Origin of the sequence: Microcoleus sp. M2_D5 (genome assembly GCF_036701935.1) — a bacterium.
In the GTDB taxonomy this organism is placed as follows: Bacteria; Cyanobacteriota; Cyanobacteriia; order Cyanobacteriales; family Microcoleaceae; genus Microcoleus.
Genome location: NZ_JAUBRP010000037.1, coordinates 1 through 57,671, shown reverse-complemented (window position 1 = coordinate 57,671; position 57,671 = coordinate 1). Strand labels below are relative to the sequence as shown.

The window sequence follows — 57,671 nt, the reverse complement described above, 5'->3', positions numbered from 1 at the left end:
CTTGCACCATTTTCAAGAACCTGTAGGGGCGGGTTCACCAAAAAGTTTCTCCGGTGACAGACAGGTTAAATAAACCCGCCCCCACCCACCCGCATCTTCTTGCACCATTTTCAAGAACTTGTAGGGGCGGGTTCACCAAAAAGTTTCTCCGGTGACAGACAGGTTAAATAAACCCGCCCCCACCCACCAAAAATCCCTTGATTGACATTGGTATCTGATGTCAGTTGCATGCAGAACCAGCCCCCCGCTTGAGACTCAACACTAAAAAAATCCCGTTCTCAAATTACTAATTATCAATAACTAATGAATGACCAATTGCGAATTATGGAGATAATCGATCGCCCTTCTGTGCCTCCTGCAAGTTCAGTTCAACCAGCTAGGGCCGCTTTGGTGAAACGCACGACACTGGAAACGGATGTCACGGCCAGCCTCAATCTCGACGGTGTGGGAACTTGCAAGGCGTCTACGGGGATTCCGTTTTTAGACCATATGTTGCACCAGATTGCTTCTCACGGATTGATCGATTTGGACGTGCAGGCGATCGGGGATTTGGAGATTGATGACCACCACACTAACGAAGATGTGGGAATTACCTTGGGCCAAGCCCTAGCAAAAGCTGTCGGGGATCGATCGGGCATTTCTCGCTTCGGGCATTTCATCGCACCTTTGGATGAAGCTTTAATTGAAGTAGTGCTAGACTTTTCGGGACGGCCTCACTTAAGTTACGGCTTGGAAATTCCCAACCAGCGGATCGGCACTTACGATACCGAATTAGTGAAAGAGTTTTTTTCAGCGGTGGTGAACCACACTCAGATGACACTGCACATTCGACAGTTGCAGGGGGGAAATTCTCATCACATTGTGGAAGCGGCATTTAAAGCATTTGCGCGAGCTCTGCGGATGGCGGTAGAAATCGATCCGCGGCGCGCCAGTCGGATTCCGAGTTCTAAAGGAGTTTTGTAGTATGGGGTTAGTAGTAGCGTTTGGGCGCTACTACTAACCTGTAAATCAAAATATATCTGCTATATAGTTAAAAACGCCTTGACTTCCCTCGCCGTACTTTCCGATAAATTCAGCGATGATTCGATCGCTACACCTTTCTATAGCTTCATCAATAGAACTTTGTGCTAAAATTTGACTAGCCGACTGACGCAAAACTTCAAACAGATTCACAGTATAGCGAGTATCTTCACTGACAAAATCCCACAGTTCTCGACCTATTAAAGTGATCATTTCCGAATTTGGCAAAATTTGCTTCAGTAAACCAAGTGTTACAGTTTTATTAGTTCTTTTACCGTAAGCTATACCAATATAAGCGCGATCGCCCTCCTGAATTTTTTCCTCAATTTTGGCAGCCCAATATACTATCGGGTCTTTATCCATATCATTCGGGCCGCTTTTTACCTGTATCCAGCATTTCTCGCCATCGCTGGTAGTTTTAATTGCGTCCCATCCTGACTTACCGGGTGGACTTTCTGCACTTTCAGAGCAAGATATCAATAGTTTTTGGATAAAAAATCCCATTGAAGTGACAATAGACCTAGTAGCAGTCATATAAACATTGAGCCTAACAACTTCTTCGGGAGTGTCCAGATTTAAGGCCCTAATTAAAAATGGGTTGGGATGAATTTTCCCTAAAGTCAGATTTTCAACCATAACTAGCTGTCGCCCAGTAAAATCTCGACAAATGCTGGCTAAAAAATTTTCAGCGATAGTAAGTTGCAGCGACAGCTTGCCTGAAGATATAAATGCTAAAATGCGTTCAATCTCATCGGGAGTAAATCTGATCCCTCTTTTGCCCGATATGCTGCTGATGCCGTTTCTGAGTGTTGCAGCTTCTAAGTTAAAAAATTCTTCTAACTCAGCAAAGTGACTGGCGAAAGAGCGAGACTTTCTGGCAGGGAGTCCTACTTCTTTTTCTAAAACAAAGGCTAATAATTCATGAAGTTGCTCTGACACTTTTATTTCTCCTAGACTCTGCTTTAAATATTACTTAAATGAAAAGAGAAAGCTGAGAAGAAATTCGTACTTTACTAAAATCCAAAAGCAAGAGCATCAAGCATATACTTACCCTTCTCCCGCCCGACTTCTTGATATATATCCAAAAGTTCTTCGTAGGCAGTCTCTCCCCCTATAATATTCCAAAACTCATGTCCCATAATGACAGCTTGTTCAAAGGGCGTGTACTTCCTTGCCACTGACCATTTATAATCTGAACGATTTGGCCCGTAAGGATTGTAAGCCATAGCATAATAAGATTGAGCATCGGGCCGAGACAGTCCGCACAGTAAATGATATCTCAGCAGTCGTTGAATTACCTCCAAGCATTGTCTTTTGTTGGGTTTCGATCCTTTAATTTCAAAGAAAAATTTTCTCCCGTCATGAGATAGCACGTACAAATCTGCTTTGACTTTGACCGATCGCCTAACTAAATGGTTCGTTTTTTGAGCCTCAAGAACAGCTTGGATCATTTCTTCAAAAGCAGGTTTAGTTGCATTTTTGTCTGCTGACTGCTCAAATAGCGCTATCTGACGCTCAATTTCATTGATAGCCTCTACGCTAACGTCACCCGAAATTTCATAGCTTCTGCTTGCTTCTCTGTGATGTTCCAAAGCAATGAGTTTGGCACATTCTTCATAGGTGGTGCCCAAGCGGCTGCTGAAAGCTCTTTCAAACTCGTTAATTCTGAGCAACTCGGACGGGACGAGCGCAGTTTGTAAAAGTTCCGATTGTTCTGTAGAGGATGGGGAAGATAAATATGCTGCTGGAATATCAAGTTTCGGTATTAGCCGTCCTCTGTATTCATTGACAAGGTTTTCGATGAAAACTGCTAAGTATGCTTTGATTATGACGCGGGTAGTTGAGCTAATGGCTGACATTATTTTACTGCAAATATTCTGTTGACTAGACTTGTGACAAAACTGTGAGACAAAATCAAGCTTACTCCCTTATTTCTTAGTCCGCGTAGGCGGACTTCGTTTGTGTAGTTGCGGTTTCAACCGCCGAATGATCTATCCAAACTTCGTTAAGAATCGGAAAGCATCGAGTACGTGACTCGCGCAAACGTAGGGCGAAGTATTGTAAAATCCTTGCCAAGCCGCCGCTTTATCTTCGTCGTATTTATCGGCTCTTTCCGGGTATTTTCCTTGCCAATTCAGCCGGACTGCGTGACCGACTAATACATCTAAAACGATGTATTCTTCTACTTGCAATTCAGGGTTGCGCTGGGCGATCGCTGCCAACTCCATCAGCGCCTCTATATTGACTTGTCGGTATTCCGGCGCCACAATTTTATTCAGCAAATGCTCAATTTGTAGCGCGAAATTCTTTTCACCGGGTGTCATTTCCGATAAAATGATATGGCTGTCTAACCGATTGCGCCGCTCTAATTTGTCGCCAATTATCAAGCCTTTGCAGTGCCGCAGCAGTCCCCAAACACTCGGATAAAAATCCTTCGGTACGCGATTGACTGCACCTTCCATTTGCCGCTTCCGGCGCCATCCTCCCGCAGGCATTGTTGGTTCTTCAGAAACTGGCGCTACTACCCATTCAATATCTTTTTCCGGCTGTTTGACGCGCAGGGATTCTTGCTGTTTGAGGATTTGATTCATTTCCTCGTATTCTGCCAACACTTGGCGCAGGCGATTTTTGATTTCAAAGGGACTTAGCTGCATTAAATATTCGTAAGCTTCATTTTGCGTAACTTGCAACTCGCGGGCTAATTCGCTGGTTAAGAGCAAAATAAAGTAGCTAACTCTTAGCGTCAGCAAGCCTTTAAATAACTGCGGTTCGGCTTTAATTAGCAAGCCTAGGTAGATGAGAACTTCTTGAGTTAGAACTCGATCGCGAATGTCTTCTCCGCAGAATTGGCGAATTTTGTCCATCACTTCCGTGTAAGATCCCGGCCGCGAAATTATCGAATCTTCGCTGTAGGCTTTCCCCACAGCAATCTGTTTTTGCCGCACCAAAATGTCTGTCACCGCATCCGACAAGCTGATATCAACTTTGTCCAGCAAACCTGCCGCATGGCGGATGACTGCCCATTGGATTTTTGATTGCGAACTTTCTCCAGCTTTTGTATAAACTTCGTTGAGCAAATCCACTACTTTAACTGTTTGTTCTGCACCTCCAAATCCTGTATCAAAATTTAATCCTTTGAGTCGAACTAACGTGTGCAGCAACTCAATTTGTTCGTACAAATTTTCTGAAGCGCGCAGGCTAGTTAGCAAGAATTGAGTATTAGTTTCGCACTCTAATTTAAATTCTTGCGTGTGACCCAAAGGCCAAGTTTTTTCAGGATTGTAAGTTAGATAGCTGCGCGTTTCTACTGCACCTGTCACCGGAGATTCGGTAAATTGAAAATCGTGCATGAAATCAATTCTTTCGGTGCCAGCGGTCAGCATTAACTGCTTGAGATTTCCGAGTTTAACTGGCGTGTTGTTGCAGTGTCCGTCCCGGAGTTCTTTCATTAATTCTAACAACGCTTCTCGCCCAGTTTCCAGCATGGTATGAGTCAGCATCAGCGTTACCGTGGGGCGTCCCAACTGATACCAGTGGCGGTGAATGTGAGCTATTTCGCTTTTGATTTTAGATACTAGAAAATGGTAATCTAGAGTTAGGTAAAATTCTTGTCTGTCCAAAAATGAGGGGAGAAATACGATCGCCTCATCGCGAATTTTAAACACCCGAGAAGTTGTCAAACTCCGCAGACGGCGCACGGGGCGGCCTGTTAAGCCTAATTGGTCGTTGCGTCCAATTTGGGTGTAAATAGCTGATAATTCTTTAGTCTGGCGGACTTGAATAGGTTCTACCTGTTTTGGAGTTTGCGCCGCAATGCCGTTAGCCGCTAATTCTGCTTGCAAATCTTCGTCTTCAGCTAACAGTGCAATTTGCACTAAAGGTTCTCTGTGTTGGCCGACTGATAGGTGCCTTCCCAGGGGGTCGATGTCGCCAACTGCGATTAATCCTTCATTTAGCAATTGACCGAGAAAATACAAACTTTGCGCCCAAACTAGGGGAATATTTTCATTTGGTAAGCGCTGCTGGCTGCTGGGATTTAACTTTTCTGCTTCAATATTTTCGGCGGGGACGTAGTACAATTCTGGTAGTAGCGGCACACCAGAGCGATCGACTGTCAGAGATTCCAAACGCTGCTGGTACTCCTGCACTTGGGCTTGATTTCCCTGAAATATGCCGTCCAAGAATAAATAAGTGAAAAATAGCGGCCACTCGCATTCAATGTGCTCGAACTGCCTTAATTCTGTGGCTTCGTAGTGCAGGCGATCGGCATCTTCCAAAACTGTTTGGTGTCCGTCCCGCAGAAACCTCTTGCAGCCGTATTTTCCTTGCAATTTGTCAATAATCTTATTTCTAGTCCGTTCTATTAATTCTCGATCTTCCACAGCAAAAGCCGGAAAACTAATCACGCTCAATAAAGCCGCATCTACTTCTTTTGAACTAGATTCGCGAGGCAAAAGCGATTCCAAAGTTATGCGGCTTCTGGCAATTTCGTCTGGCAAAACGTGAATAACTGACGCTTGAGAACCTTTAATTCCGAACAAATCTAAACCGTTTATTGCTTCCAGCGCTGCTTTTGCCATGCCAACTGAACTGGCATTCAACTCTGCATTGCCGCGATTGATTTTATGACCTCTTTCCCAAATTCCGTAATCCGGCGTGCGGTAGGCTCTACCGATGTAGTAAACTAAATTTTGCACGAAATTGACTTCATCAATTGTAAAAATTACGTGCAGCCCGGAAGCCGTCATTTGAGCAAGAATTAATAAGAATATAGATGTAGCGTCTAACTGTAAATGTCCCCACTTGTCATCACCGACAACAATACCTCCAGTTTGAGTATTGTATTTAGCGTGGAGGGCATCTAGCGGCGACTGAGTATTTTTAAAATGTTCTACTTTGCTCGATTGCTGCATCATCGAAAACAGCAAGCCGCGCATCAGTTTGACTGTGCTGTGTTCGAGTTCAAATGTCCTGCCCCGATCGCCATCAATTTTGCGGTAAGCTAAACCCAAACCCCAAACCGCGAGAATGCTGTACACATTGTCGCGCACCCAAGCATCGGTGTAGTCGCCGTGGGCGTTAACGGCGGTACTCGCCGGCAGCAAACCTGTAACTGGGTTCTGGCGCTTGAGGATGATGGTTTTGATTTGCTCGTAGTAATAATCTAACCTGGTTTGCCGCTGGTTTTTTGCGATCGCCATTTCGTTTTCCTTGTTTTTCCTGATGCGAGTAGATTTGCGCTGAATAGAATTTTAAATATATCAGAGTTCAGATTATTTCTCAAGTTTTGCAAACACAACAAGGTGATTGCCATGTCTAGCCGCAACAACAATAACAACAGCGTTCCTTTCGTGAAAGTTGTCTACTCTACAGTGAAAATTAATGGTAAAATTGAACTCGTACCGATGGAATGGTACGCCGACGGCTCTGTCAAAAAAATCGAACACTAATGAGCGATCGCACTTGGCAGCCTAACTCTAATGGACTTGCGCGCCGCGTACAAAAAACCCTGTTTCTGGGCCACGGAATGATGACTTAACAGAATCTTTGTGGCACAAACCGGGTTTTTTGCGTCCAAAAGTAGTCTAGCATCGATCGCCAATCTAAGCTAATTTAAATAACTAGGTGTGTAGGAATCTCAAAGAAAAAAATATGGATCGATCGCAGGCGCAATTTTCAGTGCTGGGACTACCAGTTCACATATTAGATGATTATGCAGGTTGGCTGATGCAGCGCCTGCATCAAGGGTTGGGAAGTCACGTCGTGACGCTGAATGCTGAAATGGCGATGCAAGCCGAGAAAAATCCGGCTTTAGCAGATGTAATTCGCAAAGCGGAACTGGTAATTCCCGACGGTTCGGGAGTGGTGCTGTACTTGCGAATGCGCGGCAAACCGGCACAGCGGTATCCGGGGATTGAATTAGCAGAATCGCTGCTACAAGCAGCCGGAAAATTGCCAAATTCTGAATCAATATTTTTCTTTGGAGGTTCCCCCGGAGTTGCGGAGGCTGCGGCAGCAACTTGGCAGCAAAAAGTTAACGGATTGTCAATTGCTTCTCAGCACGGTTATCTTTCTGCAGATGAAGAAAAAGACTTCCGTGAAAGCCTCAAAAAAATGCAGCCAAAACTAATTTTTGTAGGCTTGGGAGTGCCGCGCCAAGAATTTTGGATTGCCGAACACCGACACCTTTGCCCTGATTCAATTTGGGTGGGAGTTGGCGGCAGTTTCGATATTTGGGCGGGAACAAAAGACCGCGCGCCTGCTTGGTTTTGCGACAATCATTTAGAATGGCTGTACCGGCTTTATCAAGAACCTTGGCGGTGGCGCAGGATGTTAGCTTTGCCGCAATTTGCATTGAAAGCTTTGGGGGATTTTAGAGGTTGAAAATTGGATTAATATAGTAACCGCAGATTTAAGGCAGATAGACGCAGATAGACGCAGATGATTTTAAGATTGTTTGGGAATTAATGCAATCTTGTCTAGTCTTCCGGTTTGGTATGGGCGGTTTTACCGATATAGGGAGGATATTACAGATAGTTGGTGAACCAGCCCCTAAAATAATTGTGGTTGATTTACTGGAAACAATCTTAGTAAATTAACACAAGTAAAAGTAGGGCTAGTTTCAATAGAATTCTTGCACTCATTCGCCAAAAATCAGACAATTATCTGCGTTCATCTGCGTTTATCTGCCTTACATCTGCGGTTTTCTTATCAATCAAATATCTGTGGCATCTTGTCTAGTGTTCGGAACTCGCTACACAATGTAAGGAGAATCGATCGCCTTTGCCCGATTAATCGCCACCAAAGTCTGGTAAATCAAAACCGAAATCTCACCGCGGGTAATATCCCGAAGCGGCGAAAGCCAATCGCGGGAAGGATAATTAACTACAATCTTCAAAGCAGTTGCTGCGGCGATCGCACTCAAAGCATAATTAGGAATTTGAGAACGATCGGTGTAAACTTTCAAAGAATCAGGATTGCCACCCTTAAGTTCCAAACCGTTAACCAAAGACACGATCGCATCAGCCTTAGTCAAATTCTGATTCGGGCCGAACTTCAACCCCGGAAACCCCGCCAAAAACCCCCCCCGATTAGCCCGTTCGATCGCACTTCTCGCCCAAAAACTAGCAGAAACATCAATAAAATTTGTAGCCGACACCCTCGGAATCGGACTAAACGCACTCACCAACAGCGCCGCATATTGAGCGCGGTTTAAACTATCATCAGGCCGAAAAGAACCGTCAGGAAAACCGCTAATTATATTCGCCGCCGCCAAAGCTTCAATAAACTTCTGTGCCCAATGTCCAGTAATATCGCTGAACACCAAACCCCCGATATTCGGATTGCCGCCGCCCTTTCTAACCGCAGCTTGCACAGCTTTAAAAGCATTCACTTTCCCGTAACCAAACCAATCGCTGCGGCCGCTGTTAGGATCGTAATTTCCCATGCGATTCCCTAACTGGGGATCGGGATCGGGATCGACAATTTTCTCAGCAGTTTGTTCGAGAATTCCCCGCACTTCCCGCGCCGTCAAACGGGGGTTAGCCGAAAGTATCAACCCTGCAACGCCAGCGACTACTGGAGTGGCGCTGGAAGTACCGCCAAAAGTATCAGTGTAGTCCCCCCAATCGTAGCCCCGATCGCCCACTCGATCGGCAGTAAACACCCCCAAACCGGGCAAATACTGCGTCACCTCCGGCGGCGTGCCGATAAATCCGGTTTCTGGCAACCAAGTTCCCGGCGGCGCGTTGTTGCTGGGGGCGCAAACCGAGATGCTGGTGCCCCAATTGCTGTAAGCTGCTTTTTTGTTGAGGGAAGTGGAAGCGCTGACGGCAATTACGTCTGGGTGAACGGCAAATCCTGCCAGCCATCTAGTTTGACCCTCCACGACGTTGTTGGGCCAGCCTTTCTCGTTAACAGTACCGTTGACTGGGCGGTTGGCATTGCCGGCTGCGAACAGAATAACGCAGCCTCTGCCGCCCCGCCCTTGGGTTGCTGCTTTGGTGATGACCGCACTCTGCCGCAGGGAAAGGGGATAGTAAACTGCCCCAGGCCCCCAACTGCAAGAAATGACAGCGGCCCCTTTTTCGATCGCCCAATTAAACATTTTTTCGACAGAATCGTCATCGAGAAAACCCGTGGTACGGATGGGCATCAGGGCGCAGCCGGGGGCGACGCCGACAATGCCTTTGCCGTTTTCTTCTGCAACGGCGACGCCGGCACAACTTGTGCCGTGGTTGTCTGAGTCGGCGACTGGCATCGGGGAGGTGTCGCCCTCTTTGAAATCGATGGGTGAGACGATTTTGCCTTGGCCTTGAAAATCTGGGTGGGTGATGTCAACTGCATCGTCGGCGATGGCTATTACGATCGATCGAACTCCGCGAGTCAGGTTCCAAGCTGGTTCTGCATAAATTTGAGCACCGCCGACAAGTTCCTTGCCGCCTTTGTTGTTGAGATACCACTGTTTGGGATAAAGCGGATCGCGGGGCGTGTAATGCTGCTGCGTCTCTACTACAATGTTGGGTTCTGCTACGAGAACTTCTGGATATCTTGTCAGGCGGTTGGCAATTTTGACCGGGTTTTCTGTTGCTTGTTTTGTGACGAAGCAGACGAAAGTGTTGGGAATTCCTTCTACTGGTCGGACTATTTTTAAAGCTGCTGCATTGGCGATCGTCTTTCGCGATTGTTCGTCTACTTGTTCGCCAAATTGAATCGTAATTTGGTCGGTTAAATAAAAGAATGTACTGGGATTGTTGGCTGGGCAATAGACGTGGCTGGCAAAAGCTACAGCATCGCTGGCGCGGGCTGCTTGCATTGCTGCTTCTAGGTTAGAGGGCGCAACGAGATATTCTTCGAGATTACTTTGGCCGATGCGGCGGTTGAGTTTTGCCCCAGTTGTTGCAGCCCAATCGTTTGAGGCTGATGCTGTTGGTGAGGGGCGGACTGTAAAGCGATCGTCCGCTTTTGACAGCAGCAATTCATCGCCGCCGCGCTGTAAAACCACTGGCAGACTTTCTTCTGGAACTCCAATTCCTTGATAATTTTGGAGAGTGTCGGAGGTCGGTTTGTTTGGTTGTACCATCAGAAATGCTTTTGTTTAATTTCACTCCAGTCTTACTATATTCTCGATTAACAGGCAGGATGCCTGTTCCACAAAAACTGAATTTTCTTCTTGTGGGGAGTTGGGGTTTGGCTTCTAGCCCGCCCGTAAAAGGCTTATTAACAATGATTCAGCAAATCCCTCAAACTCACATCTTGCACCATTGTCAATAAGCCTTTTAGGAACAGGCTTTTCGGCCTGTTCCACAAAAGATAAATTTTCTTGTGGAACAGGCCGAAAAGCCTGTTCAGCGAGAATGGTGCAACATCCAGAATTGGCTTAGGCTGAGATTTAGCCAGCAGTTGACCGTAAGCTGTTTTTTCAATTGCGATATTCATGGTTCATTCCATTGTTGAATTAGATCGGGACTTACGCATCAAATACCAAAGAAACCGGGTTTTTTACCAGGTTTAAAGCCTCAAATGCAGTATTTAGGTAAAAAAACCCGGTTTCTGCGTCCTGGACTAAATCGCCGGGATATGTCCCACCCCCCGCGATTTCCTTGTTCAATCCAAAATCTAAAATCCAAAATCTAAAATCCAAAATCGATCGCACCCTTTGACATTTCAACAAATTTGGTTTACACTTAGCCGGTTGCGATCGCCAATGGTAAGATCGGCTCAAGCTAAATATTTTTTTAAAGCGCACAGGCGCAAAGTAATTTCATGGTATACTCTGGAACTGTTTGCTGGCTTCGCTCCACTGCCCGGATTACGATCGGGGCGATCGCAGCTTTTACCCTGTTGCAACCGCTCCAAGTCCAAGCACAACAACCTTCTGGGCCAGAGAACCAACAGCAAGTCGATCCCGCCGACGACCCCACAGACCTCAACAATCTTCGCCCTCTGACGCAAGACAGCAGCTTGCTGAGCGTCCCAGGAGGCCAGCGTTTGATGACAGAAGCCAGCAGTGCTATTTCCTCTCAGAATTACGCACTCGCTACTCAAAAGCTGCAAGAATCCCGCCAAATTTTCAATCAACTGTCCAACTTCTACCAACAACTCGGTAGCAGTTTTGCCGGAATTGACATCCGCTTGGCGGAAAGCCACCGCACCAAAGCTGTAGAAACAGCCCAAATGCGCGACGAAGCTACCTACCGGCTGGCGTTGGTACACCGGGCACAAAATAAGCCCGAACTGGCTGTGCCCCTGCTGATTCAGATTATTCGATCGCAGCAGCCAACTCGCGATTTGGGCAAGAAAGCTTACCAGCAGTTACTGGAATTGGGTTTTGTGGATTCGCCCTTTCCCCGGCCTGCCAGCAGTCAACCGAGCTCATCGAAAAAATAGTTCCACTAAAATCTAAATTACAGCCGTTTATCAGAGAAACCAATGGTTACACCGTCTCAAGTAGCAGAAATGATTAAGGCAGGGTTGCCCGACGCTAAAATACAAGTTAACGATTTGACTGGCGGTGGCGACCACTACCAGGCGAGAGTAGTCTCTGCCGCTTTTGAAGGAAAAAGCCGAGTACAGCAGCACCAACTGGTTTACGGCGCTCTCAAGCAGGCAATGGCTAGTGAAGCAATCCACGCTTTGGGCTTGGAAACCTTAACTCCCGCAGAATGGGAAGCTAAAAATCAAGTTGCTTAATTGTTGACTTGCAAGTGGTATCACAAGTTTGTGCTGGTGTCAAGAGTTGCTTGAAATACAACTGCTGGACTTACGCACAAAACCCAAAGAAACCGGGTTTTTCCACCGGAATCTATGGCTGTAACGAGAGATTTTGGTAAAAAACCCGGTTTCTGCCTCAGTCAAGGTTTAAAATTTTTCAAACAATATTAGGATCTACCATGAGTACAACAGCACATCAAAGAATTGACGAGTTGGTTAAGCAAAACAAAATCATGGTGTTTATGAAGGGCAATAAGTTAATGCCCCAGTGCGGTTTTTCTAATACTGTGGTGCAAATTCTCAATACTTTGGGAGTGCCTTACGAAACTGTTGATGTTTTGGCAGACCAGGAAATTCGTCAAGGCGTTAAAGAGTATTCCAACTGGCCGACAATTCCTCAAGTTTATATCAACGGCGAGTTTATTGGTGGCTCGGATATTATGATCGAGATGTATCAAAAGGGCGAATTGCAAGAAATTGTAGAAGTGGCTTTGGCTTCTTAAATTAGACAGAAAAAACATATCCCCGACTTCTTTAAGAAGTCAGGGATATAACAGCAATCGGGTTTTACGTTGAATTAAGTTAATTTACTTAATTACTTGTGTCCAGGCTCTGCGTTCATTTTCCGCCTCCGAAAGCGAGGCAGAGCCTCTGGACATCTGTTCCCAGACAGAGATAGCCTGGGAACCAGTTAAATTTCCAATTCCCGATGCCCTCTTTGGCCGATGCCCTCTTTGGCCAATTCCCAATTCCCAAATCATCAAGGGTTTATCAAACCGAATTTGCTATTTAATAGTAGTCTGATTCAGCCTGTGTCTGTGTCTGTGGCATCGCAAAATTGGAGGGGTCGTGAATGTAACGCGCTGCTTCTTCCTCTAGTCTGTGAATCAGATAGGGCTCCAAACTGTTGGAATGTCGCAGGGCTGCTAAATACCCGTCTAAGTAAAGCCGCAGGTCATCGAAGCGATAACCTCTGTTCCACATTTCGACGAGGGCGTCGGTGAGTTTTTGGTAGTGCCGGATTGTTTGGGTGTCTTGTAGCATGGTGTGAGTTTGAAATCCTTTGTGGTTTGTATAATGACGGCGGGATTTAGGAATGGCCTCGATTGATGCTGAGTGGCTCAGCTTGAGGCTATTTCTAAATAAAAGTTTTTACCCTGCTCAACAGGCTACCCTCCATAAAAAATTTCACTCGTGGCAATGCAGTTGCTCGACTTTGTGCGCGCACCTAGAGCATTCGCTGTGCGTTTAATGCAGTCGGGATTTTGCTGAATTTTGCGGTCTAAGTGGCTGAGTGTTCCGGCTACCGAGCGAACGGTTGGAGGAATTTTAGTTTCACTTGCGCGATTTGTCAACCTCCTGGGAGTGGGGGCTGGGTCGGGGGGATCGCTTTTGGCAGGCGGTTGGGGCATGGGATCGATCGGCTTTACACTGTCTTATTTTCATTGTAAGCTCATCGCCAAAGTGATTTAACCATTCTGCAGGCTGACCCTGCCAAATTCACTCAATCTTTAAAATTCCTACCCTAAGTATGTCCGCTGCTTTAAACGCAGCTCATGCTTGAGTAGCGATGGTTACAAAAGCTTGACAAAAGCTCTGTTAACCTTGTAGCAATTAGTGATATGGGAAGCTCGCCTCTGTGGAATCTGCAAGTATTTCAATTGTTGAAGGGAATCCGCACCTGCGATCGCTCTTGGGCTGGCATCTACAGCAAGTCGGTCACTGGGTGCACCAGTCAGCGGATATCAGTCACGCTAGGGAAATATTTTTCAGCCGCCAGCCAACCCTAGTCATTCTAGATGCCCAATTGCCCGATGGGGACGGTTTGGAATTTTGCCACTGGCTGCAACAGCAGCAGCAGTCGCTGATTTTGATGCTGTCGGCGCGGAATTCGGAATCGGATATTGTTGAAGGTTTGAAGGCGGGGGCAGACGATTACCTGACTAAACCCTTTGGGATGCAAGAGTTTATGGCGAGGGTGGAAGCTCTGATGCGCCGCAACCGCACGATGATACCGCCGGCGACGCTGGAGTGCGGGCTGCTGAAAATTGATTTGGTGCAGCGCCGAGTCAGGTTGTACGAGGAACATATTGAGCTGACTCCCCAGGAATTTAGCCTGCTGTACGTGCTGGCTCAAGCTGGAGGAGTGCCGCTGTCGCGCTCGGATTTGCTGCGTCGGGCCTGGCCTGATGCTATTGATAACCCCCGGACGATCGACACTCACGTACTCTCTCTGCGTAAAAAAATAGAAATCGACCCGCGACAGCCGAGCCTGATTCAAACTGTACGGAATGTCGGCTACCGACTGAATCTGGAGTTGTTGAATAATGCCAATCAACCGCATTCCCCAGTGCCCAGGGCGGTGCTTTCTTAGACTGCGATCGGGCTATAAGTCTGATTTTATTTGGGGAATTGATTGGCGATCGCATCGGTTTTGGCTGCCATAATAAAGTCATTGCGGTGCAGTCCAGAAATCGCGTGAGTCCACCAAGTAACGGTAACTTTCCCCCACTCGGTTAACAGTGCGGGGTGATGTCCTTCAGTTTCTGCTGCTTCGCCGACGCTGTTTGTAAAGGCGATCGCACTTTTGAAATCCGGGAATTCGTAGGTGCGTTCTATTTGGGGAATGCCATTTTTTTCGATGAAATTCCAGTCGGGAATTTGAGGTTTTAGCTGGACAATTTCGTAAGCTGTGACGCGGGGAGAGTTTGGGCGGCAGGCTGCACAGCGTTCTGTTGCTAAAGGTTCCATAAATTGCTTGTTAGCGATCGGATTATCAAAGATATTATAGACATTTCTAATGTGGATTGTTGTGGATGGGCAACTGTCATTTAGGATAGACATCTTGCACCATTTTTAATAAGCTTTTTATGGGCGGGTAGGATGCCCAACCTTACTCCCCACAAGAAATTCACTCTTTGTGGAACAGGCATCTTGCCTGTTATTGAGAATGGTACAAGGCAGACATTGCGATCGAAATCGTTCAAAAAACAGATGAGCAATCATTTAAAATTTAGGGAAATAATCGTTCACCGTGGAATCGCTTAACCGATAATATCAGGAAGGGGCGGGTTGATTTGGCTATCTCGCTGATACTGTAAACGTTGGTGAACCCGCCCCTGCAAGTGCGATCGATCAACCGATAACTTTCTTAATTAAATCCAACTTACCTAGATAGGGAGCGTACCGCCATTTTAAGTCAAGTAAAAATGACTTTTGCAGCACGCTTTTTTGATGCGAAAAAGTGTCAAAACTTGCTTTTCCGTGATATGTGCCGATGCCGCTGTCGCCAACTCCGCCAAAAGGTAAACTTGTTACTCCGACTTGCATAACTGTGTCGTTTATGCAAACTCCCCCCGAAGAAGTTTCCCGTAAAACTCGCTCTTGTTTCTCTTTATCTTTGGAGAACAAATACAAAGCTAGGGGTTTGGGGCGGGCGTTGATTTTGGCGATCGCCTCCCCGAAATCATCATACTCCAAAACTGGCAAAATCGGCCCGAAAATCTCATCCTTCATCACAGGCGCATCCCAGGAAACCTTGTCGAGAACCGTCGGTGCAATATATTTATCTTCTGGGTTTGTTTGACCGCCGACGACAACTTCTCCGTCTTTGATAAACTCTGCCAAACGTCCTAAATGATGCTGATTGATAATTCGGGAATAGTCGGGACTTTTCTGCGGATCGTCGCCGTAAAATCCGTGAATTGCTGTTTTAATTGCCTGCATCAAATCGGGTTTTACTTTTTTATCGACTAACAGGTAATCTGGAGCGATACAAGTTTGACCGGCATTGATAAATTTGCCCCACGCAATGCGTTTCGCAGTGTATTCAACTTGAATATCTGAGTCTACAATGCAAGGACTTTTGCCGCCCAATTCTAATGTCACAGGTGTCAGGTGTTTGGCGGCGGCTTCCATGATTATTCTACCGATTTTTGTGCCGCCTGTAAAGAAGATGTGGTCGAATTTTTCGGCTAATAATTGTTGGCTGATTTCGACTCCTCCTTCGACGGCGGCTATATAGGCGGGATCGAAGGTTTTAGATATCATGTCGGCGACAACTGCCGACGTGTGCGAGGCGATTTCAGAAGGTTTGAGGATGGCGCAGTTGCCTGCGGCGATCGCCCCGACCAAGGGTGATATCATTAGCTGAAATGGGTAATTCCAAGGCCCGACGATCAAAACAACGCCCAAAGGTTCTGGGTAAATGCGGGCCGATGCTGGGAATTGATCGATCGAAGCAGGCACTTTTTTCGGCTTGGCCCACGATTTAACGTTTTTGATGGCATAATTAACTTCTGCGATCGCAGCAATTTCAAAATAAGCCTCGTACTCCGGCCTGTTCAAATCAGCCTTGACAGCATCCACAATCCGTGATTGATAGGAAGCGATCGCACTTTTAAGCTTCTTGAGTTGTTCGATCCGAAAATCCACATCCTTAGTTTTCCCAGTCGCAAAAAATTGCCGCTGCCGCTGGATAATATCGCTGACGCTGATTACCATTTTTTGTCCTCCATGTCTATAAATAAATGTTACAACAGGGAAACGGAAGTTGGGTAAAGTGCGATCGGTGTTAAAGCGCAGACCTCTTGAAAAAGTCTGCGATCGGGGCTTTATGCTATAACTTATAAGGTATTAATTGTAGATGCTTAATTTGAGTTAAGTCATGAAAATATCTAAGAACGATTTTTTTTTCTATTCCTGCTGGCTGCTTTGCTTGCTTGCAGTAGCAGGATGTACCTCTAAGCCCGAAAAGCAAGTTGTCATCTGCTCGAAAGACTTTACCGAACAAGTCATCCTCGCCGAAATTTTAGCACGCCATATCGAAGCTAAAACAGATATCAAAGTAGAACGAGAACTGAATCTGGGAGGTTCGCTTTGCCATCAATCCCTAACAGCGGGTAAAATCGATTTGTACGTCGAATACACGGGTACTGCTTACGCCAACCTGCTCAAACAGAAACCGATTTCTGACCCCAAAAAAGTCCTCGATTACCTCAAACAAGAATATCCCAAACAGTTTAAAGCAGAATGGACGCAACCGCTGGGATTTAATAACAGTTTTGCGATTATTGTGCGGGGAGACGATGCCAAAAAACTCAATCTACAAACTCTCTCGCAACTTGGGAAAGCTGCACCTAACCTCCGGGCTGGTTTCGGCCCAGAATTTAACGAGAGAGAAGATGGGTTTCCCGGATTGGCTAAAACTTACGGGATTAAATTTCGAGAACAACCGAAGGAGTTGCTGTTAGGATTGCTTTACCAAGCGCTGCAACAAAAAGAAGTAGATGTGATTGCTGGCAATACGACGGACGGTTTGATTCAAAGTTTAGGTTTAGTAGTTCTCAAAGATGACAAGGGCTATTTCCCGCCCTACGAAGCAGTTCCCGTTGTGCGATCGCAAATTTTGGAAAAATACCCGGAATTGCGTTCAGTTCTCGCAGAATTGGGCGGTAAAATCTCCGAGGAAGATATGCGGAAACTCAACTATCAAGTTGACGGGGAACGGCAGGAAGCGGGACAAGTGGCCCGGGATTTTTTGCAGCAAAAGTTGGGCGACTCAAAGCCCGCACCTAGCGCAAAGTAATGGGTAGTTTCTCTCCTAAAAGTTCACTTTATAGGCGTAGCAGCTTACTTAAAATTTGGGATTAGAAATTGGTAAGTATTGGGATTTCTACGGTTTCAGCAATTTTATGAGCTAGCTTTTTAAAGTCTCCGTAAACACTTTGCACGGCCTGGATGTGAGAACCAATTGCACCATCTGCAGGTTTGAGGTGGAACATAGGTTTATGGGCTTCCTGGGCAAGCGGCATCAGACTCTGATAGTGTTTTAGCAAAGCTAAACAGTGAGGATCTTCGGCGATGGAAAGTGTGCTATTTTCCGATTCATTGAGCACAGCTTCCCGATAAATATTAGGAATCCGTGCAATCCATCGCTGATAAGCTTTCACTGGGCGGTCTAGCCGTACCGAGTGTTGCAGGACAATATAACCAACAGGTTGCATTTGACCTTGAGGAAGCTTTAAATCAGGCGCAGGATTTTTCTCTAATCTTTCTAGCCATTCTTGCCGCCAGCGTCTGAGAGTTGGGCCGAGATTTTTCAATCCTTGCAGTGAGAATAAATCCGGTGATAGAGGAACTACTACATAGTTAGCTGCAATCAAAGCGGCCCGGTTAATCGCTCCTAAATTCGGGCCGATGTCTGTCAAAACTACATCAGCTTGATGAACTGTTGCTGCTTCTTGCAAGAGTCGCCAAAAAGCAGAAATGACCCGAAAAGAACGCTCCTTGCGATCGGTGCAGCCGGGCCATTCTGCTGAGAGGTCATCTTCAAATCCAGAGAGCAATAAATCTCCTACCAAGAGTCCCAATCTTTCTTCAATGTGCTCTACTTCTGGAGTAGCAATATCACCAATTCCTCTAACTAAAGGCTGTACGCAGCGAAAAACTGTGTTAGGTCGGTTATTGCCTTCCCACAATTCTTCTAAACGTTCTTCCTCTAGAAAAGCAGCAGTCAGATTGGCTTGGGGGTCTAAATCTGCTGCTAGCACCCGCATTCCTAAATTGCGATACATCCAGGCTAAATGATATACTAGCGAAGTTTTACCGACGCCACCTTTATTATTGAAAAAAGCAATAATGGGTACTGTCACGGATGCCTCCTAATAATTACTAAAACATGAGCATCTTCGACAACAAACTCCGGTGGTGGACTGCCATTTTTTTGCAGTGAATTGCGAGCTATGGCGATACCCATTCCAAACCTTTGTACATAACCAAGATTTTTTAAGGCTTCTGCTAAGTTTGGATTGCGGTAGTCAGTGATTCCAGGCCTACCAAAATTTTGTCTGTTAACTTGTCCAAAGGGCCCCCCGGGGTTTTGAATTTCAATGCGATCGCTAAACCAGGTAATTCTTACTGGTGCATACGTCCCTTCATAGGTGCGGTGCAAGAGCGCATTTCTAGCAAGCTGTTGCAGTGCTACTAACGGGTAATCTGGCTGCTGGATTTCCACTGACTGAGCGGTAATATCAGAAGCTATTGAGATATGAGATTGCAGTATTTCATCTAACACTCTCAGCATCATAGAAAGTGGCCCGGCAATTTCTTTCTGGTCTTTAATTGGGTCGGTTAGCTCAGTTCCCTCAATTCGCAAAAATTGAATGTAAGCACCCGGTATCAATTGCCTTGGGTCTTTTCCTACTACCAATATACCTAAATTTGTTGGCTGAATTGACGGTAAACTGGTAATAAATCTTACTGATGCTAATTGGTGTTCGACGGTTCTTTGATTTTCTTCTAATATGTCACTAGGCAATGCTGAAGGTAGATATTCCTGTTGAAATAAAGTTAAATTTAAGTCATCTAGTGTCCCGGAAGGCAAAGATTGAATATCAAAAGGTAAATCTCTGGAACGCCGTTTTTCTGAGAGACGGCGCTCTTCTTCGGCTGTGGCAGTAGCGCGGCGGGGGCCCACCCGTACCCAGATTCGCCCCTCATAGCGGACAGGGGGTGCATCTGATGGTTCTACAATGACTGCTGCTAACTCGCATCCCGCAAGCGTTCGCTTTTGCACGGTTATCGCGGGAAAAGGCAGTATATTTCCATCTGAACGCATATCCGAGAGGGTTAGTAACAGTTGATCGGTGATGCTCAAATTGGCACAGCTTCCATCATCATTAACACCTATAAATAGTACCCCTGGCTGTTGGTGGTTTGGCAAGTCGTTGGCAAAAGCGCATATAGCCTGACGGAGTTTACCCCTATCGGATGTTGAGGCCTTGCGCTCTACTCGATCGGATTCAATGTCTTTGAGGAGATTTTCTAACTGACTGTCATCCATGCTTTAACTTATTTCTCGTAAATTATTCTTACTGTTTGGTAACAGCAGACTGCGGCTAGTTTGGGAATTGTTAAGAGTTTAAATAGAAAAGTTTATTTTCAATTACTACTTACCAATTTCCCGCATCAGCCGCTAAATTAAATTTCTAAGTCCCTTCACTCAGCCTCCGCAAATTCAAAATATCGCTCATCTTTTTAATTTGCATACAAGTGCGCTCGAACTGTTGTTTATCCTGGATATCCATGCACAAGTCAATTAAGGCCGGCAATCCGGGATATGTTTTGACTTGAGCGCTGCGAACGTTTACTTGGTTGTCCTTCAAATGCGATAAAACATCATTGAGAACTCCCACTCGATCGAGGGCTTCAATTTGAATATTAACCGGATAAGTATTTGGTCGAGATTCATTGCGGTTGCTGGAATTCCAACTCACGGGAACCAACCGATCCCCAGGTACGCTTTCAACATTTGAACATCGTTGTCGGTGAATCGAAATTCCGCGAGTGCGAGTCACAACTCCAATAATTGATTCCCCAGGAATCGGACAGCAACAGCCGGCTAAATGGTAGAGCAATCCCTCTACACCTGCGATCGGCGATTTGCTCGGAGATGAACTCGGTACTGGTTTCGGTGTCGTCGATGCAGGTATTAGCTGGGGCAATTCGTGGGTTGCTGCGGGAGCAGCTTCAATTTTTTGCTGCACTTTTACTAAATCTCGCAGTCGATTTACTACGAGATTTAAGGTGACTTCTCCGTAGCCTAAACCGGCGATTAAATCCTCGACGCTGTGGTAGTTGCAGCGCTGAGCCACAGACTGCATGGGTTCAGATTTTAGCAAAGATTCTAATCCGTTTTTACCTAATTCTTTTTCCAGCAATTCTCGGCCGCGAGCGAGGTTTTCATCTCGGTGCGATCGCTTCAACCACTGGCGAATTCGGTTTTTTGCTCCGTTTGTCTTGACAAAATTCAGCCAATCGGAACTCGGATGGCCGTTTTTTTGGGTCAAGATTTCTACAATATCGCCGTTCTTTAAAACCTTGTCTAGTGTTACCATTCGCCCGTTGACTCTGGCACCGGTGCAGTGATTGCCAATTTCGGTGTGAATGCGGTAAGCAAAATCTACGGGAGTTGAGCCGCTATTGAGAGCAATCACGTCTCCGTTAGGAGTAAAAACGTAGATATCTTCGTCGAATAAGTTGTCTTTAATGCTTTGTAAATATTCGCGATCGTCTTTGAGGTCGCTTTGCCATTCTAGGAGTTGCCGCAGCCAAGTAAATTTTTCGTCGTCGCCGGTGACTTTTGTGTTAGAACCGCCGGTTTCTTTGTATTTCCAGTGGGCGGCAATGCCGTATTCTGCTATGTGGTGCATTGCTACGGTGCGGATTTGCACTTCGATGGGGCGGCCGCTGGTTCCGATTACTCCCGTGTGCAAAGATTGATAGCGGTTGGCTTTTGGTAAACCGATATAATCTTTAAAGCGGCCGGGAATCGGGCGGAAAGAATCGTGGACGATCGCCAAAGCCCGATAACAGTCATCATTGGTTTCTACTATGATCCGCACCGCCGCAATATCGTACACTTGATTAAAGCCTTTTTGGCGGCGCTGCATCTTCCCATAAATTCCGTACAAATGTTTGGGACGACCGCTAACTTCATAGCATTTAATGCCTAAATTGTCAAGCCTTTCTCGCAAACTATCTGTGACTTCTGCGAGTTGAGTTTCTCGATCGACCCGCTTCACCGCCACCAATTCCTGAATTTCGCGGTAAGCTTCGGGTTCCAGGTATTTAAAGGCTAAATCTTCCAATTCCCACTTAAAGCGGCCGATACCCAAACGGTTCGCTAGGGGAGCAAAAATATCTCGGGTTTCTAGGGCAATACTGCGCTGCTTTTCTTCGGACAAATGCTCCAAAGTCCTCATGTTGTGCAGCCGATCTGCGAGTTTGACGACAATGACGCGAATATCTTTAGCCATTGCTAGGAACATTCGGCGGAAATTTTCCGCAAGGCGCTCTGTTTTGCTGGAAAAATTAAACTTAGAAAGCTTGGTGACACCTTCAACCAACTGCCGCACTTCCGCGCCGAACCGCTGTTCTATTTCTTCGAGAGTAATATCTGTATCTTCAACAATGTCGTGGAGGAAGCCGGCGGCAATCATGACGTTGTTGCCGCCCATATACCGGAGTATTCCAGCGACAGCTACCGGATGGCAAATGTAAGGTTCTCCAGATTTGCGGTATTGTCCTTCGTGCAAGTCGCGGGCAAATTCAAAGGCCCGACAAATTAAGCTGTCGTCCGTCGAACAATTCGGGTTAGGGTCGCCATCAGGCTCCGATCGAGCATTCAGGCATTCTTGCAGCCAATCGGGAACTACCGCAGGATCGATCGAAGGAGAGGGAGTCAGAGTGTTCGCGTTCATGGGGTACACCTTTAAAACTTAGAAATACAAATGGTTAAAAGCCGGTTTTCGGTTGAATTGCCGAAATTATGTGTTTAGCTATACTAAACTAATTGAATGCCACAATTTGCAATTCAAAAAAATAGTCGATTTTTCTCAAACTATACCTATCTAATTCCGAGTCGCCCCCCCTCGCAGGTAGCAAAAGATAGTGACACCACTGCCGCCGCTGCAGTCTGTCGATCGGGGAAAATCGGGTAAAATAAGCATATTTTGGCGGTAGCCGTTGAGGTTGCGGGCGATCGGCATTTACCGGCAACGCTAAACTAAAAGCAGCAGCCAGAAGGGTAGAGTCAGGGCAGCAAATCAAAAAAAGTTCTCACAAAACAGGGAATAGCTCCAAAAACGCACAGCTTCCCTCCCTATGAGCAAACTTAAGTAAGTATCTACTTTGATTATAAATACAAATTTGTTTACAAAATCATGATATTGTCCGAAGACCGCCGCCAGTGCTACCAAGAATTACAGCAAGCGCTAGAACAACTACAAAGAACTGCTGCACAGGAGAATCTGGATCGGGCCGCGCTGGCGATCGAATACACAAAAGTGCAACAATTTTTCGGAAACCAAATTATGAGAGCCGAAAGCGATGAGTTAGACGCCTCAGAAACACCCCCAGAGCAGTCCTATTTGACGGAAATTCACAAGCAACTGCGGTTATTGGGGACAGATGTCACCTTTTTGCAAGCGTCGCGCCAGCCAGCGACAGCAAAGGCGAGGCAAACTGCGGCGATCGCGCGGCTCAACACGCTAATTGGCTACTGCGGCGCGCTGCTGCAAAAAAATTCTGGTTTTTCAGGGCCCGCCTAGATACAGAATTAATAATTGAATTAACAGGGAATTAATAAGGCAAGGAGAAATAAAGCGGTGGAATGTCCAAAATGTAAACATCCCAATTTAGAAGGCGGTACCTTAGCCGGCCGTATGTCCGTGCAGTGGTGTCCAAACTGTTACGGTATCTGGATTCCAGGCAGAGAATACGAAGCTTGGCAAAAAGAGCAAAGCCAGTGGTACAACAAATCCGAGAAGCCTGATCCGACAGGGACTCTCGGCATAGAATTCACGCCGTCTCCCTACGACAGCAAAGCAGCGCTGTGTCCCGAAGACGGTCACTATCTGTCGCGGGCGAAAGTTCCTTTCAGCAGAGTGCCCTTTTACATAGAGCGCTGTATGTTGTGCGGGGGCATTTGGTGCGATAACGGCGAGTGGGACATTCTCGAAAGTCTGGGATTCCACACCGAGATTGACAAGATGTTTTCTCCGAATTGGCAAGCTAAGGCCCGCGTGCAAGAACTCGCCTCTCGGGAACGTCAAGTGCTGACTGAGAAGCTGGGGCCGGATATCGCCGGATATGTGTTGGAACTCGCGGAAGTTTTAGCAGACCATCCTCACGCAGATTGTGCCGCTACTTACATACTGCGGAGAGCTGAGTTGAAGCGAAGGGAAATTTAGTCAGTTGATGGTTGTCAGTTGTCAGTTGTCAGTTGTTAGTTGTCAGTTGTCAGTTGTCAGTTATCAGTTGCTCGGTGAATGATGTACTAATAAAAGCTTTGTTTGTAGCTATTTTTATTTGTATTTACAAACATCAGAGCAGTCTCTTGCCCATAACTAATAACTCTGAAACACTAAGAAGTAACAACTAACAGCCAGTATATTGACCATTAAATAACAAATAACAAATAACAACTGACCGCTGACTACTGACCGAAAGGCTCCAGGATACAAGCCCCCGAATTTATCTCGCGCAAGTTAATGCTTTAATTCTTTAATCTAAAATCCAAAATCAAAAATCAAAAATCGATTGACTAAGGACTAATGACTAATGACTAATGACTCTTCTCTATTTTCCGTTGACAATCTGCGAGTAGCTTATCCTCAGCGGCGGGGACAATCCGGTTGGGCCGTTGACGGGGTTTCCCTGACGCTGAAACCGGGGGAAAAGCTCGGATTAGTTGGGGAGTCTGGGTGCGGTAAGTCAACTTTGGGAAGGGCGGCGATGCGGTTGCTGCCGGATTCAACGCTGATTGAGGGGCGAGTTAGTTTTGCTGGAGAGTCGGTGTTTGAGATGAATGCTTCGCGGCTGAGACAATTTCGGGGCGAAGCTGTAGCATTGATTTTTCAAGATCCGATGACTCGTCTCGATCCTTTGATGACTGTAGGAGAACATTGCATCGAGACTTTGCAAGCTCACAGACCGAATTTGGATCGCAAGCTTGCTAAGAAACGGGCGATCGACATTTTGGAAGCTGTGAAAATTCCCGCGTCTCGCTGGTCGCAATTTCCCCACGAATTTAGCGGCGGAATGCGGCAAAGAGTAGCAATTGCTTTGGCTCTTTTGCTCGATCCCAAATTAATTGTGGCGGACGAACCGACTACAAGTTTGGACGTAACTGTAGCTGCTCAGATTTTGCAGGAATTAACCAGACTTTGCGAGGAACGGGGAACGGCTATTTTGTTGATTTCTCACGATTTGGCGATGGTGGCTGAGTATTGCGATCGCATTGCGGTGATGTACGGCGGTAAAGTCGTAGAAACAGGGCCGGTGAAAAACGTTTTTGAACAGCCGCAGCACGAATATACTCGATCGCTCCTCAAAGCAGCTTTGCACATTCAGAAGGAAGAAGGAAGTTCGGCAACGGATTTTGTAGCGGATGTAACGGATGTAACGGATAGAAGGGAGAAGGAAAATTATCGGCTTAAGTCTCAGTCAAATTCGCCTCTTTTGACAGTAACGAATTTGCAGCAACACTACAGTTTAGAAAGCAATTTATTAGATCAGTTGTTTTCCAGGAATCGGCAGGTAATTAAAGCCGTAGACGGCGTTAGTTTAGAGCTAGAACGGGGAGAAATCCTAGGGCTGGTGGGGGAGTCAGGCTGCGGCAAAAGTACCTTGTCACGCACGATTTTGCAGCTAATTACCGCGACTGGCGGCAAAGTTGAATTTCAAGGAATAGATATAACTGCCCTGAGCCGCGATGCTGTGAGGAAGCACCGCCGCGAAATGCAAATGATTTTTCAAGACCCCCACGCTTGCCTGAATCCGATGATGACAGTCGGGCAAAGTATTGCTGACCCTTTATTTATTCACAAATTAGCTAATGCCAGCGAAGCTAAAAAACAAGTAATCCAAATGTTAGAGCGGGTGGGTTTAACTCCAGGGGAGGATTTCTTTCGCCGCTATCCGGGGGAATTGTCGGGAGGACAGCAGCAGCGAGTTTCTATAGCCCGCGCTTTAATTACTCGCCCGCAACTGATAATTTGCGACGAACCTGTGAGTATGCTGGATGCCAGCGTGCAGACTCAAGTTTTAGAGCTGATGTTGGAGTTGAAGCAGGAATTTAATTTGACTTATCTGTTTATTACGCACGATTTGTGGGTGGCGAGATTTTTTTGCGATCGTATTGCGGTAATGAATGCTGGAAAAATTGTTGAAATCGGTAAGACTAGGGATATTTTTACTAATCCGCAGCACCCTTACACTCAGCAGTTGTTGCAGGCTGCTCCTTTACTAGCCCGAACTAATTGATTTGGGATTTGGGATTTCGGATTTGGGATTTCGGAAATTTCGGGTTAAATTCGTTAAAGTTAAGGGATACTTTTCAAATCCTTCCACCGACACCAAGCACGATATGGCAGAATCTGACCTAGGCAGTTTTGCGGTGGCACCCGAAGCCTCATTCGCGATCGCAGAAGATGAAGACACCGAGATCGATCGTCCGGCGGTAACTCGATCGTCAGCATACAACAACTGGTCTGCCGACGATCCAGTGGGAGCTTTGTTCAAAGAAATGGCTCGGTATCCTCTACTGACAGCAGCCGAAGAAGTAGAGTTGGCGCGCCGCGTTCAAGAATTGGTAGCCCTGGATGAACAGGAACAGCGTTTGCAGCAGGAATTGGACAGAGTGCCGACAAAAGCTGAACTCGCAGCGGCTTTGGGGATAAGCGAAACTCAACTGCAACAGCTTCGCCACCAGTGTCAGTCGGCGAAACGGAAAATGATCAGCTCGAATTTGCGCTTGGTGGTTTCGATTGCCAAACGCTATCTCAATCGGGGCGTGCCTTTTCTCGATTTAATTCAGGAAGGAGCTTTAGGTTTAAATCGGGCCGCCGAAAAGTTCGATCCGGAGAAGGGTTACAAATTTTCTACCTATGCCTATTGGTGGATTCGCCAAGGAATTACCCGGACAATTGCCAATCAAGGGCGGACGATTCGCTTGCCTGTTCACATTGTCGAACAGTTAAATAAACTCAAAAAAGTTTATCGAGATTTGAGGCGTTCTCTTCAACGCAATCCAAATGAAACTGAACTTGCTAGAGAAATGGAAGTTAGTTGCGAACAGCTTCGCTACCTCCAGCAAGTACGCCGGCAATCTTTGTCTCTCAACCACCGCATCGGCTCAGAAGAAAGTTCCGAACTTTTGGATGTTCTCGAAGATAACGCGACGCAATCTCCCGAAGCTCAGATGAATGAGATGATGATGCGCCAGGATATTTTGGAGGTGTTGGACAGTATTTTGACTGAGCGGGAAAAAGAGATTGTTGCTATGCGTTACGGTTTGCTGACCGGCGAACCTTACACTTTAGAAGAGGTCAGCAGTTTGTTCAATTTGTCCCGCGAACGAGTCCGTCAAATTCAAAATAAGGCAATGCGAAAGCTGCGCCGCCCTCAAGTGACGGAAAGATTGAAGGGCTGGTTGAAATAAAGTAAAAAAAAGTGAGTTGGCATTTGGAAAAATTTTAAAATTATTGTGATGTGGCAGTCCGATGCCACCGTAAATATGCTGGTTTAATGTGGAAAAGCTTAGGAATGAGAATTAAATAAAATCCACTTTTCATGTTTCTTGTGGGATGGGCGTCCCGCCCATCCTTTCTGGACGGGCGGGACGCCCATCCCACAAGAAAAAAGGGAAATTATTTAATTGACGAGCCTTAATTAAATATTACAAATTAAAAATGTCTAGATGTGGTATTTTTAATAGTTGATTGTCGCGTACTGCTTACTTATTTATGTCTTCTGAGGTAATTTTGCGCCCCGCTACCCGCGCCGACGTGCCGGTGCTGTTTGATTTGATTAAAGCTTTAGCTGAGTACGAAAAATTATCTCATGCCGTTACTGGCAATGCCGTTGATTTGGAACATCATTTGTTTGGCTCACGACCTTTTGCTGAAGCGATTTTAGCCGAGTGCGAAAATCGAGTGGTGGGCTGGGCGCTATTTTTTTACAATTATTCTACTTTTTTGACTCAGCCGGGAATTTATTTAGAAGATTTGTTTGTGATCCCTGAGTTTCGAGGGCGGGGAATTGGCAAGTCTTTGATAGTTTATTTAGCGCAGTTGGCATTAGAAAAAGGCTGCGGGCGTTTGGAATGGAGTGTTTTGGATTGGAATGAATTGGCGATCGGATTTTACAAGGGTATCGGTGCTGATGTGATGCCCGACTGGCGGATTTGCCGGGTTGCGGGCGAGTCTTTGGCAACTTTGGCATCGAAGTAATTCAGGGCGGGCTAGAAGCCCAACCCCTACTCCCCACAAAAAATTCATCTGTTGTGGAACAGGCATCTTGCCTGTATGTGGAACAGGCATCTTGCCTGTATGTGGAACAGGCATCTTGCCTGTATGTGGAACAGGCATCTTGCCTGTGTGTGGAACAGGCATCTTGCCTGTGTGTGGAACAGTATGTGGAACAGGCATCTTGCCTGTATGTGGAACAGGCATCTTGCCTGTGTGTGGAACAGGCATCTTGCCTGTATGTGGAACAGGCATCTTGCCTGTTAACCTAAAATGCCGCACGCGAGTTAATTAATACCGACCTAATTAATGGACAAAAATATAGGAAAATTTAGATAATAGTTAAGTTAATTGGGAGAGTAGATCGTGATTATTTGGGTAAACGAGCAAATCGATCCGTCTGGTATTCTTTATTCTTGTATTGCTTGTTGCGATGAGACTCAAGCGAAGGATTGCCACGAATCTTTTGAGAAGAATTTGACGGCTGAGCAAAAACAGCAGGGCTGGGTTGCTACCTTGCGGACTGTTAGTTCTTGGGATGAGGTGCCTGTTAACGCTTTGAAATTGAATTGATGAGTACAAGTCATCAGCAGCTTTAGTATCGCCGTATTTCCCTTCGAGCAAAACGGCAGGAAAACGTTGCACGTATGTTCGGAAAAGGGAAGATAGCTCGATCGCACATTGGTCAAATTAACAGAGGTTTTGTGAAACTGAAGGCAAAAAGCTGCAAGCATTTTGGGCTGCCAGTCTGAGGATTGTGCCCGGGAAGGTGCGGGAATTTGGGCGGAAATTTTCTGGCTGGCACTGCTGCGAACACGCTAGGACGAAAAAGCGTGCAAGTGCGAGCCTTTTCGAGGGTTCCGCTAACAAAAATTCGCATTTTTTAAACGGATTTTAGCATTACTATTAATAGATAGAGGCATTTCCAATTGTCTAGTTAATTTTTTATGATTGAAACCTTATTTCACGCTTATACGCCTCTAGTTATCTGGACGGGCTTAGGACTGCTGCTATTTCGGTACATCCCAGTTGATTTTCCCAAGCTGCTGAGCCACTTTCTTTTCTGGATTGGGATACCGCTGCAAATTCTAGTTTTAGCCCGTCAGAGCGATTTTTCGGGTGCTGTGGGATTCACGCCGGCGATCGCCATATTCGTGTTATTTCTGAGTACGAGTTTTGCTTGGCTGACTTGGGTATTATTGCGCCGGCTGAGTGCGGCCCACATCCAAAAGCCCTATTTTCAGGGCAAGAATTCTCTAGTCAATTTATTTTTAGTAAATTTTAATTCCCTGAAGCGATCGAGCGAAGGGAGTTTTATCCTAGCGGCGATGTTAGGGAATACGGGCTTTGTTGGATTAGCAATCACCCCGTCTATCATCAGCACCGATAACAACAACTGGGCTGTCTTATACAGCGTCACTAACAATGTTATTGGAACTTATTGTTTCGGTGTATTTATTGCTAGCTATTTTGGGAACTCCGAGCAAAAAAATCACTGGTGGACTCAGATCCGGGACGTGCTGACAGTTCCCGCCCTGTGGGCATTTTTAATTGGTTTTTATACTAGAAACATCCCCCTGCCCGAAATAGTGGAATCGGGATTGCAGACGGCTGTTTGGGTGGTAATTGCCAGTGCTTTGCTGCTGGTTGGCATCCGGCTGAGGTCTATTAAGAAATGGGAAAGTTTTGAACTGGCCTTAATCCCGTCGCTGTTAAAAGTGGTAATTGTGCCGGTGCTAATCGGATTGGGTGCTAGTTATTTCGGATTGAGCGGCGATCCGAGGTTCGTGTTGGTGTTGATGTCGGGAACGCCCACAGCTCTTTCCGTGTTGATTTTAGCAGAAGTCTACGAGCTCGATCGCGATTTGTTAGCTAGCAGCATCGCCATCACTTCTGTCGGGTTGCTGTTGATGCTTCCGCTGTGGTTAGCTGGGTTTAGTTAATATTAGCTAAAGTTTCAAATCAGCTCGATCTAAAATTTCGTAGTACAATCAAACATAACTGCACGGAAAAGGCTATGAATGAGACAATAACTGCTACAGGTCTGCCTCCTGCATTCCCCGATCATACCCAACTGCCAGACGAAGACGGTACATTTGTGAAAAATTTTCAGGAGCATCCTCAGAGCATCATTCTGACAGATTCGATCGGGCCGGTTGTAGAGCGGCTGCATCCAGACGGACAATATGCGATCGGGCAAGATTGCGGCATTTACTGGCGAGAAACTGACCCGCCAGAGCGAGGTGCCGAAGCACCGGATTGGTTTTACGTGCCGAATGTACCCGCAACACTTGACGGTTTTCGCCGTTCTTATGTACTTTGGCGGGAACACATGGCTCCGTTCATTGCTTTAGAATTTGCTAGCGGTAATGGAGAGGAAGAGCGCGATCGTACTCCCTTGACTGTGGCCGCTGACGGTACCACCACTAAACCGGGTAAGTTTTGGGTGTACGAGAGAATTATCCGCATTCCTTACTACGGTATTTATGAAATGAGAACGGGCAATTTAGAAGTCTATCACCTGATAGATTTTGTGTATCGAAGGATGGAGCCAAACGAACGCGGTCACTATCCCATTCCTGTACTAGATGTAGAATTGGGACTGTGGCAGGGAAGCTATCAAAATCAAGAACTTCTTTGGCTGCGGTGGTGGGATTCCCAGGGGAATTTGCTGTTAACTGGCTCCGAACAAGTTGAAATTGAACGGGAAAGAGCCGAACAAGAACGGGAAAGAGCCGAACAAGCAGAGCGAAAAGTCACCCAGTTAGCCGATCGACTGCGAGCAATGGGAATCGATCCCGATGCTGAGGATTGATATCAAATTCCCCAAACTCTCTCTGTAGCGCGAGCATCCCGCACCAGATATTTTATAATCACAAAAAACCAAGCTGATGGAAACTAAACCACCTCTACCGCCCTTTACCTTGGAAACGGCTAAAGCCAAAGTTCAAGCTGCTGAAGATGCCTGGAATACCCGCGATCCCGAACGAGTAGCCTTAGCTTATACGGAAGATTCTCAGTGGCGAAACCGTGCCGAATTCTTCAGCGGACGGGAAGAAATCAAGGCTTTTTTAAGACGAAAATGGGCAAAGGAATTAGATTACCGTTTAAAGAAAGAACTGTGGAGTTTTACAGAGAATCGGATTTCTGTGCGATTTGAGTATGAGTGGCACGATGATTCTGGCTACTGGTATCGCGCCTATGGTAACGAACAGTGGGAATTTGCCGAAAATGGGTTAATGCGAAGACGTGAAGCTAGCATTAATGATGTTCCCATTCAAGAATCTGAACGGAAGTTTCGATAAGATTTATCTGTGAGTTGTTAGACGCATAAACCTATTTTTTTAGGAAAATATGCAGGTTGGTAAGCTGTCGCGCATTTAAGTTATATTTTCAGGGCGGGCGGGACACGCCACAAGACTGTATTTTTTTTTACAGACAATTTATATTATGTCCAATCGATTGACCGCGATTAAAAGCCGGGGCGGGTTTACAGATTTTCCCGTTTCTATTTAATATATTGGCGAACGCGCCCCTACAGGAATCATGGTTAATTGACCGGACATGATATTAAATGTCGCAACAGCTTAGTAAGGACTTTAGTCATGATTGACTAAACGCCAGAAAGACAAATAAAGTCCTCACTACGAACGAAAGGTTTGTAGTAAGGACTTGAGTCATGATTGAATAAACGCCAGAGAGAGGACTAAAATCCTCACTACGAAGGAAAGACGCCCAATTGCTCAACTCTACTCAATCGGTAAGCAAACTCGGAGAAGTCAGCACAAAGACATCCCTGGTTCCCACTCCTTCAGATTCCGGTTTAATCGGTGTAGTAAAGTGGAAAAACTCGTGGTCGTTAACTAACAGCAATTCTCCCGGATGCAGAATTTTATTAAAAACAGGCTTCTCTTTTTTAGCCAAGTACAAATGCGTTTCCCCGCCTACAATATTAGTTCTGTCAACTGAGAAAATCCCGATAAAATCAGTACCGTCTTGGTGAATGCCTTCCGGTGCGGGGTTGCCGAAATTGTTTGGCGAACAAGTCGTCCTGATTTGATGGATGCCGATTTCAGCTTCCGGGTGAATTTTGCAGGAATCGAAAAAAGCAAAAATCATCTGTTTGAAATTATCGAGGGCGATTAGCCGATCGTCCAATTCGGCAAATTCCCGCCGGATATCGCCCACTAGCGGATTGTATGTTTTGCTTTGATACAAATAGCCGTGAGGCAACTTAACTAACTCATTTCCGTTGACTGCAAACCGCGACAATCTTCTCGAACGATACTTACCTTTCACATACGGATCGACAGGCATATCGTCAAAAAATTCCTTGAAACCTTCTAGCTTAATCGAGTTTACTTTTTTGAAAGTAAACATGAAGGCATAATCCAAATGAATGGATTCTAATACGGTTTTCATAGATTTTACTCCCTGAAGCCTTGCTCCCCTCCCTAATTTGCCTGGAGGAGGTGTATGCTTCTACTCTAGCGCATGATTTTTGTATGTGTCGTAAAAGACACTACCAAAATTGCAAAGATATCGTAAAGCTTGCAAGATGAATCCGGGGCATTGTTCTTCTTGTAATCCAAAATCCCCAATCCCCAATCCAAAATCTAAAATCTAAAATCTAAAATCTAAAATCGATCGACTGCTTTCACCAGCGACTGACAGGCCCGCAGGAAAACGGCAACATCCACCCCAAGCGCGACGTACTGAACGCCAGCATCAATCCACTGCTGGGCGATTTCGGGGTTTTCGGCAAAAGTACCGGCGGCTTTGCCTGCTTTGCGGATGGTTTGCACTGCCTCCTGCATCATGTCGATGACTCGGGGATCGCGGACTTGGCCGGGAATGCCGATCGACTGTGACAGATCGTAAGGCCCTAGAAAAATCACGTCCACCTCTGGCACAGTCACAATTTCTGCCAGGTTGTCGATGCCGCCTTTGCCTTCGACATGAATCACAACTAAGGATTCTTCGTTGAGTTTGTCAGTGATATTTGTACCTGCGGCGGTGTAAAGTCCCGCCCGCGTAGCGAAGGAAAGACCTCGCGTGCCCAGAGGACTGTATTTAGCGCTTTTGACAGCGGTTTCGGCATCGATTTTGCTTTCAATTTGAGGTACTTGAACCCCTGCACTGCCGATGTCTAGAGCTCGTTGAATTTGCGGCCCGTCGTTTTTGCTGACGCGAACAATGGGTGCAATTCCGCTACAGTCGGCGGCGCGACACAAATCTTCAGCAGCAAGCGGGTGCAGGGGGCCGTGTTCCATGTCGATAACCGCAAAGTCGAATCCAGCGTGACCGCAGATTTCTATGAATGCGGGATAAGGGCAGTTCATAAATAAACCGACGACTGTTTCGCCTTGTTTAATTTTTTGTTTCAGTTGGTTTTGACGCATGGGTAATCCCGGAAAGTTGATTTTTTTTAGCCGCAGATGAAGCCAGATTGTTTTTAACAATACAGCTAAAATATTGTCGCGATCGATTACTTTATGTTAACAAAATAGACAAAAATTTTATAGCTGCTTTTGCTTCTATCTTAAAGGGAATCAAGCACAAAAGCCAGCCAAAAATAAACATTCCTAAAATTGGTAAAAATATGGCTCCCACGGATGGTTCGACTAACCAAGCAAATAAAGCAAAGATTCCTATACTGCCCGTTGTCCACAGCCAAAGAATCATAAATCCTAGAACTATTTTATGTAAACTCATCCGAATTTTTATATAACAACCGAACTTTTGAGGATGTATATCTCCTTCTATAATGGGAATAAATGAATTGCGACCGATGATGATGCGATTGATTTTGAATTTTTTGCCATAAATTGTTCCTTCATAGGGTTTGGCAGGTGGTGGACTAAAGGGTAGTGTTACTCTAAAAAGTTTGGGAGGACTGACAACTTCCTCCAACCGTGACATAACTTCCGAAAAAGTTAAACTGGTGGTAATTGTTAAACTCTCAAACGGAATCAAGGATCTAAAAAAATTGACAATTTTGAGCATGATGTAAATTCGGCTGTTCAATAGTTGTTGCGGGTATTAATGCCTCTTCTCTAAAAAAGTTTGCCCTGACAACAGCGCGAAATAACAGTATACTGCAAAATAAACATTTAGATGAGATGAGTGTTTTTCGCGCTATGTCAAAATTAATTCCACAATCTCCGATGAAACTTCGACAGTATCTATTTTTGCTCAAAGGTCGATCGATCCTTAGCCTCACCCTCGGTATAATTTCCGCGATGGGGAGCATTTCGCCAGTATTTGCCGCACCTCCCCGCAATCCGGACAATGCAGAAACTTGCGACATTCTAGTAGCAGGCGGCGGGCTCGCAGGTGCTGCTACCGCTTACGAAGGTTTGCTGGCGGGGCGCACAGTTTGCCTTACTGAAATTACTGACTGGGTAGGCGGTCAAATTTCCTCCCAGGGAACTTCCGCACTCGATGAAAGAGATACTCAGCGATCGCTCTTATTTTACCCCCGCGGCTACCTAGAATTGCGGCGGCGGATCGAGCAACATTACGGCCGGCTAAATCCCGGAGGCTGTTGGGTTAGCTATTCGTGTTTCATGCCCTACGACGGTCACAAAATTCTCTTTAACATCTTGCAGGATGCCGCTAGAAAAGGCAAAGGCACGCTGAAATGGTTTCCCAATACAGTTATTAAAGAACTAGCAATTACTCCGGCTGTGGCGGGGAATACGGTTGGGGGTCAACAAATTAAAAGTGCGATCGCCATTCAACACAAACCAGCCGCCAACACCGGGCCAATCAACACCGAAACTCTTTCTCAGACTATCGAAGATGCCTATCGCTACGAAAATTCTCCGCGCTTTAACAAAACTATTATTCGGTTTATTCCTAAAGCATCTGGAACCCCCCCTAACCCCCCCTTGCCAAGGGGGGGGAATTCCACCAGTTCCCCCCCTTTACAAGGGGGGAATTCCACCAGTTCCCCCCCTTTACAAGGGGGGAATTCCACCAGTTCCCCCCCTTTACAAGGGGGAAATTCCACCAGTTCCCCCCCTTTACAAGGGGGGAATTCCACCAGTTCCCCCCCTTTACAAGGGGGGGCTAGGGGGGGTGCTGATTGGTATGTTGTAGATGCCACTGAAACAGGAGAATTGATCGGACTTGCCGATGTTCCCTACCGCCTCGGAATTGACCCGCGTTCCCCTCTGGAACCTTCCTCCGCCAGCCCCACCGGCGACCCTTACTGCACTCAAGGTTTTACCTACACCTTTGCGATGGAGGCAACGAAGGAACCGCAGCAGCATCAAGTGCCGTCTTTTTATCAACAATACGCTCCTTACTACAGCTACGAATTGCAGAGATTGGCTAGCTTTCCTTTAGTTTTCAGCTACCGCCAAATCAGGAGTATGAGACCAGATGAAAAGCGACCTTCAGACCCGAAGCAATTCCCAATTTATCCTGGGGATATATCGATGCAAAACTGGACTTGGGGCAATGACTATCGTCCCGGCAATTCTCAAGATAATTTAATTTACACTCGCGAGCAGTTGTCAGCATCAGGTCAACTGCAACCGGGGGGATGGATGGGCGGTTTGCGAACGGAAACTTTGCGAAAAGGAGAGGAAAATGCCAAAGGATTTTTCTACTGGTTGGTAACAGGAACTACTGACTCGCAGCTAGGAGATGGAGTGAAAAAGCCTCATCCAAACAATCGTTTTTTGAGCGGGTTGGATTCGCCGATGGGGACGGTACACGGACTTTCTAAATATCCTTATATGCGGGAGGGTCGGCGCATTATTGGGCGGCCGAGTTTCAATCAGCCTCAAGGTTTTACGGTGTGGGAAGTTGATATGTCTCGCACTGACTTTACGGCTGATTTTTACCGCCAGAATTTGTCGGAGGAAGAGTATCGCAATTTGTGGTTGGCTGTGGGTGGTTTGAATGCGCCGGCTTTGGCTGTGGGAAGTCAATCTGTTGAGGATACAAAATCGCGATCGCGCGCTAGGATTTATCCTGATTCTGTGGGTATCGGTCATTACGCGATCGACTTTCACCCCTGCATGACCAACAGCCCGCCGGAAGCGCCGGGAAATACCGAACGCGAAGGCACTCGCAAAGGTCAAGGGCAAGCTTATCCGTTCCAAATCCCCCTGCGGGCAATGATTCCTCAAAAGATTGACAATATGTTAGTGGCGGGTAAAAGTATTGCTGTTAGCCACACAGCGGCCGCTGCTTATCGAGTGCATTCTTTTGAATGGTCTGCCGGTGCGGCGGCGGGAGTGACGGCTGCTTTTTCCCTAGAAAAGGGGATTCTACCTTATGAATTAGTGGACGAATTGCCGTCCCGCGAGTCGAACTTGGAAGTGTTGCAGTTGCGGTTGCAACAAAATAAGAATCCGATCGCCTTTCCGGGTACTTCTATTTTCAATAGTTCGTGGCAAAATTGGAAATAATCGCAGTTGGTAATCTGTAGGGCGGGATCTCCTGCCCGCCCCACAATAACATTCACTGTTTGTGGAACAGTGTGGAACAGGCTTTCGGGCCTGTTCGTGACACCCCACAATTAACTCGTTACCAAGAAGAGCCTGCTAGCCAGTATAAAATAACCCACAACTCATTATCTAATAAACAGCAATTTGTCATCTATCTTTCGATAGAAGCAATCAGACACTGCTTTAGTCGGATAATATCAATAATCTCCAAAATCTTCCCCCCCCTTCCCCTTCAAACTCGCCAAAGGTAACGGTCATGTCAACTGCACAGATAACAAGCCCCAATTCCAATAATGGTTATGCCAAACAGTTACTCAGAACCTTAGTAGCTGTCAAAAAAGGGGACTTTTCAGTTCGGATGCCCATAGATCAGACCGGTCTAGCGGGGAAAATTGCTGACGAACTTAACGAAATTATCGAGCTCAATCAGAAAATGGCGGCCGAACTCGATCGCATCGGCACAGTTGTCGGTAAAGAAGGCAAAATCGCCCAGCGGGCCAGCATCGGCAGCGCCGAGGGTTCATGGGGAGCTAGCGTAAATTCTGTCAATACCTTAATTACAGATTTAGTGCAACCAACCTCTGAAACCGCCAGAGTAATTCGGGCCGTAGCAAAAGGAGATTTATCGCAAACCATCGCCCTAGAAATAGAAGACAGACCCCTCAAAGGAGAATTCCTCCAAACAGCGCAAATTGTTAACACAATGGTAGACCAGTTGAGCTCCTTTGCGTCGGAAGTAACGCGGGTGGCTAGGGAAGTAGGAACCGAAGGGAAATTAGGCGTACAAGCAGAAGTTAAAGGAGTTGCCGGAACCTGGAAAGATTTAACGGATTCAGTTAACTCAATGGCAGGAAATCTTACCGCCCAAGTACGTAACATTGCGGAAGTGACAACCGCTGTGGCAAATGGCGATTTGTCGAAGAAAATTACAGTAGATGTAAAAGGGGAAATTCTCGAACTGAAAAACACGATTAACATCATGGTGGATCAGTTGAGTTCCTTCGCATCTGAAGTAACCAGAGTTGCTAGGGAAGTAGGAACCGAAGGCAAATTAGGCGTGCAAGCTGAAGTGCGGGGAGTTGCCGGAACCTGGAAAGATTTAACGGATTCAGTTAACTCGATGGCGGGTAATCTTACCGCACAGGTGCGGAACATTGCCGACGTGACGACTGCTGTGGCAAATGGCGACTTATCCAAGAAAATTACCGTAGATGTTAAAGGTGAAATTCTGGAGTTAAAAAACACGATTAACATCATGGTGGATCAGTTAAATTCCTTCGCATCTGAAGTAACGCGGGTGGCGAGAGAAGTGGGTTCCGAAGGCAAACTCGGCGGTCAAGCAGAAGTTAAAGGAGTTGCGGGAACTTGGAAGGATTTAACTGATAGTGTTAACTTCATGGCAGGCAGTTTGACATCACAAGTCCGCAACATCGCTGAAGTGACAACCGCTGTGGCAAAGGGCGATTTATCCAAGAAAATTACCGTCGATGTGAAAGGGGAAATTCTTGAACTCAAAAACACCGTCAACACGATGGTTGACCAGTTAAATTCCTTCGCATCTGAAGTCACCAGGGTGGCTAGGGAAGTGGGGACGGAAGGGAAATTAGGCGTCCAAGCTGAAGTGCAGGAAGTAGCAGGAACTTGGAAAGATTTAACGGATTCTGTTAACTCAATGGCCGGGAATTTAACAGCCCAAGTTCGCAACATTGCTGAGGTGACGACGGCGGTTGCTAACGGTGACTTATCTAAAAAAATTACGGTACAGGTTAAAGGCGAAATTTTAGAACTGAAAAACACCATTAACGTGATGGTGGATCAGCTTAATTCCTTTGCATCTGAAGTAACCAGGGTTGCTAGAGAAGTGGGTTCCGAAGGTAAACTGGGCGGTCAAGCGGATGTCCGAGGCGTAGCAGGAACTTGGAAGGATTTAACGGATTCAGTTAATTTTATGGCGGGTAGTTTGACAGAACAAGTACGGAATATTGCGGCTGTTACGACTGCTGTAGCAAATGGCGATTTATCTAAAAAAATTACTGTCGATGTTAAAGGTGAAATTCTGGAGTTAAAAAACACTGTCAACACGATGGTGGATCAGTTAAATTCCTTCGCATCTGAAGTAACGCGGGTGGCTAGGGAAGTGGGAACAGAAGGGAAATTAGGCGTGCAAGCAGAAGTTAAAGGAGTTGCCGGAACCTGGAAAGATTTAACGGATTCAGTTAACTCGATGGCGGGAAATTTAACAGCCCAAGTGCGGAACATTGCGGAAGTGACAACGGCTGTGGCAAATGGCGATTTATCCAAGAAAATTACCGTAGATGTTAAAGGCGAAATTCTCGAACTGAAAAATACGATTAACATCATGGTGGATCAGTTGAGTTCCTTCGCATCTGAAGTAACGCGGGTGGCGAGAGAAGTGGGAACGGAAGGTAAATTAGGCGTGCAAGCTTACGTGCGGGGTGTGGGGGGAACTTGGAAAGATTTAACTGATAATGTTAACTTGATGGCGGGGAATTTGACGGCGCAGGTGCGGAATATTGCGGAAGTGACGAAAGCGGTGGCAAATGGCGATTTGTCTAAGAAAATCACCGTCGATGTTAAAGGCGAAATTCTGGAGTTGAAAGATACTATTAACGTGATGGTGGATCAGCTTAATTCCTTCGCTTCTGAGGTGACGCGGGTGGCGCGGGAGGTGGGAACTGAGGGTAAATTGGGCGGTCAAGCTGAGGTGAAAGGAGTTGCGGGAACTTGGAAAGATTTAACCGACAATGTAAACTCGATGGCGGGGAATTTGACAGCGCAAGTGCGGGGTATTGCTAAGGTTGTGACGGCGGTGGCGAATGGCGATTTGAAGCGCAAATTAATGCTGGAAGCTAAGGGAGAAATTGCGACTCTGGCAGATACGATTAACGAGATGATTGATACGCTGGCGACGTTTGCAGATCAAGTTACTACGGTGGCGCGGGAGGTGGGAATTGAAGGAAAATTGGGTGGCCAAGCGAAGGTTCCGGGCGCGGCGGGGACGTGGCGAGATTTGACGGATAATGTGAATGAGTTGGCGGCGAATTTGACTACTCAACTGCGGGCGATCGCAGAAGTGGCAATTGCTGTTACCAGAGGCGATTTAACGAGGTCAATTTCCGTCGCCACAGAAGGAGAAGTTGCGATCGTTAAGGACAACATTAACCAGATGATTGCCAATCTCCGGGAGACGACGCAGAAGAATACTGAGCAAGATTGGCTGAAAACAAACCTTGCTAAGTTCACTCGAATGCTACAAGGTCAGCGGGATTTAGAAACTGTTTCTAAACTAATTCTCTCTGAACTGACGCCGCTGGTTTCTGCTCAGCATGGCGTATTCTTTATGATGGAAGGTGTGGAGCACGATCCGTTTCTCAAACTGTTAAGTACCTACGCATACCGCGAGCGCAAACAGTTAGGAAATAGATTCCATTTAGGGGAAGGTTTGGTAGGACAGTGCGCCCTGGAAAAGGAACGGATTCTGTTGACGGAAGTGCCGGACAACTACGTTAAAATTGGATCGGGACTGGGAGAATCTACGCCGCTGAATGTCGTGGTTTTACCCGTACTATTTGAGGGACAAGTGACGGCAGTAATTGAGTTGGCTTCGTTCCGCCGCTTCAGCGAAATACACTTGACATTTCTCGACCAACTTACAGAAAGTATCGCCATTGTTTTGAATACAATTGCGGCGAGTATGCGGACGGAAGAGTTGCTGAAACAGTCGCAGTCTTTGGCAGAAGAGTTGCAAACTCAGCAAAAGGAACTAACGGAAACTAACAAGCGTCTCGAACAACAAGCGCAGTCGCTCCGCGCATCTGAGGAACTGTTGAAGAGTCAGCAGGAAGAGTTGCAACAAACGAATGAAGAACTAGAAGAACAAGCTGAATTGCTAGCGCTGCAAAATAAGGAAGTTGAGCGGAAAAACCGAGATATCGAACAGGCGAGGGGGTTGTTGGAAGAAAGAGCCGAACAGTTGGCTCTAACTTCTAAATATAAGTCGGAGTTTCTGGCAAATATGTCTCACGAGTTGCGAACTCCGCTGAATTCGCTGTTGATTTTGGCTCGATTGCTTTCTGACAATACTGAGGGTAATTTGACTCTGAAGCAAGTTGAATACACGCGCACAATTTATTCGGCGGGAACAGATTTGCTGGGGCTGATTAATGATATCTTGGATCTTGCTAAGATTGAATCAGGCACGATGTCGGTGGAAATTGAGCAAGTGTTGTTTGCTGACTTGCGAGATCATTTGGATCGAACTTTCCGCCAAATCGCCCAGGATAAGAAGTTGAATTTTCAAATAGAGCTTGAGGGTGGGTTGCCAAAAGGTCTCTATACAGATGCTAAACGCCTGCAACAAGTTTTGAAGAATCTCCTCTCTAATGCGTTTAAGTTTACAGAACGGGGTGAGGTGAAATTGCGTGTGGAAGTAGCGCGGGAAGGGTGGAGTTTAGAGATAGAAAGTTTAAGGAGTTCCCCTACTGTTTTGGCTTTCTCAGTTAACGATACGGGGATTGGGATTTCTGCTGAAAAACACAGGGTTATTTTTGAGGCTTTCCAACAAGCTGATGGTAGCACTAGCCGCAAATACGGTGGCACGGGTTTGGGTTTGTCAATTAGTAGAGAAATCGCTAATCTGTTAGGCGGAGAAATTAAGTTGACGAGTCGCCCTGGTGAGGGTAGTAAGTTCACGCTTTATCTGCCGCAAACTTACCAAGAATCGCGAGTAATGAATGATAGCGAATCGGGAACGGGCAAGCAAACGCCTCAATTACCCCCTGCTGTTTCTCCCGCACTTCCTTCGCCAAATTTCAACTTGCCGATCGCGCCTTATCCATCACCGGTTATCGCTGACGATCGGGAAAATGTCGAAGCCGGCGATCGCGTGCTGTTGATTGTCGAGGATGATGTAAACTTCGCTCGGATTCTGTTGGATATGGCGCGGGAACAGGGTTTTAAAGGTTTGGTGGCTTTGCGGAGCGATATCGGTTTGGCGATGGCGCGAGAGTTCAAGCCAACGGCGATTATGCTGGATCTAAATTTGCCTGTGATGGATGGCTGGACAGTGCTCGATCGCCTGAAGCACGATCCAAGTACGCGCCACATTCCGGTTCACATTGTATCAGTTGAAGAAGGGCGGCAGCGCAGTTTGCAGTTAGGGGCGATCGCGTACTTACAAAAGCCTGTCAGTCGCGAAGCTTTGAGCAACGCTTTAACTGATATTAAGGGGTTTGTGGAGCGGCCAGTGAAGAATTTGCTAGTTGTGGAAGACGACGAAACACAGCGTCTCAGTATTGTGGATTTAATCGGCAATCACGATGTTTCTACAACGGCTGTGGGGAGCGGTGCAGAGGCGCTAGCAACTTTGAAATCGGGGCATTTTGACTGTATCGTACTCGACTTGGGACTGCCAGATATGACTGGTTTTGAACTGATCGATCGGATCAAGCAAGAGGCTACTTTGAAAAGTTTGCCGATTATTATTTATACGGGCAAGGAGTTGACGAGAACCGAAGAAACTCAACTGAAGCGGATGGCGGAAACAATCATTGTGAAAGATGTGCGATCGCCAGAACGTTTGTTAGATGAAACAGCTTTGTTTTTGCACCGAGTTCAAGCAAATTTGCCGGAACCAAAGCGCCAAATGCTAGAGCAATTGTATCAAACAGATTCGACGCTGGCGGGCAAAACAGTCTTGATTGTTGACGATGATATGCGGAATATTTTCGCCCTCACAAGTATGCTGGAGCGCCATAAAATGGAAGTTGTGTATGCTGAGAATGGCAGAGAGGGCATTGCTAAATTGCAAAATACGCCTGAGATAAATATTGTGTTGATGGACGTGATGATGCCAGAGATGGACGGTTACGAAACCATGCAAGCAATTCGCAATATCCCTCAATTTGCTTCCTTGCCAATGATTGCTCTTACTGCGAAAGCTATGAAGGGCGATCGGGAAAAATGTATCGAAGCTGGTGCGTCTGACTACATTACCAAACCTGTGGATACGGAACAGTTGCTCTCGCTGCTGCGTGTCTGGCTTTATCGATAGTCATTAGTCATTAGTCATTAGTCATTAGTCATTAGTAAGCAGTGAACATTTGTAGGGTGCGTCGCTACCAACCATCCCAAACAAAAATCGACCATCGATGAGCGACGCACCTTACAGTTGACTGGCAGTGGACAGTTGTAGGGTGCGTCGCTACCAACCATCTCAAACAAAAATTGACCATCGATGAGCGACGCACCTGACTGACAGTTGACCTGTGACATTAACCAATTCCCAAGTCCCAATGCCCAATTCCCAATAACTAATTAAAAATGCCCGAAAGCCATGAACTTGAAACAATCGAAATTCAACTCCTACTAGAGGGAATGTTTCGCTATTACGGATTTGATTTTCGCAATTATGCTCTTGCCTCTCTCAAGCGCCGTATTTGGAACACTATTCGCTCGGAACGGCTCACCACTGTGTCTGCACTTCAGGAAAAGGTACTTCACAATCCTGCTTACCTAGACCGTTTACTGCTGGACATTTCTGTCAATGTAACGGCGATGTTTCGCGATCCCAGCTTTTACATTAGTTTCAGAAAAAAAGTGGTACCGCTGCTGCGTACTTATCCTTTTATTCGGATTTGGCACGCGGGATGTTCAACGGGAGAAGAAGTCTATTCTATGGCAATTTTGCTGCAAGAAGAAGGACTTTATGACCGTTGTCGGATTTACGCTACGGACATGAATGAATTAGTTTTGAAAAGCGCAAAAAGTGGGATATTCCCGCTCAAACAGATGCAAGAATATACGCAACTTTACCACCAAGCGGGGGGCAAGAGAGCGTTTTCTGAGTATTACACTGCTGCCTATGAAAATGCGATTTTTCGCTCTTCACTTAAAGATAATATTGTCTTTGCTCACCACAACCTAGCAACGGATAATTCTTTTAATGAGTTTAATGTTATTTTATGCCGTAATGTGCTGATTTATTTCAATTCACACCTCCAAGAGCGGGTACACAAGCTTTTTTATGAGAGCCTGGTAATGTTTGGGGTTTTAGGCCTGGGCCATCAGGAGTCTCTGATTTTTACACCTTATGAAAAATATTATGAAGCACTTGAAAGTAGTGATAAACTCTACCGAAGAGTTAAATAAAAAAAATTTTGAAATAGTGGTTGTGGGCACGTCTTTGGGAGGGCTAGAGGCTCTGACTGTGCTGCTGGCAGATTTGCCAAAAAGCTTTCCTTTGCCTGTAGTTATTGTCCAACACCGCCATAAGAGTTCTCAGAATAGGCTGACAGATTTTTTACAACAGCACAGCTCTCTCCCAATCACAGAGGCCCAAGACAAAGAGCCGATCGCACCTGGACGGGTTTACTTGGCTCCTGCTGACTATCACTTGCTAATAGAATCTCCCTGTGAGGAGGAGTTTAGCCTGTATGAAAACAACTTGACAGAATGGGGGAGCGTGGCAGTGGAGTCAATCCATAATTCAAAATCCCCAATTCCCAATCGCGTTTCTCCTACATTTGCACTATCAACTGAGGCTCCTGTCTGCTACGCGCGGCCCTCAATCGATGTGCTGTTTGAGTCGGCTGCGGATGCCTTTGGGGAGAAAGTTATCGGCATCATTTTAACGGGAGCTAATTCTGATGGCAGTGAAGGGCTGGCAAAAATTAAAGCTGAGGGAGGATTGACATTCGTGGAGGAACCGGCTTCAGCTCTATGCCCGACCATGCCAGCATCGGCGATCGCAAATGTTGAAGTAGACTGGATTTTACCCCTCTCTAAAATCGCTCCCTGTTTAGTCAATTTGCTAAGAATTAAAGATTAAAAAAAATTATGAATCAGCAGTCGCCCCATCGAGTAAATGTCCTTTTAGTTGACGATCGCCCAGAAAATTTGATAGCTCTAGAAGCTATCCTCAACAGCCCCTCTTATCATCTAGTACAAGCTAATTCGGGCGCGGAGGCTCTCAGATGTCTGCTTAATGAAGATTTTGCGGTAATTTTGCTTGATGTGCAGATGCCGGGAATGGATGGATTTGAGACAGCAACATTGATTCGCTCTAGAGATCGATCGCGAGCGACTCCGATTATTTTTATCACAGCATTCAGCAGTAATGACACCCACGTGTTTAAAGGTTATTCTCTGGGTGCGGTGGATTACCTCTTCAAACCCTTGGAACCGGAAATATTGACCTCGAAGGTGCAGGTATTTGTGGAATTGTTCCAAAAAACAGCCGAGGTGAAGCGGCAAGCAACACAGTTAGCTGCTGTTAATAGTGAACTAAGTAAAAGTGAAGAGCGGTTTCGCACTTTGTGTGCTTGTTCGCCGCTGGGAATTTATGTAGCTGACGTTGAAGGGCGCTGTACTTACATCAATCCCCGTTGTCAAGCAATTTGCGGGTTAACTTTGGAGGAAAGTTTAGCAGATATTTGGCAGCGGGAAGTTCATGAAGAAGATCGCGATCGCGTAGTTGCAGATTGGTTAGCTTGGATTAAAGAAGGCAAGGAATATTCTAACGAGTTTCGATTAGCTGGTAGCGAAACTGTGCGTTGGATTAATGTGCAGTCGTCGCCAATGTTTTCGGATTTGGGAAAACTGATCGGTCATGTGGGTACGGTTAGAGATGTCACAGACCGCAAGCAAGCAGAGGAAGAACGCGGTAGACTAATCCGCGAACAAGTGGCGCGGCAAGAAGCGGAGAGAGCTAACCAGATGAAGGATGAATTTTTAGCTATTCTCTCTCACGAACTCCGTACTCCTTTAAATGCGATTCTCGGCTGGTCTAGGCTGCTTCGTACCAAAACATTTGACCGAGACACTATAGAGAAAGCCCTAGAAACAATTGAGCGCAATGCTAAATCTCAATCTCAACTCATCGAAGATATTTTAGATGTTTCGCGGATTCTGCGGGGGAAACTAAATTTAAATAAGCATCCGATTCGGTTGGAATCTGCGATAAAGCTGGCAATAGATTCTTTGCAGCCGCTGACTGAGGAAAAATCAATAGTCATAGAATTAACGTGCAGTCCAAATGTAGGTGAAGTTATCGGCGATTTCGATCGCTTGCAGCAAATTGTGTGGAATTTGCTGTCAAATGCGATTAAGTTTAGTCCGCAAGAGGGTAAAGTACAGGTGCGCTTAGAGTCTGTTGGAGATGAGGCTCAAATTGAGATAATTGATAGCGGCATTGGTATTGAGCCTGATTTTTTGCCTTATGTTTTCGATCGCTTCCGCCAAGCTGATAGCAGCACAACTAGGTCTTACGGAGGTTTGGGCCTGGGATTGGCGATCGTCCGTCACTTGGTGGAACAGCACGGCGGTAAGGTGCAGGCAGAGAATAATCCGGGCGAGGGTGCGAAATTTACGGTGGCTTTACCTCTTGCACAGAGGAAGACCGGAGGTGCAGGAGATGCTTGGTCGGAACTCAATGACGGGACAGAGGTTCTACCCACTCTAACTAATTTGCAATTGCTGGTGGTGGATGATGACGATGATACGCGGGAGTTTTTGATTGCTTTACTCGAGGACGAAGGAGCTATGGTGCGATCGGCGGCATCGGTAGCCGGGGCTCTAGCTGCACTGGAGAGTTATTGGCCGGATCTGCTGCTGAGCGACATTGGAATGCCGGAAGCAGACGGCTACCAGTTGATCGGGCGCGTGAGAGAAATGGAAGTGCTCAGGGGTGGAAAGATGCCTGCGATCGCTCTGACGGCCTACGCGAGAGAGGAAGAGCGCCAGCAAGCGCTGGAAGCTGGTTTCCAGATGCACTTATCTAAACCAGTTGACATAAATAAGTTAATTGCCGCAATTGCTAACCTCACAGGAATGCTCGGAAATCCCGATCCAACTCACATCTTGCACCATGCTCAATAACAGGCTTTCGGGCCTGTTCCACAAAGATTAGATTTGATTGTGGGGAGTAGGGGTTGGGCAGGAGAGCCGGCCCGTGAAGGCTGATTGACAATAGTGTTCTTCGGTGATATCCAAGGGACTCGGCGGTTAAAACCGCTTTGTTGACCCAAAGCATCCAGGATACCCGCCACGCGATCGATCCGTCCAGAAATAAAAAACCTGTATCCGATGAAACTTGCCGAACGTATTTATTCGTGGGCTCTATGCTTCAATCTAAAATCTAAAATCTAAAATCGATTGACCCCCAATCCCGTGCCGATTACTGAGAAAAATATTAAGCTAGCTTAAAGGACACGCGATCGACAGTTCGGAACAAGACACCCGTTTTTCCACAAAAAACTGGATATTTGCCGTTTTTTTGCTTCAACCTGCCGTCAAAGTACAAAATTACCCGCCAATCAATTCATGAATATTTTTAGCAGTCTGCTTTCTAGCCCAACTCAAGCACCCCAAGTCAAAAAACAGCGTCGAGGCATTGAAATTAAGTCGGAACGCGAAATCGAAATTATGCGGCAGGCAGCGAAAATCGTTGCCACGGTACTCAAAGAAATTTCCCTAATGGTAAAACCGGGAATGACTACTGCTGATTTGGATGCTTATGCGGAAAAACGCATCCGTGCTATGGGGGCAACTCCGAGTTTTAAAGGCTATCACGGTTTCCCCGGATCGATTTGCTCTAGCATTAATAACGAAGTTGTTCACGGCATACCCAGTCCCAAAAAAGTAATTCGGGCAGGAGATGTTCTCAAGGTAGATACGGGGGCATATTATCAAGGTTTTCACGGCGATTCTTGCATTACGATCGCAGTTGTGGAAGTGACACCGGAATCGGCAAAATTAATCCGAGTCGCAGAAGAAGCTCTATACAAAGGCATCGAACAAGTGAAGGCTGGAGCTTATTTGCTCGATCTCGCTGGTGCGATCGAAGATCATGTCAAAAGCAACGGTTTTAACGTCGTTGAGGAGTTTACGGGCCACGGTGTCGGGCGAAATTTGCACGAGGAACCGTCGGTTTTCAATTTCCGCACGCGGGAAATGCCGAACGTGAAATTGCGAGCGGGCATGACATTGGCGATCGAACCGATTCTGAATGCGGGTTCTAAGTACACTCGGACGCTTTCTGACAAGTGGACTGCTGTAACGGTTGACAATGCTATGTCGGCTCAGTTTGAGCATACTGTGTTGGTGACAGAAACCGGCTATGAAATTTTGACCGATCGTTCCAAAGTTTAAGGGGAAAAAAAGACAATAGTTTTGAGTTTTGAGCTAAAGTTTTTATTCTGTAGGTTGGGTTGAGCGATGGCGAACCCTACGCTTCGCTCCGCCCAACACCTTATTTAAAATGAAGATTTGGGCGGAGCGAAGCGTAGGGTTCGTTCCTCAACCCAACCTACAATATTTACACTATTAAGAAGGTAACAGAGATGTCAGCACGATTATTATTGGTAGATGATGAACCGGGCTTGCGGGAAGCAGTACAAGCTTATTTGGAAGATAGCGATTTTGCGGTTGAGGTTGCCAGTAATGCTCGCGATGGGTGGGAACTCTTGCAGCAGACTAATCCCGATTTGGTGATTTCAGACATTATGATGCCCCAGGTGGACGGTTATCAATTTCTCAAGCAAGTGCGGGAAGATCCTCGCTATAAGGCTTTGCCGGTGGTATTTTTGACGGCTAAGGGGATGACGGGCGATCGTATTCAAGGCTATCAAGCAGGCTGCGATGCTTATCTTTCTAAGCCCTTCGATCCCGACGAATTAGTAGCAATAGTAACCAATTTGCTGGCCCGCCGCGCGGCTGCTAAGGAGACAAGCGAAAATCCTGAAAGTCCCGATATTGCTGCTTTGACAAGCCAAATGGCGAGAATTGAGTCTTTGCTGAGCGGGCGGAGTTCGATCGCCCAAAGTCCTTCGCCGATTAAAATTGATTTGACTCCGCGAGAACAAAGTGTTTTGGATTTGGTTGCTCAAGGTTTGATGAATAAGGAAATTGCCCGCCGCTTGGAAACTAGCGTGCGGAATGTGGAAAAGTACGTCAGCCGTTTGTTTAGCAAGACGGGTACTAACAGCCGTACAGAGTTGGTTCGCTTCGCTCTCGAACACGGCTTGACGAAATAGGAGTCCTCTCGACTTGGCTGGAGGCTGTGGCTCGCCGAGCTGCGTTACCAGGCTCTTCCTGGTAACGAGAATTATGCAAAAAATTAGAAATGTTAAGATATAAGTATTGACAGATATCCGGTGGCTGTGGTATAGCACATCAGCTTGCTGGTGGCAGCGCGGGTGTGCGAAAACGGGTGTGCGAAAACGGGTGTGCGCGCGATCGAACTTCTCACCCACTTTGCTTTGAGTCTGAGATAAACACTCGCAAACACCGGGGAATTACTTAGCGGGAAAACCTGACTGTTTAAGAGTTTTCACGTAGTAAATAGAAAGGCAAACACTTGACCGGATATGCTCGGTTCAGCAAACTTGCCACAAACAGTCACAGATAAGGTTATATCCTGTGGAAAAACAAGCCACTATTAATTACAGTCCTGGACGCACTCCTACAAAGAAACCGGGTTTTTTACCGAATTTACGGTGTGTAACAAAGTATTTCGTAAAAAAACCCGGTTTCTGGGCCCCAATGTAAAATTTTAGACCCTAGTTAAAGCTCTCAGATTCATCTGTGGAGTCAATCTAAAATCTAAAATCTAAAATCGACTGAGAGCCCTCTCAAGTAGCCGCAGATGTTGAATGTATAGCAGCACCAAAGTTGAGGTTATATCAGGAGGATACCATGAGGAAAATCACGGCGCGGCAAACAATAAGTGCCATAGTAGCACTGCCGATCGTACTAATAGCCAATACAACTCAAGCTTTAGCCACTGATACCGGCCAGAAAATAGAGCCAATTAAGAAAGTTTCGGATTTTGGCGATGAGCTAGATTTTGATATTGGGCCACCAACAACAATTAGCATTGAAGAAAGCGAGGATTGGGATGAACCTGATTTTGCAGCTACTTTAGATATGGAGATTAGTAAATTTATGACCAAAAATCTTCAAGCTGTAATTGATGAGCCGCCCCCGGTAGTTTATCTCAGTGCTGCAAGGGGTCAGTCAAGCAAGGAATGCCGGATTTCAGCGATATGCGAATAACTGAATCGGATTTGTGCGATTTGGGCGATGGCTGGGAACCCCGCAAACAAAGACTCTTTTTCTGAGTATAATTTGAGCAATCATCAAGATTTCAGTAAAATTCGGTTGATTTTGCTGGGAATATGCGAATAACAGAGTATGTATTTTTTTGGGTATGCTTTAATTGCGATCGGCTAAAATAATAAGTATGCAGGCTGAAATAAACTTAACTAATTGATATTTCCTAGTGAGTGAAAATCGCCCAAAAGGGCAAAAATAAAATTAATCATGTGATTCTTCGCTCTGATTGGCAAACGTAAAAACGGGTAAAAGTAAATTTAGAGCAACCCCAAAACGGTTAGGACGTTCTTAATTAGACTTTCCCCCTAGCGTCCATCCGTTACATCCGTTACATCCGTTAAATAATCCGTTGCCGAACTTTCTTTCCTCGGCATTTGACAGCACCTATCCTGAGAAAGTTTTTCAAAAATTAATTATGATTAATTCGCACTACCAGCAAGAAACCGCAGCACAGCAAAACCAAAGTTCGCTGCAAACTCTCTCCCGGACTCTCTCGATGTCTCAGGGGCAATTTTCGCTGATTTTGGTACGGTGCAATTACAGTGCTATGAGAGAGGAAATTGTAAGGCAATTGCGGGAGGAGTCTGGGATCGAGATTCGAGAAATTGTCCTTCCGCCATCTGTTAAAACTCTTTACACGACGATAGAAACCAAAATTTCCTGCAGCCATCCGGCAGCTTTAATGGTGTTTGGATTGGAATCGGTAAGTGCGATCGATCGCCTGCTGACTTCTACCAACTATGTGAGGGAAGAATTTCGGAATAATTTTCCCTTCCCGGTGGTGCTGTGGGTGACAGACAAAATCTTAAAAAAACTGATTCGGTTAGTAACAGATATCGAAACTTGGACGACAAGTGTTGAATTTGTGATGGGCCCGGACGACTTGGTAGATTTTTTGGGCAAAAGTGCCGATCGCATTTTTTCCAACATTTTAGAAACCGGCAATTGGCGTTTAACTAATTCTGCCATTCTCGGAGCCAATTCTTTGAGTGAATTAGAGTCAGCTACCCAAGACTTGCAAACTTGCAACATCAGGTTAGAACCAGCTATTGAAGCGAGTTTGCAATTTATTGGCGGTAGGCACGAATATGCTTGTCACCGTATCCCGGCTGCTCTGGAATTGTATCAAAAAAGTCTCAAATTTTGGAAGTATCAAGTACCCTTTATTGGACAAAAAACAGAATTTAGCGATTTGTTGTTTACCGTTCACCCGGCACCAGTGTTAGAGGGAGTTTTGCTATTCCACATCGGTCTTTGCTACCGCTTCCAAGCAGAAAAACACCGCAGCGGCAACCGTCCTTACTGGACGGAAGCTAAGAATTATTTTCAGGAATGTATTGATGTTTTAGAACGCGTGGGGCGGCCGGATGCCGTGGGTATATTCATCAATCAACTAGGCGAAGTATTGCAGCATTTAGAAGATTGGGATGCACTCTGGAATTTAGCCATAAAAGCTCGGAGGTTACATGAAAATATGGAAAATTCAGCAGTTAATTTGGCTCAAAATTACGGCTTTTTGGCTAGAGTAGCCTTAGAGCAAAAGAACTGGCAAGGGGCGAAAGAATGGGCTTTAACCGCTCTAGACGTTCTCAACTCGAATTTAGAAGCGATCGCACAGGGAACGCCTGTAAAGTCGCAGCATCAAGGCTTGTATCTGTTAATTTTAGCAGAGGCTCAGAGTCAGTTGGGTGAGGTGCAGGAGGCGATCGCGCATTTAGAGCAGGCTCGCTCGGAAACCGAACCTTGCTACAACCCGCAACTGTACTTGCGGGTTTTGGAAATGCTGCGATCGCTCTATTTTCAGCGGGGAGAATATCTCGAAGCATTTCAAATTAAGCAAGATTATCGATCGGTGGAACACACGTATCGGTTCCGAGCTTTTATTGGGGCCGGAAAGTTGCAGCCGCACAGAGAAGCGGTTAATTCCGTCGCCGAAACTATTGCAGGCGCTGCTACTATTGCTGACGAAATTACAGCTTCCGGCAGAGAGGAAGACCTCAACCGCTTGATATATAGAATGAACAATACCCCAGACAAACTGACAGTAATTTACGGTCAGTCTGGAGTTGGCAAAAGTTCCATTGTCACGGGAGGATTAGTACCAGCTCTCAAACAAAAAAAAATAGAAATGCGGACTGTTTTGCCCGTAGTGTTGCAAGTTTACAACAACTGGCCGCGGGAATTGACCAGACAGTTATCTGCTGAGAAAGCTGAAATATTCGATCCGGAAATTGCCGAAGCAGTACCAGAAACTGCTTTGGTAGATTTCCCAGTAGAAGCAAGCTTAGTCAAGGGAAATCTTATTTCGGGATTGCACGGTGGCTCGGCTGGGAATAATGAGGAGCAAAGGGAGCAGTCACAGCCAGTAGAATTTATCATACAACAACAGGCGATCGAATACGAAAACATTATCAAGGATCTGCAAAGAAATTCAGAACATTTAGTGACTGTTCTGATATTTGACCAATTTGAAGAATTCTTTTTCGTGTGGAAAGAGCCAGCGGAAAGACAAATATTTTTTGATTTTTTGCGGGAATGCTTGAAAATCAAATATTTAAAAGTCGTCCTGTGTTTGCGAGAAGATTACCTGCACTATTTGCTGGAGTTTTCCCGACCAAAACACCAGACAGGATTCGTTAACAATGATATTTTGGAGGACATTCTCAGCAAAAACATTCTGTTTTATTTGGGGAATTTTTCGCTGCTAGATGCGCGATCGGTAATTCGCACTTTAACTGAGCGATCGCAGTTTTACTTAGAACCAGAACTGATCGAAGAATTAGTCAAAGATTTAGCTGGAGAATTGGGAGAAGTCCGCCCGATCGAACTACAACTTGTCGGCGCTCAACTGCAACAAGAGAACATTAGAACTTTAACTCAATATCAGGAACTAGGCAACAATCCGCAACAAAAATTAGTCGAAAGATTTCTCGAAGAAGTCATCAAAGATTGCGGCCCGGAAAATGAAGTAGCGGCGCGCCGAGTTTTGTATTTGCTGACAGATGAAGAACAGATTCGTCCCCTAAAAACCCGCGCCGAATTAGCCTCAAATTTAGCGACATTTGCTGAAGCTGACAAATTAGATTTAGTCTTAGAACTGTTAGTAAACTCTGGTTTAGTTTTTCGGTGGACGGAACTGCCGGCTGAGCTTTATCAGCTCGTTCACGATTATTTAGTTAGCTTCATTCGGCAGCAGCAAGAATTAGATCAAAAGGCAGAATTTGAGGAACTGCGAAAGCAAAATCAAATTAACCGAGATGAAATCGAACAAATTCGCAAAGACAGAGAGCAAGATGCTTTGCTGTCCGAAGCTAGAGACAAACAGTATCAAGCGGAAGCTCAACTTTACCAATCTCGGAGATGGCAATTGCGGGCGGCGGTTGTAGGAGTGCTTGTACTCGCAGGTGTTTCGGGCATGGCATTCGAGCAAGCAAAATTAGCAGAAAGCGCGCGACAAGAAGCAGAAACCAGTCGGACTGATGCCCTAAATTCTGCGTCGGAAGCTTTGGTGCTTTCTAATGAAGAAAATCAATTAGGAGTGTTGGGAAATAGTATCAAAATCGGTCGTGATTCTCTCAAAAGTACAGCGCTGCCTGTGAACACTAAAAATCAAATTGCTGAAAGACTCAGACAAGCAGTTTCCGGGGTGCAAGAAGGCAACCGTTTCGAGCAGCACAGCAAGTTTGTTTTGGATGTGAGTGTCAGTCCCGACGGCAATTCAGTTGCTTCGGCAAGTGCAGATAAAACTGTTAAATTGTGGAGCAAAGAAGGTAAGTTATTAAAAACTTTCAATCACCCGGATAGCGTGACGAGTGTTAGTTTTAGTCCCGATGGGAAAACGATCGCGACTGGTTGTGCCGATCGCACAATTAGAATTTGGCAAGTAAATAACGACAAAAGTGCGAGTGGCATTTTATCCGGCCACCGCGATATCGTCACCAGCGTCAGTTTCAGTCCCGACGGCAAAACCCTAGCTTCCGCCAGTCACGACAACACCGTCAAAATCTGGAACCTTGCGAACAAAAAATTGCTGCAAACCTTAACGGGACACAAAGACTGGGTACTCGGCGTCAGTTTCAGTCCCGACGGCCAAACAATTGCCTCAGCAAGCGTTGACAAAACTGTCAAACTTTGGAACAGAGAAAATAAAACGCAGAAATTTAGAATTAATCCCAAAACATTAACCAAACATTCTGACATTGTTTACAGCATTAAGTTCAGTCCCAACAGTCGAGAACTCGTCTCAGCAAGTGCCGACACCACAGCCAAAATTTGGAACCGAAACGGTGAGGAAATCAGAACTCTCAAAGGACACAACGATGAAGTTGTCAGCGCGACTTTCAGTCGCGACGGCGAAAAAATTGTCACCGGCAGTGCAGACGATACGGTGAAAGTTTGGAGTCGCAGCGGCACTTTGCTCAACACTTTTCGAGGACATCAAGACGACGTGAGGGCCGTAAGTTTCAGCGGCGACGGCACTATTGCTTCCGCAAGTAAGGACAAAATAGTGAAAATTTGGAAACCGGACAGCACTCCGCTGAATAAGATTTTATCGGGACACGGAGACTGGGTTTACAAAGTCAGTTTTAGCGCTGACGGCAAAACAATTGCTTCTGCTAGCGGGGACAAAACAGTGAGACTTTGGCGCACTGACGGCAGTTTATTCAAAACCTTAGAAGGTCACAAGGATTCTGTTACCTGGGTGAGCATTTCGCCTGATGATAAAACTGTTGCTTCTGCCAGCGATGACAAAACGGTGAAAGTCTGGAGTTTAAACGGGAAACTGTTAGATACTCTCAGCCACAGCGGCATTGTTAAAAGCGTGAGTTTTAGTCCAGACGGAAAGATAATTGCCGCCGCAAGTGCCGATCGCAAATTGTACCTCTGGCGCTGGAACGGTGCTAAAGCAACTTTGTTTGCAAAACTCGATCACACCAATCCAGTAATTAGCGTTAGCTTCAGTCCCGACGGCAAAACTATTGCTACTGCTACCGCTACTGAGGACAAGGCAAGCGGGAAGAAAAAGGCTTTTGAAATTACCGGAGAAAAGAGAGTTTACCTGTGGCAATTTAACGGTTCGTCGGCGAAAATCATGAAAACTCTCGACCACCAAGATAGCGTTAAAAATGTTAGTTTCAGTCCCGACGGGAAGACTATTGCTGCTGCTTGCGCTGACCAAAAAGTTTACTTGTGGGAGTTTGATGGAAAGGTGGCAAATTTAACTGAAAAACTCGACCACAGCGATACTGTAGAAAGCGTGAGTTTTAGTCCCGACGGCAAGTTGATTGCGGCGGCGAGTGGGGGAAATACTGTTAAGCTGTGGGACTTTGACGGCAAGAAGGCGCTGCTATCTAAGACTTTGGAATCGAGCGATCGCGTGTTGAGCGTTACTTTTAGTTCTGATAGCAAAACTCTGGCTTTTGCTAGCAGGGATAGAAGTGTAATTTTGTGGGCTGTGGAGAATTTGGAACTGAATAATATTATTGCTCGCAGTTGCGAATGGTTGGGAGATTATTTGCAGAATGACCCGAATGTTGCTGAGGGCGATCGACTGCTGTGTCTTGGGTTTGGGAAGCAGGCATTAAATAAGAGGAAATAAACCGTAAGCTAGGACGGGCTAGAAGCCCATCCCACAAAAATAATTTTTTCTTGTGGGTAAGCTAGGACGGGCTAGAAGCCCATCCCACAAAAATAATTTTTTCTTGTGGGGAGTAGGGGTTGGGCTTCTAGCCCGCCCGAAAATTTAATTAAAAGGACTTTTGTAAGATAAGATGGCGGTTGAAACCGCCGGGTATTTTTAAAACATCTATCTATTGACTAATTTTTTGTGTTGTAAATTTGCAGTAAATTAGACTAATAAACTTAACAGCACATCAACCCGCAATTCCAACAAAAGGTAAACCGCATGGATGTCAACTCCCAAAATGTGCAACCCCTTCCGCCCTTCAACGAGACAAACGAGGAAACACCAGAGATAGGTGGCGGTTTGCCCGTAATAGAATATTGGGCAGAACATACATTGTCCCCGGAAGGGCCGAAACTTTGGAAAACTTTGCTGCACAAAAGTGCTTGTTTGTCCTGTTCTTGGGGCACTGGCGGGCAGAAAGGAGGTTTTACAAATGAAGAGGGCGAAAAACTTCAGCGCTGCATGAAAAGTGTGGAAGCAATCTCCGCTGAAATCAAACCGGCTATCTCAACTCAATTTTTTGAACAGCAGAGTATTGCACAACTCCAGCAATTAACTTCAATGGAAGCCGACAGGTTGGGAAGGCTGAGTTTTCCGATGATTTTGCGGGCTGGTTCATCTCATTACGATCGCATTTCTTGGGAAGAAGTTTATCAAATTGCCGAAGCTGCGTTTCGCAAAACCCCCGAAAGAGTGGCATCTTACAGTTCCGGCCGTTCTTCCAACGAAGCGGCTTTTCTGCTGCAATTGATGATGCGGGCGATGGGTTCCAATAACTTAGCAGATTGTTCCGATCTCTGCCACGCTCCCTCGACAACTGGCTTAAGCGAAATGTTTGCTACCCGCACCTCGGTAGTGAGTCTAGAAAACTTGAAGCAAGCAGATTGCGTCGTGCTCGCGGGCAGCAATTCTTCCTACAACCATCCCCGCTTGATGAACGAATTGATTAAACTTCGCGACAAAGGCGGTAAAATAATTGTAATTAACCCGGTGATGGAAATCGGCTTAGTCAAGTTTGGTTCTCCCGCATTTCCTGTCAAATCGCTCATCCCCGGTTCCGATATTTCCTCCTTATACTTGCAACCTATTCCCGGCAGCGATACGGCGCTATTTGTCGGAATTCAAAAGTCTATAATCGAACAAGGATTGCTGGACGAAAAATACTTACAAACTTATACAGAAGGCTGGGAAGCAGTAGTACAGCACGCCCGCGAAACCGATTGGGAAACTATTACTAAAACCTGCGGAGTTTCCCAAGCAGAAATTGAGGCGGCAGCCAAAATTATCGGCACGTCCCAGCGGGTTGTATTCGGTTGGGCGATGGGAATTACCCAACACGATAACGGTGTAGATAACGTTTTCAGCATCGCCAATACGGCTTTGATGACTGGAAATGTCGGCAAAGAAGGGGCGGGATTAATGCCGGTGAGAGGACACTCAAACGTCCAAGGATTCGGCTCTATGGGCGTCACTGTGAAGCTGAAAAAAGAAATTCAACAAGCTTTGGAAAAGTTATTGAATCGTCCCCTGAGCTCTGTTAAAGGTTACGAAACTCGATCGCTCATTGAAGCAGCAGAAGCAGGCAAAGTTGATACCCTAATCTGTCTGGGCGGTAATTTGTACGGGGCAAATCCAGATTCAACGCAGGCAAAACAGGCTTTAAGCAATGTTGAAACCGTTATCTACCTCGCAACCAAACCGAATTTAGGGCATTTTCACGGATTGGCAAAGCACAATACAATTGTGATTCCGGTGCTGAATCGCTTTGAAAACCCCCACAAAACAACGGTGGAATCTGGCAATAACTTTGTGCGTTTAAATGATGAGGGCGAAACTCATCTCCAGAATTCGGATTTGATTCCTGAAGTGCATTTTTTGACAGAATTAGCCAGCAGAATTCACGGCGATTTTCCAGTGGATTGGCGCAAACTTCAAGACACAAAATACGTTCGTCAATTGATTGCACAAACGATTCCAGGCTATGAAAAACTAGCGACAATTGATGAAACAAAAGAGGAATTTACCATAGGCGGTCGCATTTTTACGGAACCTAAATTCCCTACAGAGTCTGGGAAAGCGAAGATGTTTGTCACGCCTTTACCTAAGCTGAAATTACCGGAAGCGAAAGAGTTTGGAGTATCGGAATCAACACAGGGTATTGTTGTGGCATTGATGACGGGACGCAGCTATTCTCAGCACAATACTGTGGTTTACAAAATTGATGACAAGTACCGGGGAATGCCGCACCGCAACTGCATTTTGATGAATCGCGCGGATGCAGAAAGCACGGGTTTGCAAGAACATCAGCGGGTTACGGTGCAGGGAAATGCGGCGAAAATGGAAAATGTCGAGGTGATTTACGGGGCGGTTCGTGAGGGTGCTGCTTTGATGTTTTATCCTGAAGTTAATGTGATTTTTCACCCGGAGATTGAAAAGCGATCGGGCACGCCTGCTTACAAGCGCGTACCTGCTTTTGTTTATGCGGAAGTATAGAATATCTTACACCATTCTCAAGAACAGGCTTTTCGGCCTGTTCCACAAATTACACCATTCTCAAGAACAGGCTTTTCGGCCTGTTCCACAAATTACACTATTCTTAAGAACAGGCTTTGCGGCCTGTTCAACAAGGGGTTAATTTTTTGTGGGTGGGCATCTTGCCTGCCCATATGCAAGTTTTAATTAACTCTTAATTTGCAAAGTTCTACTGCGCCAAGTCCACCCCCAACCGGTTTCAGTTTGAATCGCAGAACCGATCGCAATTGCGGCCACTAAGGATCGCGAATTAAATAACTTACAATTTTAATTGTTATTGTGGGATGGGCGTCCCGCCCGTCCTTAAAAGAC

The 57,671-nt window shown here is 46.0% G+C and carries 44 protein-coding genes; 28 read left to right on the top strand and 16 right to left on the bottom strand.

What is annotated here, in order from left to right:
* The first annotated feature begins 324 nt into the window (after positions 1–324).
* Positions 325–963 carry an imidazoleglycerol-phosphate dehydratase HisB gene (gene hisB, locus QUA50_RS16910; RefSeq protein ID WP_333347534.1) on the top strand — a complete coding sequence of 213 codons (639 nt, stop codon included), beginning with the start codon at positions 325–327 and terminating at the stop codon, positions 961–963.
* Positions 964–1,008: 45 nt separating this feature from the next.
* Here the strand turns inward: hisB and QUA50_RS16905 are convergent, their stop codons facing one another.
* The 3 genes from QUA50_RS16905 to QUA50_RS16895 all read right to left on the bottom strand — a co-directional run bounded on the left by QUA50_RS16905 (position 1,009) and on the right by QUA50_RS16895 (position 6,221).
* Positions 1,009–1,959: a PmeII family type II restriction endonuclease gene (locus QUA50_RS16905; protein WP_333265189.1), complete on the bottom strand. Its 951-nt coding sequence runs from the start codon at positions 1,957–1,959 to the stop codon at positions 1,009–1,011.
* Between the two features lie 74 nt (positions 1,960–2,033).
* Positions 2,034–2,879 carry a TdeIII family type II restriction endonuclease gene (locus QUA50_RS16900; RefSeq protein ID WP_333265188.1) on the bottom strand — a complete coding sequence of 282 codons (846 nt, stop codon included), beginning with the start codon at positions 2,877–2,879 and terminating at the stop codon, positions 2,034–2,036.
* A gap of 132 nt (positions 2,880–3,011) precedes the next feature.
* Positions 3,012–6,221 carry a glycoside hydrolase family 15 protein gene (locus QUA50_RS16895; RefSeq protein WP_333265187.1) on the bottom strand — a complete coding sequence of 1,070 codons (3,210 nt, stop codon included), beginning with the start codon at positions 6,219–6,221 and terminating at the stop codon, positions 3,012–3,014.
* A 111-nt stretch (positions 6,222–6,332) separates the two neighbouring features.
* Between QUA50_RS16895 and QUA50_RS16890 the strand changes: the two genes are divergently transcribed.
* Both QUA50_RS16890 and QUA50_RS16885 read left to right on the top strand, forming a co-directional pair.
* Positions 6,333–6,470 (top strand): hypothetical protein, encoded by a 138-nt coding sequence (locus tag QUA50_RS16890; protein WP_333128877.1) that lies wholly within the window; start codon positions 6,333–6,335, stop codon positions 6,468–6,470.
* A 202-nt stretch (positions 6,471–6,672) separates the two neighbouring features.
* Positions 6,673–7,404 (top strand): WecB/TagA/CpsF family glycosyltransferase, encoded by a 732-nt coding sequence (locus tag QUA50_RS16885; protein WP_333265186.1) that lies wholly within the window; start codon positions 6,673–6,675, stop codon positions 7,402–7,404.
* A gap of 370 nt (positions 7,405–7,774) precedes the next feature.
* Here QUA50_RS16885 and QUA50_RS16880 read toward each other — a convergent pair whose 3' ends face one another.
* Positions 7,775–10,102 carry a S8 family serine peptidase gene (locus QUA50_RS16880; protein ID WP_333265185.1) on the bottom strand — a complete coding sequence of 776 codons (2,328 nt, stop codon included), beginning with the start codon at positions 10,100–10,102 and terminating at the stop codon, positions 7,775–7,777.
* Positions 10,103–10,239: 137 nt separating this feature from the next.
* Positions 10,240–10,458, bottom strand: a complete 219-nt coding sequence (locus tag QUA50_RS16875; RefSeq protein ID WP_333265184.1) for a hypothetical protein — start codon at positions 10,456–10,458, stop codon at positions 10,240–10,242.
* Between the two features lie 327 nt (positions 10,459–10,785).
* Between QUA50_RS16875 and QUA50_RS16870 the strand changes: the two genes are divergently transcribed.
* From QUA50_RS16870 to grxD, 3 genes are all read left to right on the top strand, one after another.
* On the top strand, positions 10,786–11,409 hold the full coding sequence (locus QUA50_RS16870; protein WP_333265183.1) for a hypothetical protein: 624 nt from the start codon (positions 10,786–10,788) through the stop codon (positions 11,407–11,409).
* A 42-nt stretch (positions 11,410–11,451) separates the two neighbouring features.
* On the top strand, positions 11,452–11,712 hold the full coding sequence (locus QUA50_RS16865; protein WP_333265182.1) for a BolA family transcriptional regulator: 261 nt from the start codon (positions 11,452–11,454) through the stop codon (positions 11,710–11,712).
* A gap of 200 nt (positions 11,713–11,912) precedes the next feature.
* Positions 11,913–12,236 carry a Grx4 family monothiol glutaredoxin gene (gene grxD / locus QUA50_RS16860; protein WP_333265181.1) on the top strand — a complete coding sequence of 108 codons (324 nt, stop codon included), beginning with the start codon at positions 11,913–11,915 and terminating at the stop codon, positions 12,234–12,236.
* Positions 12,237–12,522: 286 nt separating this feature from the next.
* Here grxD and QUA50_RS16855 read toward each other — a convergent pair whose 3' ends face one another.
* Together QUA50_RS16855 and QUA50_RS16850 are read right to left on the bottom strand one after the other, a co-directional pair.
* Complete coding sequence (locus QUA50_RS16855) at positions 12,523–12,777, bottom strand: DUF6761 family protein (RefSeq protein ID WP_333101986.1); 255 nt, start codon at positions 12,775–12,777, stop codon at positions 12,523–12,525.
* Between the two features lie 125 nt (positions 12,778–12,902).
* Complete coding sequence (locus QUA50_RS16850) at positions 12,903–13,145, bottom strand: hypothetical protein (RefSeq protein ID WP_333265180.1); 243 nt, start codon at positions 13,143–13,145, stop codon at positions 12,903–12,905.
* A gap of 227 nt (positions 13,146–13,372) precedes the next feature.
* Here QUA50_RS16850 and QUA50_RS16845 point away from each other — a divergent pair, with 227 nt between their 5' ends.
* The gene (locus tag QUA50_RS16845) at positions 13,373–14,107 is read left to right on the top strand and encodes a response regulator transcription factor (RefSeq protein ID WP_333265179.1); all 735 of its coding nucleotides are present in this window, start codon (positions 13,373–13,375) and stop codon (positions 14,105–14,107) included.
* Between the two features lie 26 nt (positions 14,108–14,133).
* On the opposite strand, the gene QUA50_RS16840 is transcribed toward QUA50_RS16845, so the two are convergent.
* Both QUA50_RS16840 and QUA50_RS16835 read right to left on the bottom strand, forming a co-directional pair.
* Complete coding sequence (locus tag QUA50_RS16840) at positions 14,134–14,577, bottom strand: 4a-hydroxytetrahydrobiopterin dehydratase (protein WP_333265178.1); 444 nt, start codon at positions 14,575–14,577, stop codon at positions 14,134–14,136.
* A gap of 291 nt (positions 14,578–14,868) precedes the next feature.
* Complete coding sequence (locus QUA50_RS16835) at positions 14,869–16,236, bottom strand: aldehyde dehydrogenase (RefSeq protein ID WP_333265177.1); 1,368 nt, start codon at positions 16,234–16,236, stop codon at positions 14,869–14,871.
* A gap of 163 nt (positions 16,237–16,399) precedes the next feature.
* Here QUA50_RS16835 and QUA50_RS16830 point away from each other — a divergent pair, with 163 nt between their 5' ends.
* On the top strand, positions 16,400–17,320 hold the full coding sequence (locus QUA50_RS16830; RefSeq protein ID WP_333265176.1) for a glycine betaine ABC transporter substrate-binding protein: 921 nt from the start codon (positions 16,400–16,402) through the stop codon (positions 17,318–17,320).
* Positions 17,321–17,381: 61 nt separating this feature from the next.
* Here the strand turns inward: QUA50_RS16830 and QUA50_RS16825 are convergent, their stop codons facing one another.
* The 4 genes from QUA50_RS16825 to QUA50_RS16810 all read right to left on the bottom strand — a co-directional run bounded on the left by QUA50_RS16825 (position 17,382) and on the right by QUA50_RS16810 (position 22,344).
* Positions 17,382–18,386: an AAA family ATPase gene (locus QUA50_RS16825; protein WP_333265175.1), complete on the bottom strand. Its 1,005-nt coding sequence runs from the start codon at positions 18,384–18,386 to the stop codon at positions 17,382–17,384.
* Positions 18,383–19,576: an ATP-binding protein gene (locus QUA50_RS16820; protein WP_333052538.1), complete on the bottom strand. Its 1,194-nt coding sequence runs from the start codon at positions 19,574–19,576 to the stop codon at positions 18,383–18,385. Before QUA50_RS16820 ends, QUA50_RS16825 begins: the two co-directional genes overlap by 4 nt.
* A 145-nt stretch (positions 19,577–19,721) precedes the next feature.
* Positions 19,722–21,995, bottom strand: a complete 2,274-nt coding sequence (locus QUA50_RS16815) for a bifunctional (p)ppGpp synthetase/guanosine-3',5'-bis(diphosphate) 3'-pyrophosphohydrolase (protein WP_333265174.1) — start codon at positions 21,993–21,995, stop codon at positions 19,722–19,724.
* A gap of 88 nt (positions 21,996–22,083) precedes the next feature.
* Positions 22,084–22,344, bottom strand: a complete 261-nt coding sequence (locus tag QUA50_RS16810) for a hypothetical protein (RefSeq protein WP_333265173.1) — start codon at positions 22,342–22,344, stop codon at positions 22,084–22,086.
* Positions 22,345–22,457: 113 nt separating this feature from the next.
* Here QUA50_RS16810 and patD point away from each other — a divergent pair, with 113 nt between their 5' ends.
* From patD to QUA50_RS16760, 10 genes are all read left to right on the top strand, one after another.
* Complete coding sequence (gene patD, locus QUA50_RS16805) at positions 22,458–22,844, top strand: heterocyst frequency control protein PatD (protein ID WP_333265172.1); 387 nt, start codon at positions 22,458–22,460, stop codon at positions 22,842–22,844.
* 57 nt (positions 22,845–22,901) lie between these two features.
* Complete coding sequence (locus tag QUA50_RS16800; RefSeq protein ID WP_333265171.1) at positions 22,902–23,486, top strand: zf-TFIIB domain-containing protein; 585 nt, start codon at positions 22,902–22,904, stop codon at positions 23,484–23,486.
* Positions 23,487–23,856: 370 nt separating this feature from the next.
* Positions 23,857–25,560, top strand: coding sequence for an ABC transporter ATP-binding protein (locus tag QUA50_RS16795; protein WP_333265170.1), 1,704 nt, complete (start codon positions 23,857–23,859; stop codon positions 25,558–25,560).
* A 103-nt stretch (positions 25,561–25,663) separates the two neighbouring features.
* Positions 25,664–26,737 (top strand): RNA polymerase sigma factor, RpoD/SigA family, encoded by a 1,074-nt coding sequence (locus QUA50_RS16790; RefSeq protein WP_333265169.1) that lies wholly within the window; start codon positions 25,664–25,666, stop codon positions 26,735–26,737.
* Between the two features lie 304 nt (positions 26,738–27,041).
* Positions 27,042–27,527 (top strand): GNAT family N-acetyltransferase, encoded by a 486-nt coding sequence (locus QUA50_RS16785; RefSeq protein WP_333265168.1) that lies wholly within the window; start codon positions 27,042–27,044, stop codon positions 27,525–27,527.
* A gap of 53 nt (positions 27,528–27,580) precedes the next feature.
* Positions 27,581–27,814 carry a hypothetical protein gene (locus QUA50_RS16780; protein ID WP_333298771.1) on the top strand — a complete coding sequence of 78 codons (234 nt, stop codon included), beginning with the start codon at positions 27,581–27,583 and terminating at the stop codon, positions 27,812–27,814.
* Positions 27,815–27,908: 94 nt separating this feature from the next.
* Complete coding sequence (locus tag QUA50_RS16775; RefSeq protein ID WP_333038077.1) at positions 27,909–28,115, top strand: glycogen debranching protein; 207 nt, start codon at positions 27,909–27,911, stop codon at positions 28,113–28,115.
* A gap of 374 nt (positions 28,116–28,489) precedes the next feature.
* Positions 28,490–29,485: an AEC family transporter gene (locus QUA50_RS16770; protein ID WP_333265167.1), complete on the top strand. Its 996-nt coding sequence runs from the start codon at positions 28,490–28,492 to the stop codon at positions 29,483–29,485.
* A 74-nt stretch (positions 29,486–29,559) separates the two neighbouring features.
* On the top strand, positions 29,560–30,357 hold the full coding sequence (locus tag QUA50_RS16765) for a Uma2 family endonuclease (RefSeq protein ID WP_333265166.1): 798 nt from the start codon (positions 29,560–29,562) through the stop codon (positions 30,355–30,357).
* A gap of 76 nt (positions 30,358–30,433) precedes the next feature.
* Positions 30,434–30,847: a nuclear transport factor 2 family protein gene (locus tag QUA50_RS16760; protein WP_333183336.1), complete on the top strand. Its 414-nt coding sequence runs from the start codon at positions 30,434–30,436 to the stop codon at positions 30,845–30,847.
* 448 nt (positions 30,848–31,295) lie between these two features.
* Here the strand turns inward: QUA50_RS16760 and QUA50_RS16755 are convergent, their stop codons facing one another.
* From QUA50_RS16755 to QUA50_RS16745, 3 genes are all read right to left on the bottom strand, one after another.
* Positions 31,296–31,964: a 2OG-Fe dioxygenase family protein gene (locus QUA50_RS16755; RefSeq protein ID WP_333139431.1), complete on the bottom strand. Its 669-nt coding sequence runs from the start codon at positions 31,962–31,964 to the stop codon at positions 31,296–31,298.
* 215 nt (positions 31,965–32,179) lie between these two features.
* Positions 32,180–32,944 (bottom strand): aldolase/citrate lyase family protein, encoded by a 765-nt coding sequence (locus tag QUA50_RS16750; RefSeq protein ID WP_333265165.1) that lies wholly within the window; start codon positions 32,942–32,944, stop codon positions 32,180–32,182.
* A gap of 91 nt (positions 32,945–33,035) precedes the next feature.
* Positions 33,036–33,569 carry a hypothetical protein gene (locus QUA50_RS16745; RefSeq protein WP_333265164.1) on the bottom strand — a complete coding sequence of 178 codons (534 nt, stop codon included), beginning with the start codon at positions 33,567–33,569 and terminating at the stop codon, positions 33,036–33,038.
* Positions 33,570–33,709: 140 nt separating this feature from the next.
* On the opposite strand from QUA50_RS16745, the gene QUA50_RS16740 reads away from it, so the two are divergent.
* The 10 genes from QUA50_RS16740 to QUA50_RS16695 all read left to right on the top strand — a co-directional run bounded on the left by QUA50_RS16740 (position 33,710) and on the right by QUA50_RS16695 (position 57,320).
* On the top strand, positions 33,710–35,968 hold the full coding sequence (locus QUA50_RS16740) for an FAD-dependent oxidoreductase (protein ID WP_333265163.1): 2,259 nt from the start codon (positions 33,710–33,712) through the stop codon (positions 35,966–35,968).
* Positions 35,969–36,263: 295 nt separating this feature from the next.
* Positions 36,264–42,080: a HAMP domain-containing protein gene (locus QUA50_RS16735; RefSeq protein ID WP_333265162.1), complete on the top strand. Its 5,817-nt coding sequence runs from the start codon at positions 36,264–36,266 to the stop codon at positions 42,078–42,080.
* A 269-nt stretch (positions 42,081–42,349) separates the two neighbouring features.
* Positions 42,350–43,177 (top strand): protein-glutamate O-methyltransferase CheR, encoded by an 828-nt coding sequence (locus QUA50_RS16730; protein ID WP_333259689.1) that lies wholly within the window; start codon positions 42,350–42,352, stop codon positions 43,175–43,177.
* On the top strand, positions 43,149–43,856 hold the full coding sequence (locus tag QUA50_RS16725) for a chemotaxis protein CheB (protein ID WP_333208406.1): 708 nt from the start codon (positions 43,149–43,151) through the stop codon (positions 43,854–43,856). The genes QUA50_RS16730 and QUA50_RS16725 overlap by 29 nt, the downstream gene beginning before the upstream one ends.
* Before the next feature lie 8 nt (positions 43,857–43,864).
* Positions 43,865–45,904, top strand: a complete 2,040-nt coding sequence (locus QUA50_RS16720) for a response regulator (protein WP_333265161.1) — start codon at positions 43,865–43,867, stop codon at positions 45,902–45,904.
* A 444-nt stretch (positions 45,905–46,348) separates the two neighbouring features.
* On the top strand, positions 46,349–47,176 hold the full coding sequence (gene map / locus QUA50_RS16715) for a type I methionyl aminopeptidase (protein WP_333265160.1): 828 nt from the start codon (positions 46,349–46,351) through the stop codon (positions 47,174–47,176).
* A gap of 191 nt (positions 47,177–47,367) precedes the next feature.
* Entirely contained in the window at positions 47,368–48,060 is a 693-nt protein-coding gene (locus tag QUA50_RS16710; RefSeq protein ID WP_333265159.1) for a response regulator transcription factor, read from the top strand.
* 661 nt (positions 48,061–48,721) lie between these two features.
* The gene (locus QUA50_RS16705; RefSeq protein ID WP_333265158.1) at positions 48,722–49,081 is read left to right on the top strand and encodes a hypothetical protein; all 360 of its coding nucleotides are present in this window, start codon (positions 48,722–48,724) and stop codon (positions 49,079–49,081) included.
* A 475-nt stretch (positions 49,082–49,556) separates the two neighbouring features.
* Complete coding sequence (locus tag QUA50_RS16700; protein WP_333265157.1) at positions 49,557–54,740, top strand: nSTAND1 domain-containing NTPase; 5,184 nt, start codon at positions 49,557–49,559, stop codon at positions 54,738–54,740.
* A 306-nt stretch (positions 54,741–55,046) separates the two neighbouring features.
* Positions 55,047–57,320 (top strand): FdhF/YdeP family oxidoreductase, encoded by a 2,274-nt coding sequence (locus QUA50_RS16695; RefSeq protein WP_333265156.1) that lies wholly within the window; start codon positions 55,047–55,049, stop codon positions 57,318–57,320.
* Positions 57,321–57,671: the final 351 nt, after the last annotated feature.

Coding starts and splice junctions, on each gene's coding strand:
- hisB (WP_333347534.1), top strand. CDS start 325: ATGGAGATAATCGATCGCCCTTCTGTGCCTCCTGCAAGTTCAGTTCAA.
- QUA50_RS16900 (WP_333265188.1), bottom strand. CDS start 2,879: ATGTCAGCCATTAGCTCAACTACCCGCGTCATAATCAAAGCATACTTA.
- QUA50_RS16895 (WP_333265187.1), bottom strand. CDS start 6,221: ATGGCGATCGCAAAAAACCAGCGGCAAACCAGGTTAGATTATTACTAC.
- QUA50_RS16890 (WP_333128877.1), top strand. CDS start 6,333: ATGTCTAGCCGCAACAACAATAACAACAGCGTTCCTTTCGTGAAAGTT.
- QUA50_RS16885 (WP_333265186.1), top strand. CDS start 6,673: ATGGATCGATCGCAGGCGCAATTTTCAGTGCTGGGACTACCAGTTCAC.
- QUA50_RS16880 (WP_333265185.1), bottom strand. CDS start 10,102: ATGGTACAACCAAACAAACCGACCTCCGACACTCTCCAAAATTATCAA.
- QUA50_RS16875 (WP_333265184.1), bottom strand. CDS start 10,458: ATGAATATCGCAATTGAAAAAACAGCTTACGGTCAACTGCTGGCTAAA.
- QUA50_RS16870 (WP_333265183.1), top strand. CDS start 10,786: ATGGTATACTCTGGAACTGTTTGCTGGCTTCGCTCCACTGCCCGGATT.
- QUA50_RS16865 (WP_333265182.1), top strand. CDS start 11,452: ATGGTTACACCGTCTCAAGTAGCAGAAATGATTAAGGCAGGGTTGCCC.
- grxD (WP_333265181.1), top strand. CDS start 11,913: ATGAGTACAACAGCACATCAAAGAATTGACGAGTTGGTTAAGCAAAAC.
- QUA50_RS16855 (WP_333101986.1), bottom strand. CDS start 12,777: ATGCTACAAGACACCCAAACAATCCGGCACTACCAAAAACTCACCGAC.
- QUA50_RS16850 (WP_333265180.1), bottom strand. CDS start 13,145: ATGCCCCAACCGCCTGCCAAAAGCGATCCCCCCGACCCAGCCCCCACT.
- QUA50_RS16840 (WP_333265178.1), bottom strand. CDS start 14,577: ATGTCTATCCTAAATGACAGTTGCCCATCCACAACAATCCACATTAGA.
- QUA50_RS16835 (WP_333265177.1), bottom strand. CDS start 16,236: ATGGTAATCAGCGTCAGCGATATTATCCAGCGGCAGCGGCAATTTTTT.
- QUA50_RS16830 (WP_333265176.1), top strand. CDS start 16,400: ATGAAAATATCTAAGAACGATTTTTTTTTCTATTCCTGCTGGCTGCTT.
- QUA50_RS16820 (WP_333052538.1), bottom strand. CDS start 19,576: ATGGATGACAGTCAGTTAGAAAATCTCCTCAAAGACATTGAATCCGAT.
- QUA50_RS16815 (WP_333265174.1), bottom strand. CDS start 21,995: ATGAACGCGAACACTCTGACTCCCTCTCCTTCGATCGATCCTGCGGTA.
- patD (WP_333265172.1), top strand. CDS start 22,458: ATGATATTGTCCGAAGACCGCCGCCAGTGCTACCAAGAATTACAGCAA.
- QUA50_RS16795 (WP_333265170.1), top strand. CDS start 23,857: ATGACTAATGACTCTTCTCTATTTTCCGTTGACAATCTGCGAGTAGCT.
- QUA50_RS16790 (WP_333265169.1), top strand. CDS start 25,664: ATGGCAGAATCTGACCTAGGCAGTTTTGCGGTGGCACCCGAAGCCTCA.
- QUA50_RS16785 (WP_333265168.1), top strand. CDS start 27,042: ATGTCTTCTGAGGTAATTTTGCGCCCCGCTACCCGCGCCGACGTGCCG.
- QUA50_RS16770 (WP_333265167.1), top strand. CDS start 28,490: ATGATTGAAACCTTATTTCACGCTTATACGCCTCTAGTTATCTGGACG.
- QUA50_RS16765 (WP_333265166.1), top strand. CDS start 29,560: ATGAATGAGACAATAACTGCTACAGGTCTGCCTCCTGCATTCCCCGAT.
- QUA50_RS16760 (WP_333183336.1), top strand. CDS start 30,434: ATGGAAACTAAACCACCTCTACCGCCCTTTACCTTGGAAACGGCTAAA.
- QUA50_RS16755 (WP_333139431.1), bottom strand. CDS start 31,964: ATGAAAACCGTATTAGAATCCATTCATTTGGATTATGCCTTCATGTTT.
- QUA50_RS16750 (WP_333265165.1), bottom strand. CDS start 32,944: ATGCGTCAAAACCAACTGAAACAAAAAATTAAACAAGGCGAAACAGTC.
- QUA50_RS16740 (WP_333265163.1), top strand. CDS start 33,710: ATGAAACTTCGACAGTATCTATTTTTGCTCAAAGGTCGATCGATCCTT.
- QUA50_RS16735 (WP_333265162.1), top strand. CDS start 36,264: ATGTCAACTGCACAGATAACAAGCCCCAATTCCAATAATGGTTATGCC.
- QUA50_RS16730 (WP_333259689.1), top strand. CDS start 42,350: ATGCCCGAAAGCCATGAACTTGAAACAATCGAAATTCAACTCCTACTA.
- QUA50_RS16720 (WP_333265161.1), top strand. CDS start 43,865: ATGAATCAGCAGTCGCCCCATCGAGTAAATGTCCTTTTAGTTGACGAT.
- map (WP_333265160.1), top strand. CDS start 46,349: ATGAATATTTTTAGCAGTCTGCTTTCTAGCCCAACTCAAGCACCCCAA.
- QUA50_RS16710 (WP_333265159.1), top strand. CDS start 47,368: ATGTCAGCACGATTATTATTGGTAGATGATGAACCGGGCTTGCGGGAA.
- QUA50_RS16705 (WP_333265158.1), top strand. CDS start 48,722: ATGAGGAAAATCACGGCGCGGCAAACAATAAGTGCCATAGTAGCACTG.
- QUA50_RS16700 (WP_333265157.1), top strand. CDS start 49,557: ATGATTAATTCGCACTACCAGCAAGAAACCGCAGCACAGCAAAACCAA.
- QUA50_RS16695 (WP_333265156.1), top strand. CDS start 55,047: ATGGATGTCAACTCCCAAAATGTGCAACCCCTTCCGCCCTTCAACGAG.